This is a genomic window from Sinomonas sp. R1AF57 (assembly GCF_002224485.1).
GTDB classification, from domain to species: Bacteria; Actinomycetota; Actinomycetes; order Actinomycetales; family Micrococcaceae; genus Sinomonas; species Sinomonas flava.
In genome coordinates this window covers 2,186,990-2,244,660 of record NZ_CP022463.1, presented here as the reverse complement: position 1 = coordinate 2,244,660, position 57,671 = coordinate 2,186,990, and the positions used below count along the sequence as shown (strand labels likewise).

Here is a 57,671-nt window from a genome sequence, read left to right as displayed (position 1 = left end):
GGGTAACTCCGATTTTAGATTTGTGCCGACTCTAAAACAAGGAATTCCTGTTTTGGACGTACCATAGAGGCATGCCCGTTCCGTCCAGCCATGGTGCCCAGCAGCCGCTCGGGTGGCGGGCCCGACTAGGCGCCCTCGGCTCCCTGGGCGAGGAGCGCCGCCGTGCGCTCTACCTCTTCGTGCGCGGGGCGGGCCGACCGGTGGGCCGGAACGAGGCCGCGGACGCCGTCGGCCTCTCCCGCGGCACCGCCGCGGCGCACCTGGACCGGCTCGTGGACGACGGCGTGCTGGTCGCCACGTTCGCCAAGCCCGCCGGCAGCGGTGGTCCCGGCTCCGGACGGCCGTCCAAGTTCTACGAGCCCGCGGTGCAGGAAGTCGTCGCGGCGGTCCCACAGCGGTCCTACGAGCTCGCGGGGGAGCTGCTCGCCGCGGCCGCGGAGCGCTCGATCGCCGACGGCGAGCCGATGGCCGCGTGCATCGCCGCCGTGGGCCGTGCGGCGGGGGAGACGCTCGGCCGCGAGCACGGCAGCATCGGCGCGGTGCTCGAAGCCGCCGGGTATGCCCCGCGTTCCTCGGCGGACGGCGGGATCGACCTGTCCAACTGCCCCTTCCACCGGCTCTCGCGCGAATACCGGGGAGTGGTGTGCAGCCTCAACGGAGCCCTCCTGGACGGCGCGCTCGCCGGTTGCGGGGACGGACAGCACGGAATCGAGCCCGTGGACCCCGACGGCCCGGGCCACGAGTGCTGCGCCCGGGTCGTGCCCCGCCCCTGATGCCCGCGCGGGAGACGGCGAGGACTCCGGCCACCCGCGCGTCCTACAGTGGATGGGTGCCCGTCTACCTCGACCACGCCGCCACGACGCCGGTGACGCCCGCGGCGCTCGCCGCGTACACCGCCCAGATCGCGCGCGGCGGCAATCCCTCCTCGCTCCACGCCGCGGGCCAGTCCGCGCGGCGTGCCCTCGAGGACGCCCGCGAGTCCCTTGCGGCCTCCCTGGGCGCGCACCCCACAGAGGTCGTCTTCACCTCCGGCGGCACCGAGGCGGACAACCTCGCCGTCAAGGGCCTCTACTGGTCCCGCCGTGCCGAGGACCCGCGCCGCACCCGCATCCTGTGCTCGGGCATCGAGCACCACGCCGTCGCGGACACGGTGGAGTGGCTCGAGGCGCACGAGGGAGCCGAGGCTGCATGGCTGCCGTGCGACGCCGCCGGCGTGACGAGCCTCGAGGCCCTGAGTGCGGAGATCGCGCGGGATCCCGGCGCTGTGGCCCTCGTCGCGCTCATGTGGGCGAACAACGAGGTGGGCACGGTCCAGCCGGTCCGCGAGGCCGTGCGGATCGCGGCCGAGCACGGCATCCCCGTCCACTCGGACGCTGTCCAGGCGTTCGGGCACCTCCCGGTCGACTTCCGCGCCTCCGGCCTCGCGACGATGGCCGTGAGCGGGCACAAGATCGGCGCCCCAGTGGGGGTCGGCGCGCTCGTGGTGCGCCGCGACGTCGTGCTCACCCCGGTCCTGCACGGCGGTGGCCAGCAGCGCGGCCTCCGCTCGGGGACCCTGGACTCCGCGGGCGCGGCCGCCTTCGCTGCCGCGGCGCACGACGCCGTCGCGCACCTTCCCGAGGAGTCGCGCCGGCTCGCGGGGCTGAGGGACCGGCTCCTGGACGGGATCGCGCGCGAGGTGCCGGACGCCGTCGTGAGCGGGCCGGCCGACCGCGGCGAGGAGGCCCGCCTGCCGGGGATAGCGCACCTGACGTTCCCGGGATGCGAGGGCGATTCGCTCCTGTTCCTGCTGGACATGGCGGGAATCGCGACGTCGACCGGCTCCGCCTGCACCGCCGGCGTCCCACGCCCGTCCCACGTCCTGACCGCAATGGGCCGCACCGAGGACCAGGCCCGCGGCGCGCAGCGCTTCAGCCTCGGCTGGAACTCGACCGAGGCGGACGTGGACGCGCTGCTCGCGGCGATCGGGCCGGCCGTGGCGCAGGCGCGCGCCGCGGGCATGGCCGGCCATGCGAGCACCATCCAGACGGCCAGCACCCGCCGCGCCCCCTGACCCCCAGACGGGAGGGGTCAGACTCCCGCGAGCTCCGGGAGCGGTACGGCGGGGTCGCGCAGCCGCGCCTCGTCCACCGGGGCACGGGAGGCGATGAGCGCCTTGATCGCCTTCTGCTGCCTGGGAGTGTTCACGTTCATCCCGCCCACGACGGCGCCGTCCCTCACCCAGAGCGCGACGAACCCCTCCTTCGCCGCCTCGGGCGTGTCGATCCGGCCCCGCAGGACGAGGTGCGCGCCCCGCACCAGCTGCCCGAACCCCGAGTACTCCATGCTCAGCCCGGCCTGGTCCGTGTAGAAGTAGGGGGCGATGTCCAGCTGCGCGTCGGCCCCGAGCATCGCCTTCGCGGCGACCTTGCCGCCGTTGAGCGCGTTCGACCAGTGCTCGCTGCGCACGTGGTCGCCGGTGCGCGGCTGGAGGGAGCTCGCGACGTCGCCGGCGGCGAAGATGTCCTCGGCGCTCGTGCGCAACGAGGCGTCGGTGAGGATTCCGTCCCGCAGGCGCAGGCGAGCCTCCTCGGCCAGCGCCGTGTCCGGCTCGACGCCCACGGCGACGAGGACCAGGTCGGCCCCGATCCGCTCGCCCGTGTTCAGCACCGTGCCCGCCACGCATTCGCGGTCGGCCGCGGCGACGAATTCGACGGGGTGGGCGGGGAGACGGAACTGGACGCCCTCGGCCTCGAGCGCGCGGCGGAAGACCTCCGCGAGCGGGCCCTCGAGCTGGCGCAGCACCGAGGCGTGCCGCCCGAGCACCGTGACCTCATTGCCGTACTCGCGGGCGGCGGCCGCCACTTCGAGGCCGATCCATCCGGAGCCCACGATGACCACCCGTCGCCCGCCGCCGGCGAGCTCCTCGCGGAGCGCGAGGGAGTCCTCGAGCCGCCGAAGGCTGTGCACCCCCTCGAGCTGTGCGCCCGGGATGTCCAGCGCCCGCGGCTGCGCGCCCGTGGCGAGGAGGAGCTTGGAGTACGGGACGAGGGCCTCGCTCTCGAGGCGGAGCATGTGGGCGCCCGGGATGATCTGGGCGGCCCGCTCGCCGAGGCGGAGGTCGACGTCGTTCTTCTCGTACCAGCCGGAGGGGTTGACCAGGAGGTCAGACTCCTTCTCCTGGCCCTTCAGGAACTCCTTCGAGAGCGGCGGCCTCAGGTAGGGTTCGCGGCGCTCGGCGGCGATGATCGTCAGCGGGCCGTCGTAGCCCTCCTGGCGGAGCGTCTTCGCGGCCGATCCTGCCGCGAGCCCCCCGCCCACGATGACAATAGGCTGCTGCACAGTACCTCCCCTGCACGACGGCGGCGCCACGGGCCGGTGCCCCCGCAGCCACCGCAGGGGGCCGCCCCGGCCGGAGGGCCCCGGACGCTAGAATAGACCGGTGCGAGTTCTGGCAGCCATGAGCGGAGGAGTGGATTCCGCGGTCGCCGCGGCGCGCGCCGTCGAGGCGGGGCACGACGTCGTCGGGGTCCATCTGGCCCTCAACCGCATGCCCGGAACGCTCCGCACGGGCTCGCGCGGCTGCTGCACCATCGAGGACTCCAACGACGCCTGGCGCGCCTGCGACCGGCTCGGGATCCCCTTCTACGTCTGGGACTTCTCCGAGCGGTTCAAGGAGGACGTCGTGGACGACTTCGTCTCCGAGTACGCCGCCGGCCGGACCCCGAACCCGTGCATGCGCTGCAACGAGCGCATCAAGTTCGCCGCGCTCCTCGAGAAGGCCCTCGCGCTCGGCTTCGACGCCGTCTGCACGGGGCACTACGCCAAGGTGGTCCGGGACGCGGACGGCCATCCCGAGCTGCACCGCGCCGCCGACTGGGCCAAGGACCAGTCCTACGTGCTCGGAGTCCTGACCCACGAGCAGCTCGAGCACTGCCTCTTCCCGCTCGCGGACACGCCCTCGAAGGCGGAGGTCCGGGCCGAGGCAGAGCGCCGCGGCCTGTCCGTGGCGGCGAAGCCGGACAGCCACGACATCTGCTTCATCTCCGACGGCGACACCCGCGGCTGGCTCGCCGAGCGGATCGAGATGGAGCCCGGGGAGATCGTCGACGAGACGGGCGAGAAGGTCGGCGAGCATGCGGGGGCGAACGCGTATACCGTGGGGCAGCGCCGCGGCCTGCACCTCGGCCGTCCCGCGCCAGACGGCAGGCCCCGCTTCGTCCTCGAGGTCCGGCCGAAGGACAACACCGTGGTGGTGGGCCCCGAGCGGCTCCTGGCCGTCGGGGAGATCCGCGGCATCCGCGTGTCGTGGGCGGGCCTGCCGCCCTCCGAGGCGGAGACGGGCGAGGAATTCGCCTGCGAAGCCCAGGTCCGCGCCCACGGCGATCCGGTCCCGGCCCGTGCCCGCCTCGAGCCGGCAGCCGCCTCCGGCGCCCCGGACGCACACGACGGCGAGCTCGTCGTCACGCTCGAGACCCCCCTCCGCGGCGTCGCCCCCGGCCAGACAGTGGTCCTCTACCAGGGGACGAGGGTCCTCGGTCAGGCCACGATCGACAGCGCCCGATCGCACGAGAGGCTACTTCCCCGGTAGTCGGCCCGGTGCCACAATGGCCCCAGGTCTCACTTCTGCGGGCCCGCGCCTGCGCGGACCCCTCGGCACGAGGCGGCGGCGATGGCACGGGACGACGCTCAGCCCGGGGTTGCCTACGGCGCGGGTCTCGTCAGCCTCACCGTCCTGGCGGAAGGCCCGTTCACCGGCCGGCCCGCCGCGCTCGCCTCCGTGCGGGTGCCCCTCGAACGCGTCCGGAGCGGTCCCATCGGCGCAAGGCTCGACGTGCGCGTGCGCAGGCCTGGGCGCGACGAGGCCCAGCCGATCCCGCTCTCCCTCGACGGCGGGCTGTGGGGGATCGACGACGTGCCGCCGCCGGAGGACACCGAGCAGCTGCTCGCGGACGGGCGCTTCCTCGCCCAGCACGTGTACGCGGTCGCGTCGGACACCCTGCAGATCTTCGAGCGGACCATGGGCCGCAGGCTCGGCTGGGCCGGGGGTCACCGGCTCCGCATCGATGCCTACGACCCGGTCGACTTCCGCGACTCGGGCTACGACCCGCAGCGGCAGGCCGTGCGCTTCGGCCACCGCGCCGATCCGCGCAGCAGCCGGCACGTCCCGATGGCCCTGTACCGGGATCTGGTCGCGCACGAGGTCACCCACGCGATCCTCGACGGCTACCGCCCCCGCTGGGCGGACGCGAACGCCCTCCTGGACGGGTTCGCGCTCCACGAGGCCATGGCGGACCTCGTGGCCATGCTCTCGGTGTTCTCCTCCGAGACCCGGGTCGAGCAGATGCTCCAGGAGGCCGGGATGCAGGGCCGCGGGTCGCGGGAGGCGGACGAGAAGATCCTGCGCTCGGGCCTCTTCGGCCTCGCCGACGGCCTCTTCACCCGGTCCGCGGTGCGGCGCCCGCTCGACCGGGAGGTGCCGTTCGAGTGGACCCTCCTCCCGGAGCCCCACGCGCGCGGGGAGATCGTCGTCCAGGCCGTGCTCAACACCGTGGTGGAGCTCTGGAAGCAGCGCCTCGACTGCCCGGGCGGCCGGTCGAGCCGCTTCCAGATCGCGCAGTCCGGCGCCAGAGTAGGACGCCAGGTGCTCGGCATGGTCCTGCGCTCGCTGGCCTACCTCCCGCCCGTCGACCCGACGTGGACGGACCTCCTGCGGGGCATCCTCGCCTCCGACCTCGTCATGATGCCGTACGACACCCCGCCGTGCGGGCGCCCCAGCGGCCCGGACGGGGCCCGGCCGAAGGGCTATCGCGAGGTGCTCCGGGACATGTTCTGGAACATCGACCTCTCGACCGACCCGGACGCGCGGCTCGACGGGCTCGACGACCTCGAGGGCCTGCAGTACCCGGTGCGGCTCTCCGCGCTCGCCTCCGACCCCGAGGAGCTCAACCGCTTCGTCTGGGCCAACCCCAGGCTCATGCGGGCCATGGACCTGGACGAGGAGACGAGCATCCGGATCGACCGCGTGCGCCCCACCGTGCGGGTGGGCCCAGACGGCTTCGTGGTCTCGGAGATCTGCGCGTCCTTCGTCCAGGACGTCCGGCTCAGCCGCCGCGAGGCCAGGGACAGGCTCGGGCTCAGGACGGAGGGAGAGGTCGTCGCGGTGCGTGGGGGCGCGGTCCTTCGGTTCGACGAGGGCGGGCGGCTGTGCTTCGCGGCCCTCAAGCCGGTCATGAACGGCGAACGCCAGCAGGCCCGCGCGGCCACTGCGCGGGCCGAGCGGGAGGCAGCTGCCGGAGCCGCGGCGTCGTACCACCAGGAGGGCGAGCGCGAGGACCTCCCGGCCTGAGGTGCCAGACGGGCACGTCGGTCAGCCCGCGGCGGTCAGCCCGCGTCGGGCCGGCGGGCGCCGTCGGGCCTACCTGCCCCAGACCGCCTCGCGCTGGGCCGCGGTGCCCTCGAGCTGGGCCCGCTGGTCGAACTTCGCGGCGCGCAGCGCCGCCGTGACCGCCCGGTGCGTCGCAGACCTCGACGCCGTCGGCTGGCTCGTGAGGGCCTCGAGGAGGAAGTGGGTGAAGGCCCCGCTGTAGCGGCCGCCGAACGGCGCATCCGAGGCGGTCTGGTCCGCCCGGCAGGCCGCGAAGAGGACGGGACCCGGGCCCGAGGCGACGAGTTCGCGGAGGCTGTGCGCCGCCGCACCCGCTGCGGCGTCGGCGCCGGCGGCCGCGGGCGGGGCGAGGAACCGGGCGCGGCGGCCGCGCGGTGCGTCGAAGGCGCGCAGCCCGCTCCCGCTGTGGCAGGTATCCAGCACGACGTCGGTGATCACCTGGGCGGGCACGCGGGACAGGAGCGCGTGCAGTTCGTCGTCGACGACCACGCTGCCGCGTTCCCACTGGTCCCCGGCCGTGGTGATGTCGTAGGCGGCCAGGGCTTCGTCCATCCTGTCCGGCTCGTCCGGGTCGGACGCGTCGTCGGGGATCTGGGTGCCGTGGCTCGAGAACGTCAGCACGATCTGCTCGAGACGGCCGTCCACGGCGCGCTCCACGATGTCGCCGATGGCGCCGAGGATCGCGGCCTTCGTCGCGGCAGCGTCGGTGAGGACCGTGACCTCGCCGGGCGCGAAGCCGAACACCCCGGTCAGAGCGGCGGCGATGTCGTGCGCGTCGTTGACGCACCCCGCGAGCCAGTTGTCCTCCGGGAGTGCGGCGAAACGATTGATGCCGATGCACAGGGCTGCGCGAGCCATGACGCCCTCCTCCGGGCCCAGCTCCCTGACTACAGGGTAGGCCCCTGTTCGCCAGCCGTATACCTGCCGGACACCGGGCGAAAGCTGGACCGCACTAGCCTGCCGCTGTCCCTACCCGTCAGCCCGCAGGAAGAAGGATCCATGCCCGCATCCACCCGTCGTCGCGCCGGAGCCGCTCTCGCCACCGTCGCCCTCACCGCCGCGGTCGCCGCCGTCGCCGGCCCTGCCGTCGCCGGCGCTGCCGTCCCCGCCGAGCCCGGACCCAAGACCGCCTTCAGCTTCGCCGTCATCGGCGACACTCCGTACGGCGCTTCCGCGGTCGCCGAGTTCCCCGAGCATGTGGCGCAGCTCAACGCCGACTCCTCGCTCGACTTCGTGGTGCACGTCGGCGACATCAAGAACGGCTCCTCGGAATGCTCTGACGCGTACTTCGAGCAGGTCCGAGCAGACTTCGACCGGTTCACGCATCCGCTCGTCTACACGCCGGGCGACAACGAGTGGACCGACTGCCATCGGGCCAACAACGGGGCGTACAGCCCCCTCGAGCGGCTCGGCAAGCTCCGCGAGGTCTTCTTCGACCGGCCCGGCACCACACTCGGGGCCACCATGCCCGTCAGGAGCCAGTCGGAGCTGGGGCTGCCGGAGAACGTCGCCTTCACTCGCAACCGCGTCGCCTTCGCGGCCGTCAACGTCCCGGGCAGCAACAACGCGACCCAGCCGTGGACGGGCCGCGGCGAGGCAGTGCCGAACCAGGCGCAGCTCGACGAGGTCGCGCACCGCACCGACGCTGTCATCGCGGAGATCAGGAAGACGTTCGCCGAGGCACGCCAGCGCAACGACCGGACCGTGGCGGTCTTCCAGCAGGCCGACATGTTCGACCCCACCTACGCGGTGCCGTGGAGCGACATCAGCGCGTTCACACCGATCGTGGAGGCGCTCGTCGAGGAGGCCCGGGCCTTCGACGGCGAGGTCTACCTGTTCGACGGCGACAGCCACGTCTACAACGTCGACCGGCCCCTCGCCGCGGGCTCGCCGTGGCTCACGCGGTACGGCGTGGCGGGCTCGGCAGAGAACCTCACGCGCGTGACGGTGGACGGATCCTCGAACGCGAAGAACTACCTCCGCGTGAGCGTGGCGCCGAACGGTGCCGCGGGCATTGGGGCCCCGGTCCTGACCTGGGAGCGGGTTCCCTTCCGCGGCTGAGGCGAGCCCCGCCAGAGGGGCGGACGACGGCGCACCCCACCGCGCGCCGTCGTCCGCGGCCGCCGCGAAGGTCACCGTTCGGTCTCAATTCCGTCAAAGAACCGTTTCATTTTGCCCGATAGGTGGTTGAATCAGGTCATCAGGACTGTGCCCTGGGTCACGCAGGCGTATGCGCCGGCATCGGGGCCGGCCAGGACTCGACAAAGAAGGTCATAGATGGCTAAGACCACATCGGCTGTGCGAGGCGCTGTCGCGCTCGTCGGCATCTCCGCCCTCGCCCTCGCAGCCTGCACGGGCCCCTCGGGCGGCTCGTCGCCCAGCGGATCCGCCGCGAGCGGACCCATCACCGTCGGCACGACCGACAAGGTCACGTTCCTCGATCCGGCCGGGTCCTACGACAACGGCTCCTTCCTGGTCATGAACCAGATCTTCCCCTTCCTGCTCAACTCGAAGCCCGGCAGCGCCGAACCCCAGCCGGACATCGCGGAGTCCGCCTCCTTCACCTCCCCGAAGGAGTACACCGTCAAGCTCAAGAGCGGGCTCAAGTGGGCCAATGGGGACACCCTGGACTCCGCCGACGTGAAGTTCTCCTTCGACCGCCAGGTCAAGATCAACGACCCCAACGGGCCGGCGTCGCTCCTCGAGAACCTCGAGAGCACCGAGGCGAAGGACGCCACGACGGTGGTCTTCCATCTCAAGCTTGAGAACGACCAGACCTTCCCGCAGGTCCTCACCGGCCCCGTGGGGCCCATCGTGGACCACAATGTGTTCCCCGCCGACAAGGTCATGAACGACGAGGACATCATTGCCAAGAAGGCCTTCGCCGGTCCGTACACGGTGTCCTCCTACCAGAAGAACCAGCTCGTCTCGTTCAAGGCTAATCCCGACTACAAGGGCCTTCTCGGCGCCCCGAAGACGGACACCGTCAACCTCAAGTACTTCTCCGACTCCAACAACCTCAAGCTCGAGGTCCAGCAGGGCAGCATCGACGTCGCGTGGCGGTCGCTGACCGCGACCGATGTGGACAGCCTCGCGAAGGACTCCAAGGTTGCGGTCCACAAGGGCCCCGGCGGCGAGATCCGCTACATCGTCTACAACTTCGACACGATGCCGTTCGGTGCCAAGACGCCCGAGGCGGACCCCGCCAAGGCGCTCGCCGTCCGGCAGGCCATGGCCGACCTCGTGGACCGTGACGCGATCGCCCAGCAGGTCTACAAGGGCACGTACACGCCGCTCTACTCCTACGTCGCCGACGGCTTCCTCGGCGCGAACACCCCGCTCAAGGACATGTACGGGGACGGCAGCGGCAAGCCCAGCGCCGACAAGGCCAAGAAGGCCCTTTCGGACGCCGGGATCCAGACTCCGCTCGCCATCAACCTCCAGTACAACCCGGACCACTACGGGAAGTCCTCGGGCGACGAGTACGCGCTCGTGAAGCAGCAGCTCGAGTCGAGCGGCCTCTTCAAGGTGAACCTCCAGTCCACCGAGTGGGTGACCTATCAGAAGGACCGCGCGAAGGACGTCTACCCGATGTACCAGCTCGGTTGGTTCCCGGACTTCTCCGACCCGGACAACTACCTCACGCCGTTCTTCACGAAGAACAGCTTCCTGAAGAACCACTACGACAACGCGACCGTCCAGGACCTCGTCGCCAAGGAGGCGACCAACCCGGACAAGTCCGCCCGCGAGAAGCAGATCCAGGACATCCAGACGGCTGTCGCGAAGGACCTCCCCACCCTGCCCCTCCTGCAGGGTTCCCAGGTCGCCGTGGCCGGGTCCTCGGTCAAGGGCGTCGAGACGACCCTTGATCCCTCGTTCAAGTTCCGCCTCGGCGTCCTGAGCAAGTAGCCGAACGGAACAGCCCGCCGTCCGGTGGCGGGGTGCTGAGGCGCCCCGCCACCGCGGCGTGTTCAGGAGATCTCCATGACAGCTTTCACCGAGGCGCCGCCAGAGGCCGCCACCACCCCGGCAAGCAAGGCGAAGGGCGGCGGGCTGGGCGCCTACCTGCTCGTACGCTTCCTGCTCATCTTCCCCACGATCTTCATCCTCGTGACCATCGTGTTCTTCCTCATGCGCATCACCGGCGATCCCATCACCGCCGCGCTGGGCGGGAGGCTCCCGCCTGACCAGCTTGAGCTCCGTATCCACGAGGCCGGCTACGACCGGCCGGTCTTCATCCAGTACGTCGAATACCTCGGACAGATCTTCACGGGCAACTTCGGCCGGACGATCTCGGACAACCGTTCGGTCACGGAGATGCTCCTGACCTTCGGGACCGCGACATTCGAGCTCGCCGTCAACGCGCTCGTCGTGGCGTTCATCGTCGGGATCCCCCTGGGGATGCTCGCAGCCCACCGGCGCGACAGGTCCTCGGACGCCGTGCTCCGGGTGCTGGCGATCCTGTTCTACGCGACCCCCGTCTTCTTCTCGGGCCTCCTGCTCAAGCTCGTGTTCGGGGTATGGCTCGGCTGGACTCCTATCGCAGGCCGGGCCTCGACCACGACCGAGCTCGCGATGAACCAGCTCGCCGCACCGTCCGGCATCTTCTGGCTCGACGCGCTGCGCAGCGGCAACATGCCGGCGTTCTGGGATGTCGTCTCGCACGCCGTGCTGCCGGCTGTCGCCCTGGGCCTCCTCACGGCGGGTGTGTTCCTCCGCCTCGTGCGGACCAACCTCATCGGCACGCTCGGCAAGGACTACGTCGAGGCGGGCAGATCACGGGGTGTCAGCGAGTTCCGTCTCGTCACGAAGCACGCCTACAAGCCTGCGCTGATCCCGATCATCACGGTCATGGGCATGCAGATCGCGCTCCTGCTCGCGGGAGCGGTCCTGACCGAGACGACCTTCGAGTGGAAGGGCCTCGGATTCCAGCTCGCGCAGTACCTCTCAGCGCGGGACTTCGTCGCCGTGCAGGGCATCGTGGTGCTCTTGGCCGTGATCGTGGCGGTCACCAACTTCGTAGTGGACGTCATTGCGGCGCTCATCGACCCGAGGGTGAGGTACTGAGATGACGGCCAAGACCCAGGCCCTGCCCGAGATCGAACGCAGGGAGCCGCTGCTGCAGCGGCTACCGGTCGTCTCGCACCTGAGGGCAAGCGTCGGTGTGCAGCGGGCCATGCTCGTCGCGGGACTCGCACTCACCGTCGTCTTCCTGCTCATCGCGCTCCTCGCCCCGATCGTCGCTCCGTATGGCTACTCGCAGCTCTCCGACGCCTCGGGCAACTTCCCTGCACAGGACCCCCCGAGCCCCCAGCACATCTGGGGAACGACCGTGGGCGGGTACGACGTGTTCTCCCGCGTCGTCTGGGGCGCCCAGACCGCCATCCTCGTGATCGTCGTCGCCGTGGCGCTCTCCATCTTCGCGGGCGTCGCGCTGGGGCTCGTCTCGGGCTACATCGGCGGGTGGGTCGACCGCGTCCTCGTGGTGATCGCCGACGCGGTCTACGCCTTCCCGTCACTGCTGGTCGCGATCGTCATGTCGATCGTCATCTCCCGCGGGCAGTCGAGCCTGTGGGGCGGCATCCTCGCGGCGGCACTCTCGGTGACCGTCGTGTTCATACCCCAGTACTTCCGCGTGGTGCGGGCGGAGGCGATCCGCCTGAAGGCGGAGCCCTTCGTCGAGTCGGCAATGGTCATCGGCGCCTCGAGCTGGCGCATCATGGCCCGGCACATCTACCGGAACGCGACGCGCAGCATCCCGCTCATCTTCACGCTCAATGCCTCCGAGGCCATCCTCACGCTCGCGGCGCTGGGCTTCCTCGGCTTCGGCATCGAGCCGACGAGCGCGGCCGAATGGGGCTTTGACCTCAAGCAGGCCCTGAGCGACGTGACCGCCGGCATCTGGTGGACCGGGATCTTCCCCGGCCTGTCGATCGTCCTGACAGTTTTGGGGCTCACGCTGGTGGGAGAGAGCATCAACGACCTGGGTGACGCGCGCCTCCGCACGCGCGGCCGCAAGCGGAAGGGGAACCCGGCATGAACACCGGCACCGGAGAGGAGCTCGGCCCGGTGGGCGGGACCCGGCCGGACGAGACCGTCCTGGAGATCGACGACCTGCGGGTCTCCTTCGCCACCGATGCGGGGGAGGTCGACGCCGTGCGCGGCGTGAGCCTAGACGTGCGTGCGGGCGAGGTGGTCGCCGTCGTGGGCGAATCCGGCTCCGGCAAGACCGTCACCGCCAAGACCATCCTGGGCCTCCTGCCCGAGACCGCCACGAGCTCCGGGGCCGTGGTGATCAACGGGCAGAACGTCGTCACGGTCAGCCGCGCCACGCTCCGCGAACTGCGCGGGCGCGACGTCGCGATGGTGTTCCAGGAGCCCTCGACCGCGCTCAACCCCGTCTTCACGGTCGGGTGGCAGATCGCCGAGGGCCTCCGGGCGCACCACGACAGGGACGGCCGGAAGGTCAGCCGCAAGGAGGCCAGGGAACGGGCTGTCGAGGCCCTGCGCAAGGTGGGCATCCCCGACCCCGAGAAGCGGGTGGACTACTACCCGCACCAGTTCTCCGGCGGGCAGAAGCAGCGCGTGGTCATCGCGGCGGCGCTCGCACTCGACCCCGGCCTCATCGTGGCGGATGAGCCCACGACGGCGCTGGATGTCACCGTCCAGGCTGAGATCCTCGAGCTGCTGCGCGACCTGCGGGACCTCTACGGGACCTCGATCGTGCTGATCACGCACAACATGGGCGTGGTCGCGGACCTCGCGGACCGCGTCGTCGTCATGAACCAGGGCGAGGTGGTCGAGGAGGCGGCGGTCCGCACGCTCTTCGCTTCTCCTCGGGAGGACTACACCCGCCGCCTGCTCGACGCCGTTCCCCACCTCGGGCGGGACTCCGCCTCGGAGGGTGCCACGGCTCGCCTGCACCAGGACGGGGAGGTGCTGGTCCGCGCTGAGGGGTTCGACATCACGTACCCGGGCCGCCTCGGGACTCCGCCGTTCAAGGCCGTCCAGGACGTCTCGTTCACCGTGTCCGCGGGCGAGGTGTTCGGCCTCGTGGGCGAGTCGGGATCGGGCAAGACGACGATCGGGCGGGCCATCGCCGGGCTCAACCGGGCCACTGGCGGCAGCCTGACGGTCCTCGGCCACGAGATGGTCGGCTTCCGTGAGCGGGACGTCAGGCCGATCCGCAAGGACATCGGCTTCGTGTTCCAGGACCCGGCTGCCTCGTTCAACCCGCAGCTGACGATCGGCGAGTGCGTCGCGGAGCCCCTCCTGGTCCACTTGGACCTCGGTGGCGCCCAGGTGCGCCGCCGGGTCGGCGAGCTGCTCGAGTCGGTGCAGCTGCCGGCGTCGTACGCCGCCCGGTACCCGCACGAGCTCTCCGGCGGCCAGCGCCAGCGCGCGTCGCTCGCACGTGCCCTCGCGCTCGGGCCCAGGCTGCTCGTCGCCGACGAGCCGACCTCGGCGCTCGATGTGTCCGTCCAGGCCAAGGTGCTCGAGCTGTTCCGCGAGATCCAGTCCGAGCTCGGGTTCGCAGCGCTGTTCATCAGCCACGACCTCGCGGTGGTGGACCAGCTCAGCCACTGGGTCGGGGTCCTGTACAAGGGCCGGATGGTCGAGCAGGGAATCGGTTCCCGCGTCATGGGCGCACCCGAGCACGAGTACACGAAGCGGCTCATCGCGTCGCTGCCCGTGCCCGACCCGCTCGAGCAGGCCGAGCGCCGGGCTGCGCACCGCGCGCTGCTCGGCGGCTGACCGCCGCACCGCAGGGTGACCCCGCGGCCCACAGGGCGCGGGGCCACCACGCGGCGGCCCATAGACTGTCAGCATGACCGAGCTGCACCGCCCCGACGCCGACGCCGAGACGACCGAGCACCGATCCGAGGGCCAGTACGACCCCGGCGCGAGCTCCCTGAAGGGACACGTGGACCCGGCCGTCATGGAGGAGCTGCTCTCCATCCGCTCGAGCATCGACAACTTCGACGCGACGCTCGTCTACCTCCTCGCCGAACGCTTCAAGGTCACCCAGCGGGTGGGCTTCCTCAAGGCCCAGCACCACCTCCCGCCCGCCGACCCCGAGCGTGAGGCCGCCCAGATCGCGCGGCTGCGGCGCCTCGCCGAGGAGGCCCAGCTGGACCCAGCGTTCGCAGAGAAGTTCCTGAACTTCATCATCAGCGAGGTCATCCGGCACCATCAGGCCATCTCCGAGGATGTCTCCGCGCGCCGCTCGGGGGACGGCCGGGACAGCGCCTCGGACGCCTGACGTGGCAGGACAGGTCACTGCGACCGCGCTGGGGGACTGGCCGGGGACCGACCCCCTCGAAGCGGCCAAGGCCATTCGCGGCGAGCTGGGATCCCCGCACCTCCCCGTCCTCGCCGAGCTGCCCGGCCGGGGGGTCGGGTCTGACCCGGTGGGCCGGAGCGCCGCCCTCCTCGCCGACCTGCATGCGGACGTCCAGCCGCACGGGTGGCGGGTCGTGGACCGGCGCGGCCTCGACGCCGCCCGAGCGGAGTCGGCCCTCTCCACGGACCTCAACGTGCTGGCCGACGTCGCCGGCGAGGAGGAGCGGCCGGCCGAGGACCTCCACGTCCGCATCCTGGGCCCGCTGAGCCTCATGGCCGGCCTCTACCTCCCCTCGGGCGAGCGGGTCCTGGGCGACCACGGCGCGCGGCGCGACATCGCGCAGTCCCTCGCGGCCGGCGTCGTGGCCTTCCTCGAGAGGGTGGCGCGGGCCGTCCCGGGCGCCCGCCTCACGGTCCAGCTCGACGAGCCCGACGCCGCGCGGGTGCTTGCGGGCCTCCTGCCCACCGCCAGCGGCTACCGCACGCTGCGGGCGGTCCCCGGCCACGAGGCCCGGACGGCCTGGTCGCTCCTCACCGATGCCCTGCACGGAGCGGGGGCGGAGGCCGTCGTCGTGAACCTCCCGGCGTGGGAGGCGCCCGTCGCGGCGGTCTTCGAGGCCGGCGTGGATGGGGTCTCGCTGCCGCTCGCGGATCTCACCGTGCCGCAGTGGGAAGGGCTGGCCGGCGCGGTCGAGGCGGGCGCACGCGTGTGGCTCGGTGCCCTTCCGCCCGACGGCGCGCCGCGGCTGCGGACCGGTGAGCTCGCCGAGAGGGTGGTGCGGCCCTGGCGGCAGCTCGGGCTGTCCTTCGGTGCGCTCGACGCCGTCCGCGTCACCCCGGCAGGCAGCCTCGCCGCTCTCACCCCTGCCGAGGCGGCCGCGCGGCTGAACCGGACCGTCAAGCTCGCCGACGCCGTCAACCAGATCGCGCTCGGCTGAGCCGCGCGCCCCTCAGCTGCCGCGGCGGCGGAGGTGCTCCTGCGCCAGCGCGTCCATCTGCTCGTCGCTGAGCTCGTCGAAGGACCTGGCCTCGCGGCGGTCGCTGCGCGAGAAGCGGACGAACATGAGGATGATGACCGGGACGTCCACCGCTTCGGCGATGAACCACAGGAGGTCGCCTGCGAGCTGCTGGTCACGCAGGGGTGAGGGGAACCACGGCGGAACGCCCGCCGCCCAGGAGGCTGCGCCGTCGAGCACCGTGGGGGAGAGCCGGAGGAAGATCCCCGGCACCGCGTCCGCGAGGAGCTCGATGAACACGTACACGAACTCCAGGACGATGAACGCGCTCGAGCGCTCGAAGGAGTCCCCCTCGGTCAGCGGCAGGGCGAGCAGGAGGCCGACGAGCGGGACGACGATGCTCAGGATCCCGCTGGCCAGCGGTGACCCCCGGTAGACGGAGAGCAGGGGGGTGAGGAACGTCCCGAACAGGACGAGGCCGACCAGAGGGGCCACGAAGGCGTTGCCCAGCATGCGCATGGCCCGGCTGGCCAGGACCCGGTCCAGCCGGTCCTTCGCGCGCCCGGCCAACGCGGCCCGGGCGAGGCCGACCGGCTGGCCGAGCCCGAGGAAGAGCGGGACGACGAAGAAGATGAGCGCGACCTTGAGCGTGAAGGCCCAGCGGAGCAAGGACCCATAGGCCCCGGTGAACCCGCACGCGAGCGCGACGTACGGCAGGACCCCGAGCAGGTAGAAGCCCAGCACGCGCCACAGGGGCCATGCCACGCCGCGCCGCCGTGCCCTCACGAGGCCCGCCGCGTACAGGGCGGACGCAGCGAGCGCGAAGGCGATCGCCGCGGAGTCGAGCGTTGCGGCGGAGAGGATCTCGGCGAGCGGCGGCACCCGCGAACACTAGCGGCGCTGCCTGAGACCCCGCTGGGACTCCCAGGCGGGGCCCGCGCTGGGCGACCGGGGCGGGCGCCCAGCCGCGGCGCCTAGAATGAAGGGCGGTGTACACCCGGCGCGGCACGCCCGGCCCGGGACGTCGAGTGGGGGAGAGTGGAAGGCATGAAGGCACGCATTCTGGTCGTGGACGACGACGAGGCCCTGGCCGAGATGATCGGCATTGTCCTGCGCAACGACGGCTTCGAGCCGGTGTTCTGCGCCGACGGCGGGCAGGCCCTTGACGTGTTCCGGGCCCAGCGCCCCGACCTGGTGCTCCTGGACCTCATGCTCCCCGGCCTCGACGGCATCGAGGTGTGCCGGCAGATCCGGTCCGAGTCGGACGTCCCGATCGTCATGCTCACGGCCAAGTCCGACACCTCCGACGTGGTGCGCGGCCTCGAGTCGGGTGCGGACGACTACGTCCCCAAACCCTTCAAGCCCGCCGAGCTCGTCGCGCGCGTGCGCGCCCGCCTCCGCCCGGGCGAGACGAAGGCTCCCGAAACGCTGCGGATCGGCGAGGTCTCCATCGACGTGGCGGGCCACACCGTCAAGCGGGGCGATGAGCACATCTCCCTGACCCCCCTCGAGTTCGACCTCCTCGTGGCCCTGGCCCGCAAGCCCTGGCAGGTGTTCACGCGCGAGCTGCTGCTCGAGCAGGTCTGGGGCTACCGCCACGCTGCCGACACCCGCCTGGTGAATGTGCACGTCCAGCGCCTCCGCTCGAAGATCGAGCGCGATCCCGAGGCCCCGGAGATCGTCCTGACGGTCCGCGGGGTCGGGTACAAGGCCGGCGGATAGGCCGCCGGGAGCCGCAGGGCCGCGTGGACACAGATCATCGCAGCAGGCCGCCGTCGAACGAGGCACCCCAGGGCGGGACGCACGACGGCGGCGCGAGCCTGCCCGGCGCCGTCGACCGCCCCGGCCGGGCGCAGCGTGCTGCGCGGCTGCGTGCCCGGGCCCGTCTGGGACTGGCCATTGCCCGCCGGTGGGTGCGCCGCGAGCGGCCCCAGGACCGGGCACGGATCCTCGCCCGCCGAGGGCGCATCCTCGCGCTGCGGGCCGTCAGGGCGCTCGGCCGGACGGCAGCGGGCATCGGTCCCGCCCTCGCAGCCGTCCGCGGCGGCTTCATGCGCCGCTGGCGGCGGTCGCTGCAGTTCCGCACGGTGCTCATCACACTCGTCCTCACCTTCGTCTCCTTCCTGGCCGTGGGCGCCTACCTCTCGAACCAGATCGCGAACAACCTGTTCCAGGAGCGGCTCGCGCAGGCGGAGAACCAGACCCGCCAGGCGGTGCAGCAGGTCCAGGAGACGTTCGACGGCGCGCAGGTCACCGACCAGCAGAGCGTGCTCAAGCTCGTCAACGACACGCTCGACCAGCTCGAGGACCGCGAGTCCAGCACCCCGCGCCAGTACGTCTTCCTGGCCGTTCCCAACCAGGACCAGCCGCGCAACCGCTGGGTCGACTCGCGGGCGTCCTACCTGCGCACCGAGAACGACATCCCCCCAAGCCTCCGCGAGGCCGTCCAGCACTCCCAGCAGGAGCAGTACTGGCAGTCCATCCCGCTCACCGTGGACAACCGGGAGCACCCCGCGATCGCGGTCGGGAACAAGGTCAGCTTCGGTGGGACCGTCTACGAGCTGTACCTCCTGTACGACATCGTCTCCGCCCAGCAGACGCTCGACGACATGCAGAACGTCCTGTGGTTCGGCGGCATGTTCCTGCTCCTTCTCATCGGCGCCATCACCTGGATCGTGACGCGCAGCGTCGTCTCGCCCGTGAGCCACGCCGCGGCCGTGTCCGAGAAGCTCGCCGCCGGGCAGCTCGAGGAGCGCATGGCGGTGGAGGGCGAGGACGAGGTCGCGCGCCTCGGCGCGGCGTTCAACCACATGGCCGCAAACCTCCAGGAGCAGATCACCGCGCTGGCCAACCTGTCCCACATGCAGCAGCGCTTCGTCTCAGACGTGAGCCACGAGCTGCGGACCCCGCTCACGACCGTCCGCATGGCCGCCGAGGTCCTGTTCGACGCGCGGGACGAGTTCAGCCCGATCACCAAGCGCTCCGCCGAACTGCTCTACAACCAGGTCGAGCGCTTCCAGGCGCTCCTGAACGACCTGCTCGAGATCTCCCGGTTCGACGCCGGCGTGGCGGTCCTCGACGCAGAGCCGCGGGACATGGTCGCCCTCGTGCGCAGTGCCATCGACAAGGCGGCCCCCATCGCCGCCGAGTGCGGGTCCGAGGTCAAGCTCTACACGCGGAGCCCGAGCATCATTGTCGAGATGGACGACCGCCGCATCGAGCGGGTGCTGCGCAACCTCCTGAACAACGCCCTCGAGCACGGCGAGGGCCGCCCGGTGGAGGTGTTCGTCGCCGCCAACGCCGATGCGGTTGGCGTCGCCGTGAGGGACCACGGCATCGGGATGGCTGCCTCCGAGGCCGCGCGGGTGTTCGACCGGTTCTGGCGGGCCGACCCGGCACGGGCCCGCACCACCGGCGGTTCCGGTCTCGGCCTCTCGATCGCCACCGAAGACGTGAAGCTCCACAACGGGTGGCTGCAGGCCTGGGGGAGCAAGGGCCAGGGGTCCTGCTTCCGCCTCACCCTCCCGCTGCGCGCGGACGGGACGATCAGCGAGTCGCCCGTCGCGCTGGCGCCGGCCGACGGCGACGTGGTCCTCGTCGAGGGCACCACGACCCGGGACGTCGTCGTGGGCCCGCAGGCGTTCCCGCGCACCGCCCCGCCGTCGCCCGAGACGGGGGCACCGTGACGCGCCGCTGGCTGCGGTGGGCCGTGCTCGCCGTCGTGCTGTGCCTCGGGGCGCTGGCGGGGTGCGCGCAGATGCCGATCACGGGATCCGTGGGGAAGAGCCGCGACAGCGCGACGACGAGGGGCAACGCCCCCCAGTACATCCCGCCCGGGCCCCGCGACGGCGCGAGCCCGCAGTCCGTCATCGAAGGCTTCTTCAACGCCGGAAGCGGCTACCAGAACGACTTCACGGTCGCGCGGCAGTTCCTCGCCCCCGCACAGGCCGTCACCTGGAAGCCGAGCCAGCGGACGCTGGTCTACCGGGGCAGCGCGGCCGTCGTGCCCACCGGACGCGAGAACGAGTACAGCTACGAGATGGACCTCGCCTACTCGGTCGACTCGCAGGGGATCTCGACTCCCTTCCCGCCCGGCACCAAGGAGCACCTCGACGTGACCGTCTCGTCGGTGGACGGCCAGTGGCGGCTGTCCAAGCTCCCCGACGGCACCGCCATCCCCGAGGAGACCTTCAAGGTCCTGTACAAGTCCTTCCCGCTGTACTTCTTCGACCCGGGCTTCAGCACGCTCGTCCCGGACGTGCGGTGGTTCATCGACAACTCCGGCGTGGCGAAGTCCCTCGTGAGCGCCCTCATCGCGGGGCCGGCCCCGTACCTGCGGTCCGCCGTCGCGACGTCCTTCCCCCAGGGGGTGCGGCTCGAGCGCGAGTCCGTGCCGATCGTCGACAACACCGCCCAGGTGGACCTCACCTCGGAGGTCCGCGACGCCTCGTTCACGGACCGCCAGCGGATGCACGCCCAGCTCGTGCGCACCTTCTCGGGCATCAGCTCGGTAGTTGGGGTGACGCTGCGCTCGAACCAGAGCGAGGTCGCGCTCGAGGACCCGACCACCGGCGGGAACATCCCCCAGCCCACCGTCGACCCCCAGGTGCCCACGTGGCAGGTCGCCGTGGCCGGCGGCGAGCTCGTGCGGTACGCCGACCAGCAGGCGGCCCGCATCGACGGGCTCCGCAGTGTCGCCCAGTTCAACCCCCGCGAGCCGGCAGCGGCCCAGTCCCAGCAGGTCTACGCGTTCCTCGGCGACGGCCCGGCGCTGTACTCCGCGGTGCCCAACCAGCCGGCGCGCCTCCTCGAATCCCGGACGAGGCTGTCGCCGCCCTCCGTCTCTCCCACCGACTGGGTCTGGACCGCCGGGCCCGGTGCCACCGGGGCAACGGAGGTGGTGGCCTACCGGCCCGTGGGGGTCGCCGAGGGAGCGGACGTGCCGCACGTCGCCATCGCCCCGCGCTGGCTCGCGGGCCGGACGGTCGAGGACCTGCGGGTCTCGCGCGACGGCGCGCGGGTCGCGGTGCTGTCCTCGCGGGACGGCAAGGCCGTCCTCCAGCTTGCGGGGATCGTGCGCGGCCCGGACGGCGTGCCGCGGGAGCTCGCGGATCCCGTCACGCTCCCGACGGCGGACGCGGGCGCCCGCCGTGTGGCCTGGGTCGACGAGCTGACGCTCCTGGTCTCGGGCCTCGCCTCCACCGAACCGGTGGCACCCGAGATCGTGTCACTGCGCGGGGGCGAGCCGCGCCAGCTGCCGCCGCTGGCCGGGATCCACTCGATCAGTGCCGGGAACGGCGAGCAGGCCATCTACGCGCAGACGCCTGCCGGCGTGTTCCAGCTCGTGCGCACCGCCTGGACCGAGCACGGCAAGGGAGTCGAGTACCCCGCCTTCGCCGGCTGACGCGCTGTCCACATACACGGCCGCCACGTGGCGGGCGCGGCGCGGCCGCGCAACGCTGGTGGGATGCACGACGACGGAGCCTCCTCCCGCCGCCGCCCCGCCGTGGGCGCGGGACCGCCATCGACGCCCGAGCCGCACGGCCCCTCACGCCACGCTGCTGCGCCCCACGGCCGGCTCCTGCGGCTGGCCGCCTGCGCTGCCGCCGCGGCGCGCGAGCTGCTCGGGCTCGTCGTCCCCGTCGACTGCGTCTCGTGCGGCGCTCCGGACAGCACACTCTGCGGGCGCTGCGCACGCCGGCTGCGCTCGATCACGGCGCGTCCGGCCCGGGTCGAGGCCCACGCGGCGGCACTCATCGAGGCCGATGGGACCGTCCTGCTCCCCGCTGTCGCGGCTGGGCCCTACCGCAACGAGCTCTCGCTGGCACTGCTCGACTTCAAGCGGCACGGGAGCCGGACGCTCGAACGCGAGCTCGCGGCAGGGCTCGCCCGGGCAGTCCGGGCCGCGGTCGGCACCCAGGGCGTCGCGGTGTGGCTCGTGCCCGTTCCGACGAGTACGGCGGCATTCCTGCGCCGGGGCTTCGACCCGCTCGCGCTCCTGGGCCGCAGGGCGCGGCGCGAGGGCCGCCTGCCTCCCGGCGCGGTCTGGGTGCCTGCCCTGAGGCAGCGGCGGGTCCCGCTGCACTCGGCGCTGCTCCGCGCGGCCCGCTCGGCCGCCGGGTTCGGGGACGGCTCGCAGAAGGGGCTGGGGAAGGGCCAGAGGCGCCGGCGCGCGGCCGAGTCGCTCGAGGCCAGGGCGCGGGTCAGGGTCCCGGGGCGGACGGGGCTCGCGCGCGTCCGGGGACGCCCGTGCGTCCTCGTCGACGACGTCCTGACGACCGGGGCGACCCTGAGGGAGGCGGCCCGCGCGCTCGAGGCCGCGGGCGCCGTCGTCCTCGGCGCAGCCACGCTCGCCTACGTCCCCCTGCGGGAGCCGACGGCGGGCTCGCGCAGCTACGCTCCCAGCGGACAGGGGCGGGACGGGACCAATGGAGGATGAATAAAAGGTGACGATCCACTAACGTCTGTAGTGGGTCCCGTAGCCAGAAGGACCCGTCGATAGCGGCTCAGGAAAGGGGCTCGACTGTCACAGCACGAGCCTTGCGGTGCCGATATCGGGCTGAACTCGGAAATTTGGAGGGCACCATGGAGTTCAACATCAGCGGACGCAACCTGACGGTTTCTGATCGTTTCCGTGAGTACGCGAGCGAGAAGATCGAGAAGATCGGAACCCTCGCAGACAAGGTCCAGCGCGTCGACGCCAAGTGCTCCAAGCAGAATGGCGCCCGTTCGGGAGGCGACCAGCTCACCGTCGAGCTCACGGTCACCGGACGCGGTCCCGTGATCCGCGCCGAGGCAACGGCGCCGGACAAGTTCGCTGCGTTCGACCTCGCCTACGGCAAGCTCCTCGAACGGCTGCGGCGGGTCAAGGACAGGCGGAAGGTACACCACGGAAAGCACACGCCTGTGGGTGTCAGCGCCGCCACGGCGGCCCTTCCCGTGGTGAGCAGCAGCCAGCCGATCTACGCTGAGCACGCGCTCGAGAGCGCCACTGGCACGTCCGCCGATTCCGGCGAGGAGCAGTCGCCGTACGAGGTCGAGAACGACATCCCCGCCGGCGACTCCCCCGTGCTGATCCGCCGGAAGGTCTTCCCCGCCGCGACGCTCACCCTCGATGACGCAGTTGACAACATGGAGCTCGTGGGACACGACTTCTACCTCTTCATCGACGCGGACACGAACACGCCCTCCGTCGTGTACCGCCGCCGCGGCTGGACCTACGGCGTCATCAGCCTGGACCGGGCGTGCGAGCCGGGCCAGACCACCGTCGAGGAGAAGATCCTCGCCTACCGTTCGGACGACCAGGGCGCCGTTGTCTCCTGACACCCCGTCTGGCGCGTCAACAGCAGCGGCGGTCCCGTCTGGGGCCGCCGCTGCGGCGTGCGGGCCTCCCGGAGGCGAGGGCGCATGACGGCAACCCTCAGCCTTGCCCAGGCGCGCCGCCTTGCGCTCGCCGCCCAGGGCCTGCACCGGCCCCGTCCCGCAGCCCCGGCCTCGGCGAGGTCCCTGACGGCGGTGTTCGAGCGCCTGCAGCTCGTCCAGATCGACTCCGTCAACGTCCTTGTCCGGAGCCACTACCTGCCGTTCTTCTCGAGGCTCGGCGCCTATGACCGGGGCGCGCTGGACCGGCTCTCCGCCCGCAGTCCGCGCCGGATGGTGGAGTACTGGGCGCACGAGGCGAGCTTCGTGCGGCCCGAGCACTTCGATGCCCTCCGGCTGTGGCAGCGGCGCGCCTGGGTGGGTGCCCACCGCATGGACAGCGGGACCCGCGCAGACCTCGCCGAGCGCATCGTCGCGGTCCTCGCCTCGAGCCGGCCCCTGACCGCGTCCCAGCTCACCGAACGGCTCGGCCACGTCGAGGAGCGCCGGACCGACAGCTGGGGATGGAACTGGAACGCCGTCCAGCGCGTCGCCAGCCACCTCTTCGAGGAGGGGATCCTCGGCTCAGCCGGCCGCTCGCCGTCGTTCGAGCGCAGGTATGCGCTCATGGAGGCAGTCCTGCCGCCCGGCCTCGCCCGGGATCCCGCGCTGTCCCGGGACGCCGCGATCCTGCAACTGACGCGCGCAGCCGTGGCAGCGCACGGGATCGGGACCGTCCGATGCTTCGCCGACTACTTCCGCCTGCCGCACCGCGACACCGGCCGTGCGCTCGAGCGGCTTGTCGTCTCGGGGGAAGCGGAACCGGTCGACGTGCCGGGATGGCCCGGGCCGGTCTATCGCGATCCGCAGCGCAGGGTCCCGCGCACGGCGCAGGGCCGGGCCCTGCTGAGCCCCTTCGACTCGCTCGTCTTCGAGCGTCGGCGCCTCGAGGAGCTCTTCGGCTTCCGGTACCGGCTCGAGATCTACACACCGGCCGCCCGGCGCGAGTACGGCTACTACGTCCTGCCCTTCCTCCTCCGCGACGCGGTGGTGGCCCGGGTCGACCTCAAGGCAGACCGCGTCGGCCGGACGCTCATCGTGCACGCCGCCCATGGCGAGCCCGGAGCCCCGCCGGACACCGCCGTGGAACTCGCCGCGGAACTGGCGCTCCTCGCGGACTGGCTCGGGCTCGACGACGTCCGGGTCGCCGACAGCGGCAGCCTCGCCCCCGCGCTGCGGCGGGAGCTCCCCGGCCGTCTCGGACGAGGAACGCCCGGGGCGGCATCCCCGCTGCCGGCCCGGAACCCTCAAGCCGTCCCATACGTGTCTGACGTAGACTGATGCCCGCCCGCAGCGCGCGCGTGCTGCGGCCCACGCCATTGACAAGGGAGCGAACGCCACGTGGCAAACCTTCTCGAGAAACTCCTGCGCACCGGTGACCGCCGGACGCTCAAGCAGCTGCGCGTCTATGCTGACGCCATCAACGCGCTCGAGGATGAGTTCCGCGGACTGAGCGACGGCGACCTCCGGGGCGAGACGGACCGCCTCCGGGCCCGCTACGAGGACGGCGAGAGCCTCGACGACCTGCTGCCCGAGGCTTTCGCGGCCGTGCGTGAGGCGGCCGGGCGCACGCTCGGCATGCGTCACTTCGACGTCCAGCTCATGGGGGGTGCCGCGCTGCACCTCGGCAACATCGCCGAGATGAAGACCGGCGAGGGCAAGACGCTCGTGGCGACCGCTCCGGCCTACCTCAATGCCCTCACCGGCAAGGGCGTGCACGTGGTGACCGTGAACGACTACCTCGCGGAGTACCAGTCCGAGCTGATGGGCCGCGTCTACCGCTTCCTCGGCATCTCGAGCGGCTGCATCCTCGCCTCGATGGACCCCGCGGCACGCAAGAAGCAGTACGACGCCGGCATCACCTACGGCACCAACAACGAGTTCGGCTTCGACTACCTCCGGGACAACATGGCCTGGGACAAGAACGAGCTCGTCCAGCGCGGCCACCACTTCGCGATCGTGGACGAGGTCGACTCGATCCTCATTGACGAGGCGCGCACGCCGCTCATCATCTCCGGCCCCGCCCAGGGCGACGCGAACCGCTGGTACTCGGAGTTCGCCAAGATCGCGCTCCGCCTCGGCGAGGGCGACTACGAGGTCGACGAGAAGAAGCGCACCGTGGGCGTCCTCGAGCCCGGGATCGAGAAGGTCGAGGACTACCTCGGCATCCACAACCTGTACGAGTCCGCCAACACCCCCCTCATCGGGTTCCTCAACAACGCCATCAAGGCCAAGGAACTGTTCAAGAGGGACAAGGACTACGTGGTCCTCGAGGGCGAAGTCCTCATCGTCGACGAGCACACCGGCCGTATCCTCCCCGGGCGCCGCTACAACGAGGGCATGCACCAGGCCATCGAGGCCAAGGAGGGCGTGGAGATCAAGGCCGAGAACCAGACCCTCGCCACGATCACCCTCCAGAACTACTTCCGCCTCTACGACAAGCTCTCCGGCATGACCGGAACCGCCGAGACCGAGGCGGCCGAGTTCATGAGCACGTACAAGCTCGGCGTGGTGCCGATCCCGACCAACAAGCCCATGGCCCGCATCGACCAGTCTGATCTGGTCTACAAGAACGAGGTCGTCAAGTTCGAGGCTGTGGTCAAGGACATCTCGCGCCGCCACGCGACCGGGCAGCCAGTCCTGGTGGGCACCACGAGCGTCGAGAAGAGCGAGTACCTCTCGAAGTCGCTCGCAAAGGCCGGTATCCGCCACGAGGTGCTCAACGCGAAGAACCACGCGCGCGAGGCCGCGATCGTCGCGCAGGCCGGGCGCAAGGGCGCCGTGACCGTGGCGACCAATATGGCAGGGCGCGGCACCGACATCATGCTCGGCGGCAACGCCGAGTTCATGGCTGTCGCGGACCTTGCGGCCAAGGGCCTGGACCCCGAGGAGAACTCCGAGCAGTACGAGGCCGCGTGGCCAGCCGCCCTAGAGGCAGCCAACCAGGCGGTCAAGGCCGAGCATGAGGAGGTCCTCGAGCTCGGCGGACTGTACGTCCTCGGAACGGAGCGGCACGAGTCACGGCGCATCGACAACCAGCTCCGCGGCCGCTCGGGGCGTCAGGGCGACCCCGGTGAGTCGCGCTTCTACCTCTCGCTCACCGACGACCTCATGCGCCTCTTCGGCACGGGCGGCGCCGAGCGGCTCATGGCGTCGAGCCTTCCGGACGACACCGCGCTCGAGTCCAAGATGGTCTCCCGGGCGATCCAGTCGGCCCAGGCGCAGGTCGAGGGCCGCAACGCCGAGCAGCGCAAGAACGTCCTCAAGTACGACGACGTCCTGAACCGCCAGCGTGAGGCGATCTACGGCGACCGCCGCCGCATCCTCGAGGGCGACGACCTCCATGAGAAGGTCCAGTTCTTCCTCGAGGACACGATCACGGCGATGATCGACGCCGCGACTGCCGAGGGCAACGGGGATGACTGGGACTTCCATGCCCTCTGGTCCAACCTGCGCACGCTGTACCCGATCACGCTCACTCCCCAGGACATCATCGACGAGGCGGGCGGCAAGCCCCGCGTCACGGTTGAGATGCTCAAGGAGGAGATCCTCTCCGACGCGAAGCTGGTCTACGCCCAGCGCGAGGAGAAGCTCGGCTCGGAGATGATGCGGGACCTCGAACGCCGCGTCGTGCTGTCTGTCATCGGGCGCAAGTGGCAGGAGCACCTCTACGAGATGGACTACCTCAAGGAGGGCATCGGCCTGCGCGCCATGGCGCAGCGCGACCCGCTGGTGGAGTACCAGCGCGAGGGCTTCGCCATGTTCCAGGCCATGATGGAGGGCATCCGCGAGGAGTCCGTCGGTTTCCTGTTCAACCTCGAGGTCCAGCCTGCCGAAGCGGCCCCCGCGGGACAGCCCGTCCAAGCCCCGGGACTCGAGGCGCCGGCCCGGCCCGTGCAGCTGGAGTACTCCGCCCCGGCCGAGGACGGCTCCACCGAGACCCACGTCGAGCAGGCACGCGCCGCCCGTGCGGGCCAGAACGGCGGAGATGGAACCCGGCCGCAGGCAGGCCAGAGCCGCTCCGCGGCCAAGGGCGGCCCCGGCCGGCGGTCCCGCCGCCGCTAGCGGGCCGCTGCGCAGACGCACGACGCCGGCCCTCCCCCTTCAGTGGGGGAGGGCCGGCGTCGTCGTTGGCTGGCCGAATAGCGCGAAGTGGCGACTGGGGCCCGTCTCAGCCGATCTCGAGCGCGGTGACCTGCCACCCGGCCCCGTCGCCCGACTCGAGGCGCAGCGCAACCGCCCTGCAGCGGAGGGCGTCGACCACGACGACCGCGACCTCGTAGATCCCCGGCGCCACCCGGGCCGCGTGCACAGAGCGCACGGACACCGCGCGGTGTGCCAAGGCGAGCTTCGGTGGGATTGTCCGGGCGGCGTCCCTGTCGCGTCCCTGTCGCGGGCCTGGGGCCGGCCGGGGACGCGACAGGGCACTGCGCAACTCGATGGGCGCCAGCAGGTCCCTGTGGAGCCACGGCACAAGCTGCTGCAGCGGGCGCACCCCCGCGAGGACTTCCATGATGGCCCTGGTGATCGAGGCGGCGAGGTGTCGCACTTCTCCGGCCTCGTCAGGCTGGGCCACTGCGCGCAGCGCTCTCGCAGGTGGCCTCTGGCGCTCCGCCTGCTCGGGGGCCAGCGCCGTGTTCCCGGAGGTCCGGACGTCTGGTCCCGGCGTCGCCGACCGCTCCCGCCGCGGCCTGTGGAAGCGGAGGACGTCAGCGGTGCGCGGTCCGTCCGGGACGACGTGGACCACCACGGCGGCAGGGTCCCCGGCTTCGGCATCCGAGGAGCGGCGGGGCGCCGACGGACCAGCGCGTCCGGGAGAGTCAGGTGCTGTCTTCTCGTCCAGCGCGGCTGAGCCGGCGACGACGGCGAGTGATGTCATGGCGTGCTTCCTTTGCAGGTCGGCGGCGTGGTTGCGGGACGTTCGTGTGCGCGGTTCGGGTCCCGGTAGCGTCGGAGCCGAGGAGTCTCAGTGCGGTGCGGTGAGGAGCTGGCCCGGCAGGATGAGATGCGGGCTGTCCCCGATCGCACCCCTGTTGGCCGCGTACCAGTCGGGCCAGGCGGCAGCGATGTCGAGTTCCGTGGCACCCGGCCCGAGATGCCTTGCCACAATCGACCAGAGGGTGTCGCCGGGGCGGACCTCGACAGTCGTCATCCCCGCGGCCTCTGCTCCCCGGGCGGGCTGCTGGATCAGCAGGCCCGTCGGGGCCAGGGGAGCGGACGGTGTCCAGCCGGGCTGCGGGAGCGGCGTCGGCTCGGGGGCGGATTCGGCGGCTGTCGTCTCCGCAGGTGCCGCCTCGGCCGGTGCTGTCTCTGCTGCTGGGGTCTGTCCTGCTGGAGACTGTGTTGCTGGAGTCTCCGCGCCAGCGGCCGCGGACGCGTGGGGTGTGGCAGCGAGCGTCTCGGGAACCGAGACCGACGGCTGCCATGTCGGATCGGGAAGTGTGTCCGCGTGCGCGGCAGGCGCGGCCGCAAGGCTGAGGCCGAGCACGGCAAGGGCAAGCCTGCGCATGAAGGCCGGCGCGAAGGCCCCAGTGATCCCCGACGCGCGCGGCGCGCCGGCGGCAGCCAGCAGGGCCGCCGTGACGGCCAAGCCCATGGAGAGCAGCCACCAGGTCACCGCCGCGAGCCCGGCCACGCTTGCGAGGAGCCCGAGGAGGACGTCGAAGCCCGGGAGCGTGCCGCCGTCGAACGCGTCCGGTGCGATCCGCAGCCAGTCACCGGAGGCGCCCGGCGCGAGACTTCCCGCAAGCATCGTGCCTGCGACGACGAGCACGGCCGCCAGGACCAGTACTGCCGCGGTGGTCAGTGCGTCTGCCATGACCTGCTGACGCTGCGTGTTCTCCATGTCTTCCCCCACATAGGCGCTTGGCTCGTTGGATCCAGTTTGATGTCGTTAGATCCAGTTTGATCACGAACAGAACACTTTGTCCAGTGATGGCGGGATACGAGGGCAATTGCTTAGCGGGGGGTGCGTTCTCTAGGGTTGACGCATGCGGTGGGATGCCCTCTTCTCAGACCTCGAAGCGCAGATGGCCGCGGCGGGGCACCTCGATCTGGAGGCAGAAGTCGCGGAGAGAGCGCGCGCCGAGCAGTCTGCGGTGCTCCTGGCGGACCGGCTGCGGGCTGGTGCGGGGCGGCCGGTCGAGGTCCTCCTGCGCCACGGGACGAGGTGCCGGGGCAAGGTCAGCCAGATCGCGGACACGTGGTTCGTTCTGGAGGATCCACCGCGGAGCCTGTTGATTCCGGCACACGCGGTCGCCACAGTCGCAGGCGTGGGACGGCGTGCCGCGCGCGAGGAGTCAGCCGTACGCCGCTCCCTCTCGCTGTCCTCAGGGCTGCGTGCGCTCGCGCGCGACCGCGTGGTGGTGGGCTGCATGGTGGACGTGGGCAGGACGGATCCCTGGACGGTCACCGGCAGGATCGACGTCGTCGGCGGGGACTACCTCGAGGTCACGCGCGCCGACGGTGCGGAGGCGCCTGACGAGCGGCAGCCGCGCACGCTGCTGATCCCGTTCGCGGCGCTACTGGCGGTGCGGTCCGGCGGCTGAGCGGCTGGCGCGGCGAACGTCGGGTCAGCCTGCGCTGTGCGAGCGACGGTTCTCGGCGAGCATCTTCTCGGCCTTCGCATAGCTGGCCTGGATGTACTCCTCCAGCTTGACGTCCTCGACCCGCCACTGTCCGCGGCCGCCGACCTGGATGGCCTTGAGCTCGCCGCTGCGCACGAGCGCGTACGCCTGCGCCGAGCTGATCTGGAGCTGTTCGCACACATCCGCGAGCGTCAGGAAACGAGGCATGGTCACATTCTGCCACCGCCGGGACTGGTTCAACACTCGTTGGTGGAGTTATCCACAGTTTGACCCCCTTTGGCGTGGTGTGACTTGGGCGCACCGCCGCCCGCCGGACACAATGTCGCCGGGGGGCCGGGGTGCGGCCCGCGTTCGAGGGGGGATCTCGATGTCCGCTGCCATGACCACAACGCCGTCAGGCTCGAGGAGCCCAGCCGCCAACCCACCCGGAGCGAGGATGTCGCGGCCCTCGTGGAAGGATCCGCGGCTCCTGGTGGGCCTGCTCCTCGTCCTGGCGTCGACCGCCGGAGTCGTCGCGCTGGTCGACGCCGCGGATGTGACCGTCCCGGTCTACTCCGCGAAGGAGGACATCGCCGTCGGACAGCCGGTCGACGCGACTCTGCTCGAGCAGGTCGACGTCAGGCTGGGCGACGCCGAAGGCCGATACCTCCGCGCAGGCGCGCCTCCCGAGGGCCGTGTCGCGCTGCAGCGCGTCGCGAAGGGTGATCTCGTCCCGGCGTCGAGCCTCGGTGAGCCGCGTGCAGTGGACCGCAAGCCCGTCTCCGTCAGCGCAGGGGATTCGCTGCCCGCGGAAGCCCAGCCGGGGACCCGGGTCGACATCTGGGTCGCTCTTCCCGATGGGCGCAACGGCTTCGCGGAACCTGTGCTCCTGGTTCCGGGCGCCGAGATCGCGCACCGCGAGGCCGCCACCTCGACGCTCGGCGGAAGCCGCGAGACGCGCGTGCTGGTGCTGGTCGACGACGCCAGACTGCCCAAGCTCCTCGGCGCCCAGGCCAACGAGGCGAAGGTCTCGCTCGTGTGGAATCCCGCGGGCGGGACGCGATGAGCATTCCCGTGGTCACCATCGGCGCCGGCCAAGCCGAGCTCGTCGGGTCGCTCGAGCGGCTCCACGGGCCGGTCACGGTGGTGAGGCGCTGCGGCGAGCTCTCCGAGCTCATCGCTGCCTGCCAGACCGGTCTCGCCCGGGCCGCCGTCGTGGCGGGGGGCACCCAGGACATCACCGCGACACTCGCGGACCGGCTCGCCGCCGTCGGTGTGGCCCTGGTCGGTCTCACCGACGACGACGCCGAGCGGGCCAGGCTCTCCGCGCTCGGCCTGTTCGCAGCGCCAGAGTCCGTCCCCGCGCCTGAGCTCGCGCGGCTCATCGGGCGCGCAGTGGAGCAGGTGGCGCAGGACCCGGTGTCCCTGTCATCCTTCGCGGTCGCCGGTGCCCGCCCGCTCGCCGAACCCGTCGCGGACGCCTCAGACGGCTCCGGCGGGGACGACGGCGACCCCGAGAGCCTGGGCGAGGTGATCGCCGTGTGGGGGCCCATCGGCTCGCCCGGCCGGACGACGGTCGCCGTGAACTGTGCCGCGGAGCTCGCCGCGGACGGGCGCGCCGTCGTGCTGGTCGACGCCGACACCTACGGAGCCTCTGTCGCCCCCGCACTCGGGCTCCTCGACGACTCCGCCGGCCTCGCACAGGCCTGCAGGCTCGCCGACCAGGGGCTCCTGGACCGCCAGGCGCTCGAGCGCATTGCGACTCCTGTTGTCGTCGGCGGCGGGACGCTGCGCGTCCTCACCGGCCTCACCCGCGCGGATCGGTGGCCGGAGCTGCGTGCGGCGGCCTTCGGCGACGTGATCGGGAGGTGCCGCGAGGTTGCCGACGCCGTGGTCGTGGATGTGTCCTTCTGCCTGGAGGCAGACGAGGAGCTCAGCTTCGACACCATGGCGCCCCGCCGGAATGCGGCGACGCTGCGCTCGCTCGAGCTTGCCGACCGGGTGTTCGCCGTGGGCGCAGCCGACGCCGTGGGAATGCCCCGCCTCGTGCGGGCCATCTCTGAATTGGAGCAGGCCGTCCCGAGCGCTAGCCCGAGGGTCGTCTTCAACAAGGTCAGGCAGTCCTCGATCGGGCGGTTCCCCGAGCGCGCGCTGCGCGAGGCATGGGAGCGCTTCGGCCCGGGCGTGCCCGTGGCCGCCATGATCCCGTTCGACGGCGCTGCGGCCGACGCGGCGCTGCTTGGCGGCTCGGTCCTCCTCGAATCGGCGCCCGATTCGGCTCTGCGGAAGGCCATCGCCGAGCTCGTGTGTGCACCTGTCCAGCAAAAACGCCGTTTCGCTAGACGTGGTACCAAAGCAGGCCTAGAGGCCCCGCGCTAGGCTCGTCGTCAGAGCGCTGCGAAGTGGCAGCCCTGTCCAGTGGAGGCGAGCCCCGTGTCGACCGGTACTGCCCAGCAGACCCCCTTCCCGTCCGCCGAGCAGGAATCCCGGTTCCTCGCCGAGTACTACGAGCATCTGGCCGAGGAAGACCAGCAGGCATACCCGTCGGAGACGCTGCAGGAACGGGCACGCGAGCACTGGAAGGTCGCCGAGGGGCGGGTCGTGGGCACCGCCAACGTCGCCATCGTCGACGAAGGCGGCCGGAGCATCGTCTACATCGTCACCGATGACATGCCGTTCCTGGTCGACTCCGTCACCGCGGAGCTCGTGCGCCAGCACGCGCCCATCCACCTCGTCGTGCACCCCATGTTCGTCGTGACCCGCCGCCGCAGCGACGACGGGATCGTCGCCGTCGACCGCGTCCCCGCCCAGTGGGGCATGACCAGCGGCGACACCGCGACCATGCCGCTGCTCTCCGCCCTCATCGCGGACGGAGACAACGCCACCCACATCGAGTCCTGGATCGCGATCGAGACGAACCGGGCCTCCGCCTCGCAGAAGCCGGAACTGATCGAAGGCATCCAGCGGGTGCTCGGGGACGTCAGGGCCGCCGTCGAGGACTGGAATCCCATGCGGACCAAGGCCCTCGAGATCGCAGACGGCCTCGGAACGGTCGCCGGCGCCGAGGACATCCCCGACCTCGTCCCCACCCAGGAGCTCCTCCGGTGGCTCGAGGAAGGCAACTTCACCTTCCTCGGCTACCGGGAGTACGACCTCACGACGGCCGACGGCGAAGACGTCCTCGAGCTCGTCGAGGGCAGCGGGCTCGGGCTGCTCCGCGGGGACGGCGCGCACGCGCTCCAGCACCTGACGGCCGAGGGCCAGGAGCATGCGCGCGAACGGCGCGCCCTCGTCATCACGAAGGCCAACTCGCGCAGCACGGTCCACCGTCCCGCCTACCTCGACTACATCGGCATCAAGCGCTTCGACGCCCAGGGCCGGGTCGATGGCGAGCGGCGCTTCATCGGGCTCTTCGCCTCGAGTGCCTACACCCAGTCCGCCCGGACGGTCCCGATCGTCAAGGACAAGATCGACGAGGTCATGCGCCGGTCGGGCTTCCCGTCCGACTCCCACTCCGGCAAGGACCTGCTCGCGATCCTCGAGACCTATCCCCGTGACGAGCTGTTCCAGATCGATGTGGACACCCTGCTGAACACGGTGACCCGCATCCAGCGCCTCCAGGAGCGCCGACGCACACGGCTGTTCCTACGCCCCGACATCTACGGGCGCTTCATGAACGCCGTCGTCTACCTGCCGAAGGACCGCTACAACACCGCGGTGCGACGCCGCATCGAGCAGGAGCTCGAGAGGGAGTTCCACTCGTCCTCGATCGACTACGACTCCCACATGAGCGACTCTGCCCTCGCGCGGCTCTACTTCCGCATCCGGCTTCCCAAGAGCGCGGAGGGCGGCGGGGTGGACCTGCACTCGATCGACACTGCCGCCCTCGAGCAGCGCCTCGTCACCGCCACCAGGTCCTGGAGCGAAGGAATCGCCCAGGTGCTCCACGAGAACCGGCCCCTCGAGCAGGCCGAGCATCTGGCCGCCGTGTGGAGCGAGGCGTTCCCGCAGTCCTACCGCATCGACTACAGCATCGAGGACGCCCTCGACGACCTCACGCGGTTCGAGGCCTACGCGGCGGAGCAGGCGGCCCTTGAAGCGGAGAGAGCGGAAGGCGAGGAGGCGCCCGAGCGTCCTGCCGTCCACGTGTACCTCCCCCAGGGGGCAGGCGAGTCGCTCGAGGAGGACGCGCGCGTCAAGCTCTACCTCTTCGAGCCCAAGAGCCTGAGCCAGATCCTCCCGTACTTCCACAACCTCGGCCTCGAGGTGCTCGACGAGCGACCCTTCGAGATCACGACCGGCGACGAGCGGGAGTTCTTCCTGTACGACCTCGGCCTCAAGTACCCGGCCGGCGTCGACCCGCTCGCCACGGGGAAGCTGCTCGCCGACGCGTTCGGGGCGGCACTCGCCGGGGAGACCGAGTCGGACGGGCTCGATCGCCTCGTCCTGCGCGAAGGACTCAGGTCGCGCCAGGTCGTCGTCCTGAGGGCCTACGCCAAGTACATGCGCCAGACCGGCAACACGAACTCGCTCGGGTTCATCGCGGACACGCTCCTGAACAACGCCGAGGTCACGCGCCGCCTCGTGGCGTACTTCGAGGCCCGCTTCGATCCGCAGGTCGCGGACGGAGAGAGGGAGCAGGTGACGGCCCAGGTCACCGCCGAGCTCATGGCAGAGCTCGAGAAGGTCCCCACGCTCGACGCCGACCGCCTCCTGCGCACGTTCATCAACCTCATCGAGGCGACCCTGCGCACCAACTTCTACCTCGGCAGGAACTACCTCAGCCTCAAGCTGCGCCCGTCACAGATCGAGGGCCTGCCCTCGCCGAAGCCGGCGTACGAGATCTGGGTGTACTCGCCGAGGGTCGAGGGCGTGCACCTGCGCTTCGGCAAGGTCGCCCGCGGGGGCCTGCGCTGGTCCGACCGGCGCGAGGACTTCCGCACCGAGATCCTGGGCCTCGTGAAGGCGCAGGTGGTCAAGAACGCCGTGATCGTGCCCACGGGAGCCAAGGGCGGATTCTTCGCGAAGCGGCTCCCGGACCCGGCCGCCGATCGCGCGGCATGGCTCGCCGAGGGGGTCGAGAGCTACAAGACGTTCATCCGCGGCCTCCTGGACATCACCGACAACCGGGTGACGACCGAGGCCGGGGAACAGGTGGTGCCGCCCGCCGGCGTCGTGCGCCACGACGATGACGACTCGTACCTGGTTGTCGCCGCGGACAAGGGCACTGCGACGTTCTCCGACATCGCCAACGGGCTCTCGGCGGAGTACGGTTTCTGGCTCGGCGATGCCTTCGCCTCCGGCGGATCGGTCGGCTACGACCACAAGGCCATGGGCATCACGGCCCGAGGCGCGTGGGAGTCGGTGAAGCGGCACTTCAGCGAGCTCGACCACGACACCCAGACCGAGGACTTCACGGTCGTGGGCGTGGGCGACATGTCCGGCGACGTCTTCGGCAACGGGATGCTCCTGTCGGAGCACATCCGCCTCGTGGCGGCGTTCGACCACCGCCACATCTTCCTCGACCCCACGCCCGACGCCGCATCCTCCTACGCCGAACGGCGTCGCCTCTTCGAGCTCCCGCGGTCGTCCTGGGACGACTACGACCGCGACCTCATCAGCGCAGGCGGCGGTGTGTACCCGCGCTCGGCGAAGTGGATCCCGGTGTCCGAGGAGGTGCGGACCGCGCTCGGCCTGCCTGAAGGCACCACGCAGCTGAGCGTGGCGGAGATGCTCAAGGCCGTGCTCCTCGCACCGGTGGACCTCTTCTACAACGGAGGCATCGGCACGTACGTCAAGGCGAGCACCGAGACGAACGCCGAGGTCGGCGACAAAGCCAATGACGCCATCCGCGTCGACGGCCGCGACCTGCGGGTCAAGGTGGTGGGGGAGGGCGGCAACCTCGGCTTCACCCAGCGCGGACGCATCGAGGCGGCCCTCCAGGGCGTCATCCTCAATACGGATGCGATGGACAACTCGGCCGGCGTCGACACGTCCGACCACGAGGTCAACATCAAGATCTTCGTGGACCGCATGGTCGCCGCAGGCAAGCTTCAGGCCTCCGAACGCACCGACTTCCTGGCCTCGATGACCGGCGAGGTCGCGCGGCTCGTGCTCGCGGACAACATCGACCAGAACATCCTGCTCGTGAACGACCGTGCCAAGGTCGTCGAATGGAGCCCCAGCTTCGAGCGCCTCATGGACTGGCTCGAGAAGGAGGCCGACCTCAAGCGCGACCTCGAGGCGCTCCCGAGCACCGGGGAGCTCCAGAAGCGCGTCGAGCAGGGCCAGGGGCTCACGTCGCCGGAGCTGTCGGTGCTCGCGGCCTACGCGAAGATCGAGCTCACCGAGGCACTGCGTGAATCCGACCTCGCCGACGACCCCTGGTTCCGGGACACGCTGCGGAAGTACTTCCCGAGCGAGATCGGCGAGCGCTTCGACGAGGAGCTCGACAGCCACCCGCTGCGCCGGGAGATCATCGCCACCGCCGTGGCGAACGACATGATCAACCTCGGCGGGATCACCTTCGCCTTCCGCACCATCGAGGAGACGAGCGCGACGCCGGCCGCGGTCGCCAAGGCGTTCGTCGCGCTGCGCGAGGTGTACCGTCTCGACGAGCTCACCGACGCCGTCAACGCCATGCCGGCCTCGTTCCCCACCGAGCACTGGACGATGGTCCACCTCGACATCCGGCGCCTCCTCGACCGCGCGGTGCGATGGCTCCTGCACCAGGGCACCGCGGGCAAGACCATCGCCGAAGTGGTCGGGCAGTACGGGCCGCCGCTGGCCACGCTGCGCGCCCGGCTGCTCGACTACCTCCGCGGCCAGGACGCCGCCCGCGTGATGTCCTGGCTGGAGCGGGGCCGGTCGTGGGGCCTGCCCGAGGAGCTCGCGAAGCGTTGGGCGGAGCTCTTCGAGAGCTTTGCGCTGCTCGACGTGGCGCGCATCGCCCAGTCGACTGGGTCGCCTGTGGAGCAGGTCGCCGCCGTCTACTACACGGTGTTCGACCGGTTCCGGGTCGACGACCTGCTCGAGCGGATCACCGCGCTTCCGCGTCGGGACCGCTGGCAGGCGCTGGCCAGGGCGGCGCTGCGGGACGACCTCTATGCCACGGTCGCTGACTTCACGCGTTCGGTCATGGACGCCGCACCCGATTCGGCAGCCCCGGACGCCCGGCTCGCCGTCTGGGAGGAAGCGAATCGGGAGCAGCTGGATCGCGCGGCGGCGATGTTCGCAGAGGTCAACGCCCTCGAGAGCGACGACATGGCCTCGCTCTCGGTAGCATTGAGGCTGCTGCGGTCGATCGTGCGCCATTAGGCGGCACGGTGCATGAGGCCGCGGCGGCTCCTGCCGCCGCGGCCTTCGCGTGCTCACCGCCAGTCCCACGACGACGAAACCCCGGCCCGGCCGGGCATCCACGACAGGCGGTGCAGGTGGCCATCTTCACGGACCCCATCAGGGAGCATGCCGAGTTCGGCCCCGGGGATGCCGAATGGCTCCACCTCCTCGTCGGCGACTGGCAGCTCGTCGCCGACCTTGCGTTCGCGGACCTGGCCCTGTGGTTCCCTCATCCTGAGGACGGGTACATCGCGCTGGCCCACGTGCGTCCGTCAACGACCCACACGGTCTTCCACAGCGACTTCGTGGGGGAGCGGATCCGGTCGGACCTCAAGCCGCTCGTGGACAAGGCCTGGGCTAGCCAGACCATCGAGCGCAGCCATGAGACGAGCTTCAACTCCGAGATGGCGCTGCGGGTCGAGGCCGTGCCGTTCGTCCGCAACGGGCGCACGCTCGCCGTCGTGACCTCCCACATGGACCTCTCCAGCTCGCGCATGCCGAGCCGGCTCGAGCTGACCTACAGGCAGTGCGCCTACGACCTGCTCCGGATGGGGACGCTCGGCCTGTGGCCGGACTTCGCATCGCCCACCGGCTCCCGCCGGGGCGCTCCCCGCGTTGGCGACGGGCTCATCCGCCTCGATGCGGACGGCATCGTCCAGTACGCGAGCCCGAACGGCGTGTCGGCCTTTCGGCGGCTCGGCGGGATCGAGTCCCTCGAGGGCCGCTCGCTGGCCGAGATGACCACGGGCCTGCTCAAGGACCGAAGGCTCGTCGATGAGACCCTCCCGCTCGTCGTGACGGGCCGGATGCCGTGGCGCAGTGAGATCGAGTCGCGCGGCGTGAGCCTGTCGCTGCGGGCGATCCCGCTGCGGGACGAGCACGAGCGGTTCGGCGCCCTCGTGCTGTGCCGCGACGTGTCGGAGCTCAGGCGCCGCGAGATGGAGCTGGTCACGAAGGATGCCACGATCCGGGAGATCCACCATCGCGTGAAGAACAACCTCCAGACGGTGGCCGCGCTCCTGCGCATGCAGTCCCGGCGGATGAAGAGCGACGAAGCGCGTCAGGGCCTCGAGCAGGCGATGCGGCGCGTGGCAACGATCGCCCTCGTGCACGAGACCCTCTCCCAGGGCCTGACCCAGACGGTCGATTTCGACGAGCTCATCGCCCGCCAGTTCAGGCTCTCCGTCGAGGTCGCGACCGAGGGCCAGCACGTGGCCACCGAGCGGCGCGGGGAGTTCGGGGAGCTGCCCAGCGACTTCGTCACCCCTCTTGCCCTCGTGATCAACGAGCTTGTCACGAACGCGGTCGAGCACGGGCTCGCCGACCGGTCGGGGACCGTGTGGCTCACCGCCGCACGGTACCAGGATCCGACGGGGACGGCCATGCTCGAGGTCACGGTGGAAGACGACGGCGTGGGGCTCCCCGCCGCGTCCGACCGCCATGAGGGCCTGGGCCTCCAGATTGTGCGGACGCTGGTGACGAGTGAACTCGGCGGCACGATCGAGTGGGGCGAGCGGGACGGCGGCGGGACGTGCGTCCGGATCGTGCTGCGTCCTTCCCGCCACTAGCCTGCGCCACTGCCCGCGAGACGGGACTGAGGGCGAGACAGAGCTGCCCGGGACAGCGATGCTGTCCCGGGCAGGGGTTCAGGGTGCGCCAGACGGTCCTGGCACGCGTCCTAGGAAGCGCGGCGGGCGCGGGCGGCGCGGCGCTTGAGTGCGCGGCGTTCGTCCTCGCTCATGCCGCCCCAGACGCCGGCGTCCTGGCCAGACTCGAGAGCCCACTGGAGGCACGTGTCGATGACCTGGCACCGGCGGCAGACGCTCTTGGCCTCTTCGATCTGCAGGAGGGCCGGCCCCGTGTTCCCGACTGGGAAGAACAGTTCAGGATCCTTGTCGAGGCAGGCCGCGCGATCACGCCAGTCCATGGGGAAGTGCAACTCCGTTTCTCGGGGGTATCGGCACTTTGTGAAAAGATTCACGAGTGCTCTCAAAGCAAAGGGGCCTTTGGGGGCCCCGCGGTCAACTCCGTTAAGGTTGTCACGTTAACTGGGTGTAAACAAGGGTCCTGACCCACTAATCCGCTCGGAAGCGGGAGGTATCCGTCACATCGCGCGGCGAGGCGGGGCTGGCCGGAGACGAAGGCGGCGAGCGCGTCCGGTAGGGTTCGGATGTGCCCAGCCACCCCGATAAGCCGAGCGCCGCCGATGCTCCCGGAGCACGGCCTTGGACCTTGGCCGTCCTCGTCCTCATCATCGCTCTCGAGGCACTGGCGCTCCTCGCCTTTGGCGTCCTCTATGCGGTGTGGCTTGCCGCGGGGCAGGCAGCCACGTCTCCGGTCGGTGCGGCGTTCACGATGGTGCTCCTGCTGCTGTTCGGCATCTGGCTCGGCGCCGTGGCCCTCTTCCTCTGGCGTGGGTTCCGGTGGACGCGTGCGGGTGCGCTGGTCGCGCAGCTCTTTGCGCTGACAATCGGCGTGCCGACCCTCACCGGTGGCTACCCGGTCTACGGGTTCCTCATCCTCGTCCCGGCCGCTGCCGCCATCCTTCTCCTCTTCGAGCGGCGAGTGCTTGCGGCGACCCTCCGGAGCGGCCGCCAGCATCCCGAGCCGTGACGTCGCCTTCTGCGGAGAATCCCAGCTGGACCTCGATCTGACGCCCCTCGACAATCGCGACTGCCCGTCCTGCTGGGGAGGGCTGAGCGTCGACGCGCACGCCGAAAGCGTCGCCGTCGGCGGGACCGCGTGGGCCAATGAGGATTCCCATGCCACCGGACCTGGTCTGGAGCGCGATCGGGCAGCGTGCGTAGAGGCCCGCACCGTAGCCGGCCGTCGCCACGACGGCAGCCCCGGCCTCGACGAGCTGGGCGAGCAGCTGGTTCTCCTGCGGGCCCAGCGCGTCCGCGTCATCGGCCACGACGACTGGCGTGCGCCTGGTATGGGCCTCGCTCGGCAGTGGGCCTCCCAGTTCGGCAAGAAGCCCCTCCCAGTCGTGGCTTCGCTGCCCGGCATGGGAGCCAACGAACCAGACCCCGGGGTTCATCACCTCCAGCGCCCGCAGCAGCGATGATCTGCCCGACTCGGGCCTGCCCAGCACCAGCAGCACGTCGCCGGGCCCGAGCCTGAGGCGGAGCGGCCGCGGTTCGTCGCCTGCGAGCCCTATGGCGAGGCTGAGGCGCGGCCCGGGTCCGGACGTCGTGCCACCGTTGGCTGATTCTGCCCCAGAGGCGGCAATCGCGGCAGCATCGGCGACGGCTGGCAGCGGCTCGATCCGGAACGGCCGTGAACCTCTGCGTTGGGCGCGGGAGGAGGCAGTCCCTGCGGCGGCGCGGGCTGGGTCCGGGGCGGCGTAGCACTGCAGAACGACTGGCGCGGGTTCCGCCAGCGCCCCGTGCGCTGCGCCCCGCCCGGGGACGGGGAGCATGGCCGGGAGCCGCGGCCACGCGAGGCGGGCCTCCTCCGGGGCGCCGCACGGGAAGAAGACGCGCGCCCGCATCCCAGCAAAGGCCCGCGACGACACGAGCTCCCTCTCACCGGCCGCAACAAGCGTGATGCCCGCGGGAGGCCCATCCCGGACGATGTCCGCGATCGCTTCCTCCGCCCCTGCGTGCGGGCTCTGGCGAAGTGCCGAGATCCAGCTGCCCCACCCGCTCACGACCAGCACGAGCGGGATGCGTGCGCGTGGGTCGGCGTGGAGCCGCGCGGTGGATTCCTCGCACAGCCGCGCGATCACCCGCGCGGCCCTGACGAGGTCGGCGAGGTCGACGTGCGCGCCGACGCGGGGATGGTCCCGGAGGAAGTCCAGTGTCCCATCGGCGTCGAGCACATACAGGTGGCGTTCCACTGCCGACCCGGCCAGCTGCGCGGCGACCGATTCCAGAGTGCCGGCTGTCCCGGCGGCAGGCGGTCCGCAGAGGGCCAGATGGCCCTGACGCGCGGGATCCCAGGCCAGTTCGCGGGTGAGCTGCTCGTGCGGAAGGTCGGCGATACCGAGGCGGACGATACCGAGGCGGACGATGTCCTGGCCGGCCGAGGACGCGGGATCCGCTGCATCGCAGCCTCGGTCCGTGATTGACGTGCTGGGCTCGCCGGCCAGCCGGGGCAGCTCGACCCGGTCGGGCAGTGGAGCCGCCACGGGACGCCGCACCGGCCCCCCGCCGCAGTTGCACCACAGGTCGGCAACCGTCCGGACCAGGGGCGCGGCGGCGTCCGCGGGGGACAGGGACAGCGCCCCCGGTCCATCTGCGGGCGGGCGGGCTGCCCACTTCTCGGCTGGCACGACGGTGATGCGGGGCCGGGCGCGCCTGGCGGCACCAATTCCCAGGGACGCCGCCTGGAACTCGAGGGGGGGTCCGGTTCCCACGGCCAGGTAGGCCCGCCCGGGCAGGCCTACGGGAATCCGCGCGGCCACGGGACTGCCCACGACGTTCGACGATTCGACGTCGTCCTGCATGCGGAGGGCGATGCTGGAGGTGACGTTTGCCCGGATGTCGCTCGACACGGAGCCCTGGGGGCGCTGGGTTGCCATGACCAGATGCATGCCGAGGGAACGCCCCACAGTCGCGATCCGCATGAGCTCGGCGAGCGCCGCAGGCGCCTCGTCGACGAGCACGCGGAACTCGTCCACGACGAGCACGAGGCGGGGGAGGGTCGCGGCCCCCTCGCGTGCGAAGTCGTCCAGATCGGCAGCGCCCACCGAGGCGAGCATCCTCTCGCGTCGGACGAGCTCGGCACGCAGTGACGCGAGCGTGCGGTCCACGTCGCCCGCGGCGAGGTCCGTGACCAGGCCGACGCAGTGCGGGAGGCCCGCGAGCGGCTCCAGCCCCGATCCGCCCTTGAAGTCGACGAACAGGAAGGTCAGCCGGTCGGGCGGGTGGGCCGACGCGGCCCCGGCGATGAGGCTTCGCAAGAGCTCGGACTTCCCGGAGCCGGTGGTTCCGGCGATGAGGAGGTGCGGCCCGTCGGCGACCAGGTCGAACGCGAGGGGGCCGGAGGCCGACATGCCCAGGGTGACAGCCAAATCCCGCGCTGACGCGCTGCGCCGCCATGCGGCGCGGATGCCGTCGGCGTCCAAGCGCACCACGTCATCGAGGGCGCATCTCTCGGGCAGGCCTGCGCTGCCCTCGTCGCTTCCGCGGAGTCCGGCTCTCCGCGCGGCGGCCTCGAAGGCCGGTGCCGGCATGAGGTCGGGGATGAACTCCGTCCTCTTTCCGAGTCTGACCAGTTCGGCCCGACCAGACCGGAGGCGGATTTCGGCCCCGGAGCCGGGCCCGACGGCGTCGGACGGGCCGATGAGCGGCCATCCGCGCTCCGCAGCGGCGCGCACGAGCGCCTCCTGCGGGTGCGGAGCCTGTGGGCCGTCCGAGGCAGGTCCTCCCGGCACGACGACGACCACCTGCTGTGCCGCGCCTGCCGCGCGCTCAAGGCACGCTGGGTCGGGTACCGCGCTGTCCGGAAGGATTCGCACGCGGGGCAGGAACCGCGCGGTCATCCTGAGGGACGACGGGCCGCCCGCCACCAGCGCGCGAGTTCCGGCGAAGGCCGGAAGGAGGGCGAGCTGCAGCAGCACGAACCGCAGGAGCCCTGCAGCCTCCCGCGGCGCGCCGGACACCGCGATCCCGCTGTCCACGGGCACTGTGACGGGCGCGTCGCGGATGATCGGAGCGGCCGGGCCAGGCGGTGACACCACGACGGCCGCAGGGACATCAGCTGTCCCGAGCCTGAGATGGCCCGACTGCGGAGACCCGGCGACGCCGGCGCGCGGGCTCCCGTCAGCCTGCCGTGCGAGGACCCCGGTCATCGCGGCGGCACTTCCTGCCGCACCGGCTGGCGGGAGAGCCCATCCCTGGGCACGCGCGAGCAGTCCGGCGTCTGGCGAGGCGCGGCGGCGCCGGTCGGCGTCGTCGTCGGCCGCGCGCCTGAGCCGGCGCTGCAGGTCGCGCCGGGCCGAGCGGGCCTCCGCGAGGGGGAACAGGATCGACACCGCAGAGACGGCGGTGAATGCCAGGAACATCCACGTGCCGGTGGCAAGGGCCATCCCGATGCCGAGGAGCAGCGGCAGGACGGCCATGGCGATCAGCGCGGCCTTCCGGGACGGCGGAACGCTCTGGGGCACCGTCAGCGTCTCGCCGGGCGCACCACCGGCCGCGGGATCGATCTGCGGGGCCTCAGAGCTGAACGCCAGCGCGCAGGTGCTCGCGCCGATCCTGAAGCCCTCGCCCACCGCGAGGTGCGCGGCACGCACGCGGCGGCCACCGAGCCACGTCCCGTTCGCACTGCCGGCGTCGTGGAGCACCACGCCTGTGTCCGTCACCTCGAGGACGGCGTGGTCGCGCGACAGTGCAGGATCGGCCAACGCAATGCACGGGCCGCGCCCCGAGGGACTCCTGCCGATCCCGAAGGTCCCGCGGGGAAGGGGAACCACAGTCCCTGACGCGGGCCCGCTCCTGACGACGAGGGCGAGCGGCGGTGCGGCGGCGGAGCCGCCGCACCACTGCGGGAGGAGGACGGCCCCGCTGCACAGCGGCGCGGTTCCCGCCACCAGATCCTCCAGGGGGCTGCCTCCGACGGCGAGCGGGCCCACGCCGTAGCGTTCCGTGAGCTCGGACTGGATCACGCTGCCAGACGTCCCCCTGGCGGTGTCGACCACGATGTCGCGGCGTGCCAGGCCAGACTGCAGATGACCGGCATCGGGTACGACCAGCGTGCAGTGCAGCTCCATGTTCCCCCCCAGGAAACGTACTTACTCGAGGCCCTCCCAGATCACGCTAGGCCCCGGGGAGCAGGTATTCCAGCGCAAGGACGCGCTTGTGGACAACGCGCTGAAGGACGCTTCTCGGCGCGCAATTCCACGGTCTCGCGCGGTGCCGGGGCACCCCCCGCGGCGGTTCATCGGGTCGGGGCGGCCTCCGACCCGCGCATATACTGAACCTTGGCCACACCCTTGGAGCTCGTTTGGAAGGACATCAGTCATGGTCACAGTAGCCCCGGGGGCCGATGTCTCCGATGCTGCCCGCATTGGCGAGGGGACGAAGATCTGGCATCTGGCGCAGGTCCGTGAGGACGCTGTCCTCGGGGAGAACTGCATCGTCGGACGCGGGGCCTATGTCGGCACAGGCGTGAAGATCGGCAACAACGTCAAGATCCAGAACTATGCCCTGGTCTACGAGCCTGCGGTGCTGGACGACGGCGTGTTCATCGGACCCGCTGTCGTCCTCACGAACGACACCTACCCACGGTCGGTGAACCCGGACGGATCGCTCAAGAGCGCCCACGACTGGGAGCCGGTGGGCGTGACCATCCGCGAAGGGGCGTCCATCGGGGCCCGGGCCGTGTGCATCGCACCGGCGACCATCGGCCGCTGGGCCACCGTGGCTGCGGGCGCCGTCGTGACCAAGGACGTGCCGGACTTCGCCCTCGTGGCTGGAGTCCCCGCACGCCGGATCGCCTGGGTCGGCAAGTCCGGAGAGCCGCTGGTGCGCGAGGGGGACCATTGGGTCTGCCAGCGCACGCGAGAGAAATACATCGAAGAGGACGAGACCCTGCGAGAGGTTGACGCATGAGCAAGGACTTCATTCCCCCCGCCAAACCCATCATCGGCCAGGAGGAGCGGGACGCGGTTGACCGCGTTCTCGCGTCCGGGCAGCTTGCCCAGGGCTCCGAAGTCGCCGCATTCGAGAACGAGTTCTCCTCGGTCCTGCTTGACGGACGGGCCAGCGTCGCGGTCAACTCCGGAACGTCCGGGCTCCACCTGGGCCTCCTCGCCGCGGGGATCGGTCCCGGCGACGAAGTGATCGTGCCCTCCTTCACCTTTGCCGCGACGGCCAACTCGGTTGCCCTGACCGGTGCCACGCCCGTCTTCGCCGACATCGAGCTCGAGCACTTCTGCCTCGATCCGGCATCCGTCGAGGAGAAGATCACCGACAGGACCAAGGGCATCATGCCTGTCCACCTGTACGGGCACCCCTTCAACGTCGAGGCCTTCGAGGCCTTGGCCGCCAAGCACGGCGTGGCCCTGTTCGAGGACGCGGCCCAGGCTCACGGGGCCAAGGCCAACGGCCGTCGCGTCGGCACCTTCGGCACGTTCGCGATGTTCAGCCTCTACCCGACCAAGAACATGACGTCGGGCGAGGGCGGCATGGTTTCCACCGGCGACGCCGAGGTGGAGCGCCGCCTTCGGCTCCTGCGCAACCAGGGCATGGAGCGGCAGTACGAGAACGAGCTCGTCGGCTTCAACAACCGCATGACGAACATCCACGCCGCCATTGGCCGGGTTCAGCTGACGAAGGTCCTCGGCTGGACCGACCAGCGCCGCGCCAATGCCGCGTTCCTCGACGCGAATATCGAGGGCGTCGTCACGCCGCGCGTCGCCGAGGGCTACGAGCACGTGTACCACCAGTACACCGTCCGCGTCGCGGATGACCGGGACGGCTTCGTCAAGGCCCTCCGCGAGGAGCACAACGTCGGCTCGGGCGTCTACTACCCGATCCCGAACCACCGCCTTGCCCCGTTCCGCACGAGCGATGACCTCCCGGTGACCGAGCAGGCCGCGGCCGAGGTGGTCTCGCTCCCGGTCCACCCCTCGCTGAGCCAGGATGACTTCGAGCGCATCGTCGAGGCAGTGAACACCGTCGCGAAGGCAGGTGCGTGATGGCTCAGCTCCGCGCAGGCATCATCGGCCTCGGCATGATGGGGCGCCATCACGCCCGCGTGCTCCGCGAGCTCGACGGCGTCGAGCTCGTCGCGGTCGCCGACGCCTTCGGCGACCCGCACGGCGTGGCCGGTTCGCTCCCGCTGCTGTCCTCGGTTGACCAGCTCATCGACGCCGGCATCGACCTCGCCGTTGCCGCGGTCCCCACCATCCTCCACGAGGAGGTCGCCCTCAAGCTCGCAGAGGCAGGGGTGCACACCCTCGTCGAGAAGCCGATCGCCAACGACTCCGCGTCGGGCAAGCGGATCGCCGACGCCTTCGAGGAACGCGGACTCGTCGGCGCGGTGGGTCACATCGAGCGTTTCAACCCGGCTCTGCAGAGCCTCCGGGAGCGCCTCGAGAACGGCGACCTCGGGGACGTCTACCAGATCTCGACGCGCCGTCAGGGCCCCTTCCCGGCCCGGATCGCCGACGTCGGCGTCGTCAAGGATCTCGCGACGCACGACATCGACCTCACCGCCTGGCTCGCGCAGAGCCGGTACGCGACGGTCGCCGCGCACACCACTCATCGCTCCGGCCGCCAGCACGAGGACATGGTCAGCGCCATCGGCCACCTCGAAGGCGGCATCGGCACCAACCACATCGTGAACTGGCTCTCCCCGTTCAAGGAGCGAACCACGGTGGTGCTGGGCGAGAGGGGAGCGTTCATCGCGGACACCGTCTCGGCCGACCTCACGTTCGTGGAGAACGGCACGTTCCAAACCGACTGGGACTCGATCGCAAACTTCCGCGGCGTGTCCGAAGGCTCCTCGACGCGGTTCGCGATCGCCAAGCGCGAACCCCTCAAGATGGAGCACGAGGCCTTCCGCGACGCCGTTCTGGGGATCTCCAAGGACGTCGTCACGATGACAGAGGGCCTCGAGACGCTCCGCGTCGCCGAGGCGCTGCTCGAATCGGCCCGGTCGGGCGCCGTCGTCCAGCTCTGAGCCACTGACTCCACGGAAGGCCGCCGAACCGGCGGCCTTCTGTGTGCCGGGGAGGTCCCAGAGTGGGGCATCCCACCGACCCCGATTCAGGGAAGCCTGCCGCGCTCCGGTAGGCTGAACCCGGACCATTGGGCCTGCTGTGCCCTCTCGCCAGCAGTCCGCCAACCCACAGGAGTGATCTTGACTGCAGACCTCGTTGTTGTCGGCTCCGGCTTCTTCGGCCTCACAGTGGCCGAACGCGCAGCCGCAGACCTCGGCCTCAAGGTGACAGTGATCGACCGCCGCCACCACATCGGAGGCAATGCGTACAGCGAGACCGAGGGCCAGACGGGGATCGAGGTGCACCGGTACGGCGCACACCTGTTCCACACGTCCAACGAGAAGGTCTGGGAGTACGTCAACCGCTTCACGACGTTCACCAACTATGTGCACCGGGTCTACGGAGTGCACAAGGGCGAGGTCTTCCCTCTCCCCATCAACCTCGGCACCATCAACCAGTTCTTCCGCGCGAACTACACGCCGAGCGAGGCCCGCGCCCTCATCGCCGAGCAGGCGGGCGAGCTTGCAGGGACAGACCCGCAGAACCTCAACGACAAGGGCATCCAGCTCATCGGCCGGCCCCTCTACGAGGCGTTCATCAAGCACTACACCGGCAAGCAGTGGCAGACGGACCCGAAGGACCTGCCCGCCGGGATCATCTCGCGGCTCCCCGTGCGCTACACGTACGACAACCGGTACTTCAACGACACGTTCGAGGGCCTGCCCACCCAGGGCTACACGGCGTGGATCGAGCGCATGGCCGACCATCCGAACATCACGGTCCAGCTCGAGACCGACTTCTTCGACGAGTCGCAGCCGGTGAGCAAGGGCAACGTGGTCGGCAACGTCCCCGTCGTCTACACGGGCCCCGTCGACCGGTACTTCGACTACAAAGAGGGCGACCTGTCCTGGCGCACCATCGACTTCGAGGAGGAGGTGCTCGACACGGGTGACTTCCAGGGAACCTCGGTGGTGAACTACAACGACCCCGACGTCCCGTGGACCCGTATCATCGAGCCCCGGCACTTCCACCCCGAGCGCAACTACCAGACCGAGAAGACCGTCATCATGCGCGAGTTCTCCCGGTTCGCCGAGAAGGGCGACGAGCCCTACTACCCGATCAACACGGAGGCGGACCGCAGCAAGCTGCTCGCCTACCGGGATCTGGCCAAGTCCGAGAAGGACGTGCTCTTCGGCGGCCGGCTCGGCACGTACAAGTACCTCGACATGCACATGGCCATCGGCTCGGCGCTGTCGATGTTCGAGAACAAGATCAAGCCGCACTTCACTGGCGGTGCCAAGCTCGAGAGCGGGGGAGTGGACGCATGAGCGTCACCGCAGACAAGCAGACGATGTCCAAGACAGCGGCGGAGCAGGCCGGAAACGGGGACCTGCGCGTAGTCCAGCGTGTCGTGTTCCCCGTGACGCGCGACCTCGACACCCTCCCGCTCTACGTCGACCCGGACATCCGCAAGGTGCAGTCGACCACCGGCCAGGGCCGCGAAGGGACCGTGCAGACGGTGAGTGCGGGCCAGCAGCTGCACCCTCAGGACATCCTGTCCCGCCGCAGCGTCCGGGTCCGCCCCGGGGAGCGGCTCTCGTTCGGGTCCTACTTCAACGCCTTCCCTGCGAGCTACTGGCGCAAGTGGACCGTCGCGGACAAGACCGTCCTGTCCGTCGCCACGCAGGGTGAGGGCACCGTCGTCGTCTACCGCTCCAATGCCCGCGGCGTGTCCCAGCGCGTGGACTCCGTGCTCGTGGACGGCAGCAGCCGCCTCGAGTTCGACCTCACGCTGTCGCCGTTCGGCGACGGCGGATGGTACTGGTTCGACCTCGTCGCGGGTGCCTCGGGCATGACGCTCGAGCAGGCCGAGTGGTCCGCGCCCGACGGCGGCCGTCCGCAAGGCCGCGTGACGCTCGGCGTGACGACGTTCAACCGAGCCGACTACTGCCTCAAGACCATTGAGACGATCGCCGCGGACCAGGGCGTCCTGGAGATCCTCGATGAGCTCATCATCGTCGACCAGGGCACCCAGAAGGTCGCCGACCAGGACGGCTTCGACGAGGTCGCAGCGACGATGGGCAGCCAGCTGCGCATCATCAACCAGGGCAACCTCGGCGGTTCCGGCGGCTTCGCCCGCAACATGTACGAGATGGTCAGCGCGGGCAAGAGCGACTACGTCATGCTGCTCGATGACGACATCAACCTGGAGACCGAGGGTGTCCTCCGTGCGGTCGCCTTCGCGGACCTGTGCCGCACGCCCACCATCGTGGGCGGACACATGTTCGACATGTTCAACAAGTCGGTGCTGCACGCCTTCGCCGAAGTCGTCAACCCGTACCGCTTCCTGTGGGGCCCGATCCAGGACCTGGGCAACCACGACTTCAGCACCGAGGGCCTGCGCGCCTCGGCGCCGCTGCACCGCCGGTGGGACGTCGACTACAACGGCTGGTGGATGTGCCTCATCCCCCGCACGGTGGTCGAGAGCATCGGTCTGTCGCTGCCGGTGTTCATCAAGTGGGACGACGCCGAGTACTCGCTCCGTGCGCGTGCGGCGGGCTTCCCCACGGTGACCCTTCCGGGTGCTGCGGTCTGGCACGTCTCGTGGGCAGACAAGGACGACTCCGTCGACTGGCAGGCGTTCTACCACGAGCGCAACCGCCTCATCGCCACGCTCCTGCATTCGCCCTACGCCAAGGGCGGCAGGATCTTCCGCGAGAGCATGAACAACGACGTCAAGCACCTGGTGTCGATGCAGTACTACCCGGAGCAGGCCCGTCTGCTCGCGCTCAAGGACGTGCTGGCCGGCCCCGAGGGCCTGCACGAGCAGCTCCCCACGATGATGCCGAAGCTGCGCGCGCTCCGCAACGAGTTCACCGACTCCCAGATCAAGACAGACCCGGGGGCCTTCCCGGCGCCCTTCCGGAAGAAGCCCCCGAAGAAGCCCCAGTCGTACCGGATGCCCTCCACACTCAGCCTGCTGCCCTGGGCGGCCAAGACCGTGCTCAAGCAGACAGTCATGCCGGTGCGCGCCGACGCGAAGGACCATCCCGAAGCGCACGTGGCGCACCAGGATGGGAAGTGGTGGAGCCTCGCCCACCTCGACAGCGCGGTGGTGTCCAACGCGGACGGGACCGGTGCCTCCTGGTACATGCGCGACCCGAAGAAGGCCCGCGAGCTCCTCGCCGAGTCCGTGGCGCTGCACGCGCAGCTGTTCGCGAACTGGGAGAAGCTCCGCGCCCGCTACCGCAAGGCCCTGCCCGAGATCACATCGATGGAAGCATGGAAGAAGACGTTCGACGCCTCGGTGTCCGGCACCGCGAAATGACCCAGGACACCGCCACCTACGACACGCCGGGCGTCGGGGCCGGGCTCCTCGACGTCTTCCGCCGCCGGTACCTGCTCAAGCTGATCGTCCGCAAGGAGCTCAGGGTCCGCTACCGCGGATCGGTCCTCGGGCTCGCCTGGTCGTACGTCAAGCCGCTCGTGCAGTACTTGGTGCTCTTCATCGCGCTCGGCATTGTGCTACGCGTGGGGGAGGCCATCCCGAACTATGCCCTGTACATGTTCTCGGGCGTGATCGTGGTCAACTTCTTCACCGAGGCGTTCTCGAACGCGACGCGCTCCATCGTCTGGAACGCGCCCCTGGTGAAGAAGATCTACCTTCCGCGGGAGCTGTTCCCGGTGGCTTCGGTCTGGGTCGCTGCCGTGCACTTCCTCCCGCAGCTGATCGTCCTCCTGCTCGCCGCGCTGGTGAGCGGGTGGAGCCCCGACCTGGCGGGCCTCGTGGGCGCGGTCATCGGATTCGTCATCGTGGCCATCACCGCGGTGGGCCTCGGCCTGCTCGCCGGAGCCGTGAACGTCTTCTTCCGCGACTCGGAGAACATCGTGGACATGCTCATGATGATGGTCACCTGGGTCTCGCCTGTGCTCTACGACTGGACCATGATCCGGCGGATCCTGCCCGACTGGCTGTTCGTGGTCTACCAGCTGAATCCGGTCACGGTGGCAGTGGAGATGTTCCACTGGGCGTTCTGGCACCCCTCGGTGCGCGGCCCCGTCGAGCTGCCGCCGCACCTCATGCTCACCGGCCTCGCGGGCCTGGGCATGGCCGCACTGTTCCTTCTCATCGGCCAGCTGGCGTTCCGCCGGCTCGAAGGCCACTTCGCCCAGGAGGTCTGATGAATCCCGTCATCAAGATCGAGGGCCTGGGCAAGACCTTCAACCTGAGGCACACCCATTCCCTCAAGGAGACGGTCGTCTGGCTCCTCAAGGGCCGCAAGGAGGACCTGTCCAAGAAGTTCCGCGCCCTCGACGGCGTGGACCTGGAGGTCAGGGAGGGTGAGACCGTTGCGCTGCTCGGCTTCAACGGTTCGGGCAAGTCCACCCTGCTCAAGCTCATCTCCGGCGTGATCCTGCCCGACGGCGGCACGGTGCGCACGCGCGGCCGGGTCGCAGGCCTCATCGAGGTCGGCGCGGGGTTCCACCCTGATCTCTCGGGCCGCGAGAACGTCTACCTGAACGCGGCGATCCTGGGCATGAGCGAGGCCGAGATCGACGAGAAGTTCGATGAGATCGTCGCCTTCTCCGAGATCGAGCAGTTCATCGACACCGAGGTGAAGTTCTACTCCTCGGGCATGTTCCTGCGCCTCGCGTTCGCGGTGGCCGTGCACACCCAGCCGGACATCTTCCTGGTCGACGAAATCCTGGCCGTCGGCGACGAGCCCTTCCAGCGCAAGTGCCTCGAGCGGATCCGGAAGCTCTCGGACGAGGGCCGGACGCTCGTCGTCGTGAGCCACGACCTCGACATGGTCTCCCGCATCTGCACCCGCGGCGTCGTGCTCGAGCACGGCAAGGTGGCCTTCGACGGACCCGCCCCGGACGCCGTCGACTGGCTCCGGTCCCGGTAGCCGCGCGCCCCGTCCCGCCCCCAGACCCCTCCCGGAACCACCAGAAAGGCCATTCGACACATGGACCTCGGCCCGCTGGCGCTCAGCGTCGCCCTCATCGCCCTCGTCTGGTGGGGTCCCGGCTGGCTGCTGGGAGAGGCGCTCGGCATCCGCCGCATCCTCCTGCCGGCCGTGGCGCCCCTCATCGGGGTCGGGGCGCTTGCCAGCATCGGGGCCATCGGGCACCTCGCCGGCATGGCATGGAACGCCCTCACCGTGGCGATCACGGTCCTCGTCCTCGCCGCCGTGCTCTTCGGCGTCCGCGTCGCCGTCCGGCGGCGCAGGGCCGCCGCGGATCCGGAGCCCTTCTTCGGCAGGTGGGGCTACCGCGGGGCGTGGCTGACCCTCGCAGCCGGCATCCTCGCCGGGGGAGTCGTCGCCGCCACCTCGTGGACGGTCGGCACCGAGGGGCTGCTGGGCATCAACCAGGACTGGGACATCCCCTGGCACGCCAACATGATCCGCCTCATCGCGGAGAACCAGGTGTGGGACCCCTCGATCGCCGGCAACTTCGCGTACTACGACACCAACATCGCCGACGCGCCGATCCGGAGCTACCCGATCGCGTTCCACGCCATGCTCGCGCTGGTCTGGCCGGTGACCGGCGTGGCGCTGCCGACGTTCCTGAATGTCTTCGTCGTGCTCATGATGGCGGTCCAGCTCCCCCTGAGCACTGTCGCGCTCGGCCTCGTCGTGACGCGACGCCCCGTCGCGCTGGCGGCCGCGGCCGCCGTGTCCGGCTGGTTCACGGTGTACCCGTTCGACCTCCTCTGGCGCGGACCGCTCATCCCCTTCTTCGCGGGGATGCTGCTCGTCGGGCCCTTCTGCCTCCTCGCCGTGCGTGCCGCCCTCGGCCGTTTCTGGCTGTGGGTGCCCGCGATCGCCTTCGGAGCGGTGGCGCTCATCGCCGTCCACCCTTCGCTGGCCTTCGTGGTGGCTCCCATCCTGGTCTTCTGGTTCATCGCGCTCCTGGTCCGACGCCGCCTCGCGGCCGTGGTGCCCGCCCTCGTCCTCGCCGCAGGTGCAGTCCTCGCGGCGGTCCTCGGCCTGCCGATCATCCAGCAGATGCTCAAGGAGGCGGAGCGCGTTTCGAAGCAGGTCTGGGCCGCGGACACCGACCGGATGGGCGCGATCCAGAACATCCTCCTCCTGCACCACGGGTCAACCCCCCAGCCGATCCTCTCCGCCATGGTCGGCCTCGGGGTTGTGGCTCTCCTCGTGCGGCCGAAGATGTGGTGGTACCTCGCGCCGGTCCTGGCGTACGCCTTCCTCTCCGCCTACACGATGGGCTCGAACAGCACGCTGTTCGCGAGCCTGACCGCTCCGTTCTACGACGACCAGTGGCGGATCTTCGGCATCCTGGTCATGCTGCTCGTGCCGCTCGCCGGGCTCGGTGTGGCGCAGTTGGCCGAGGCCGTCGGCTGGGCGGTGCGGCGGTTCCGCAGCGAGCGGGGGAGGCGCGCGCAGGGCGAGCGCACGACGGCGGCCGCGCACGCGGCGTCGTCCGCGACGCCTGTCGCCGTGCTCGCCACGGCAGCGGTCGTGCTTCTGCTCGCGGGAGTCGTCGCACGTCCCTACTTCGCAGAGAACGCGGCACGGATTGAGATCAACACCAAGGTCGACGGCGCGACGCTCTCCACGGCCGAAGTGCGCCTCCTGACCCATATCGCCGACTACGTGCCACAGGACGCGACGGTGCTCAACGACTCGTGCAACGGCTCGGTCTGGATGTACGCGCTCGGCAACCGCATGCCGATGATCCGGCACTTCGAGATCCTGCCGACCAACCGGCAGCTCCTCGTGCTGCAGAAGCTCCCCGAGCTCGCGACCGACTCCCAGGCCCGCGCCGCGGCCGCCGAGCTCGGCATCGAGTACGTCTACATCGCCGACGGGACCATCAGGGCCTGGGACGAGCCGAAGCCCGGGCTGACGCACCCGGACCAGATCCCGTTCCTCAAGCTCCTCGCCCGCGACGGCAATGCCGCGGTCTACAAGCTCGACTGGGACAGCCTGCCGGGCGGCCGCGCCCAGCTCGAGGCCCGGGCCGGTGACCGCCACCAGATCGGGGATGTGCCCGGCATACTCCTGAACTCCGACCCCGACGGGATTGCCCCCCTTGGAAGGATCTGCTGATGCTCGACAAAGCAAAGCGCTTCCTGCGCTCGAGCCTCTTCCGCTACCTCTTCATCGGCGGCCTCAGCTTCCTCGTGGACCTCGGCCTCCTGGCCCTGTGCTACCAGGTGTTCGGCCTCCCGCTGTGGGTCGCGACTGGCGCCGGGTTCTGGGGAAGCTTCTTCTTCAACTACTTCCTGCAGCGCCACTTCTCCTTCGGGGGAGGCGGGAGCGCGCTCGGTGGCGTCCTGCGCTACTCGGGGCTCCTCGTGGTGAACACGCTCGCCGTCATGGGCATTGTCCAGTTCTTCGAGTTCGTCGGTGCAGGCTATGTGGTGGGCAAGGTCGTCGCCACCATCCTCACCACCGGCTGGAACTATTTCATCTACAAGCACTGGGTCTTCCCACAGCACCACAGGAGCAAGGCCGCCGAGCCCAGCGCGCCGGACACCAGTGCCCCCATTCACCCGACACCATCGACGAACAGCGAAGGATAACGATGTACCGAGGAGTACGGATCGCCGCGGTCGTGCCCGCCTACAAGGAGGAGCTGCACATCGGGACGGTCATCCAGACGATGCCGGACTTCGTCGACGACATCGTGATCGTCGACGACTGCAGCCCGGACGACACCTCTGGTGCCGCACGGCGCGCCGACGACGGCCGCGTCACCCTCATCCGCCACGAGGTCAACCAGGGCGTGGGTGGTGCGATCATGACGGCGCACCGCGCGGCGATGGACCTCGGCTCGGAGATCAATGTGGTCATGGCAGGGGACGCGCAGATGGACCCAGACTACCTCCCGCAGCTGCTCGACCCCGTGATCGACGGATACGGGTTCGCGAAGGCCAACCGCTTCTTCTCGGGCGAGTCCTTCGCCGGAATGCCCGGGTACCGGATCTTCGGCAACATCGTCCTGTCCTTCATGACGAAGCTGGCCTCGGGCTACTGGCACATCTTCGACCCTCAGAACGGCTACACGGCGATCCGCACGGAGGTCCTGCGCCGGCTGCCCCTGAACAAGGTCGCGCAGCGGTACAGCTTTGAGAACGACCTCCTCATCCACCTGAACATCCTCGACGTGCCGATCTGCGACGTCCCGATCCCAGCCGTGTACGGTGCGGAGGTCTCCAGCATCAAGCTCAGCAGGGTCATCCCGGAGCTCGTGTCGCTGCTCTTCGGCGGCTTCTGGCGGCGGGTCTGGTGGAAGTACATGGTCTGGTCCTTCTCGGCAGTCGCCCTCCTGCTGATCTTCGGGCTCGCCCTCCTCGTGGGCGGCATTGCGATCGGCATCTGGGTCATCCTCGCGAGCGTCGGCTCGCCGACCGCGGGTTCGGTCATGCTCGCGGCGGTGCCCTTCATGCTCGGGGTCCAGATGCTCCTGATGTCGCTGCAGCTAGACATCCAGGGCAGTCCCAATAGCCCGACCCTCCACAAGCTCCAGCCGCAGACAGCGAACTAGGAGGGAACCCGGCTTCGGCCGGTGCTCTGTGAGTGATCGGTACGCACGACGTCGGCCCCCACCCCGCCCGGGGTGGGGGCCGACGTCGTCATGCAGTCAGGTCAGCCGAGCATGGCGGTGAGGGCGTTGATGAGGGTGGATTCGACGCCGTTGGTGCCGGCGCGGAAGTGGGCGATGTGGCCGTAGACGGTCATGGAGCCGCCGGCGATGCCGGGGGCGTCGGTGTCCCACCCGCCCTCGTAGCTCCCTGCGGTCATGTACGGGGAGAAGAACTCGTTGGAGGGGATGTAGCAGCAGGACTCGTTGGCGTAGCCGCCGATCCAGATCCCGGCCGATCCGCCGTATCTGGAGCGGAAGTATGCGGCGTAGCCGCTGACCATCTCCCCGCCGACGAAGGCCATCCGCAGCGGGGTGCCGCCGCCGATGGTCCACACCTGGAAGGGGGAGGGGACGCTGGTGGCGACGTTGCCGGAGTCGATCCTGGCCATCATCATCTGGGCGTGGCGGACGTAGTAGGCGGGGAAGCCGCTCGGGTTGGGCAGGCGGGCGGCGTAGGCGTTGCGGAGCGCCGCGAGATTGCCCGCGGTGGTGCTGATCTCCAGCGGCAGATTGACCTGCTGGTACTTGGTGTTGATGGGACCGGTGAGGGCCCGCCCCGCGCTTTGCGCCGCGCTGAGGACGGCCGAGCCGAGGCTGTCTCCCCACTGGTCGCGCAGCGCCCAGCTGGGCGGAGAGCCCGCAGGGTTCTGGTCGCCGGCGGGGCCGATGAGGAAGAGCGCGAACGTGTTCGAGCGGTTCTCGATGTAGTTGCACGCCCCGGCGGGGTAGTCGCCGTCGAACAGCGACCGATCGCCGGCGGCGACCGGATGCGAGCCGTAGCCGAAGATGACCGCTGCGGCCGTCCCGTTCGAGCGGCGGCACACAAGGACCGGAACGTCGGTCTCGACATAGCTCAGGCCGGCCCGGTTCACCGACCAGGTCTGCTGGATGACCTTGTAGTCGAGGCTCACCGTCGTCTGGCTGGCGTTGAGGGCCGCCCGGGCGGTTTCGACGATCCGGTCTTCGAGCCAGGACGAGTAGGCCCGGATCTGGTCCATTTCGGTGATGCCGTAGCTGGAGAAGGGCTGCAGCGTGTCGACGAGCGTGGGCCCGTTGTGCGTGTGGGTGGCCTGCAGCAGGATGTCCGAGGTTGCCCAGTTCGCAAGCGCCAGAAGCCGCGGGCGGATGCGCTGGTGCATCGTCCGGGGGATCGCGAGGATGTCTACGCTCAGGATCAGATGGGGGCTGCCGTTCTCACGGATGACGACGGCGCGGGTCCACAGGGGCTCATACGGGGTGCTGCTCGTCGCGAGGCGTCCGCCGTCCGCAGTGCCGTAGCCGGCCATGTAGGGGTTGGAACTCAGCGTGGGCGTGATGTTGACCTTCGCCGTCGCCACAGTGAACGCCATGTTCTCTCTCCTCTTTGTGATGCTGGCCGTGGATCGTCGGACTCAGGTGCCGGCGGGCCGCGCCCTCAAGCGGGGGCGCCGGCGTCGATCCAGCGTTTCATGATGGCGGCCTGCGGAGCCTGGGGGGCCAGGACGAGCACCCCTTGGACGATCGGGGAGCCGACTCTGCGGATCCCGGCCTCGACCGTGCGCTGGTCCAGTCGGGTCGCCGCGGTGACGATGTCCAGGCAGATCTGCTCGCGGCTGCCCTTGGCCCCGGCGGCGATGGCGGCGTCCACGGCCGCGTTCTCCTCCGCGGTCAGGGCCTGGGGCCGGGGGCCGACGTACTTGGCCTGGCATGAGGCCACCTGCAGGTAGCGGCTGTTGGACCACAGCTCTTCCAGGCTCGTCAGCTCGGGAAGATCGGTGCCGTCGTAGAGCTTCGCGGCGAACAGGTACCGCGTGGGCCGTTCCGGCCTCTCCTTCGCGGTATCCGTGGGGGTCTTGCGGGCTGTCGGCACGGCCGGCGCGGCCTGCGCCCCGACCGCCGCCACAGCGGCAACCCCTACTCCTGCCGCCAGGGCACACAGCTGTAAGGCAAAACGTCTGGAGATCTCCATGAACGCCCCCGGTGTTCTGTGGATGCTCCCCAGCAACGCATACAACGGTTGCGTGGACCGGCTGGCCCCGCTGCTTCCATCGTGCGGGATCCGGGCTCCTCCAGCACAGGGCACAACGACCCAGAACCGCGGGCACACTTCATGGGCAGGAGACGCACGACGGCGCCCCCTCCTGGGTGGGAGGGGGCGCCGTCGTGCGTGGGTCGGGTCGTGTGTGGGTCGGGTCGGGTCAGGGGAGGGTGAGGCCGTTCCAGCCCCAGCCGACCTGGGTGCGGGTGAGCCAGCCGCCGGTGCCGTTGCCGGGGTAGAGGTAGAGGCCTCCGGAGGCGGTGTCGCGGGCGAGGATGTCGTTCTTGCCGTCGCCGTTGAAGTCGCCGATGCCGAGGATGGCGTTCATGACGCCCCAGCCGGAGCCGACCTGGGTGCGGGTGCCGAAGCC

45 protein-coding genes are annotated in these 57,671 nt (G+C 70.5%); 34 read left to right on the top strand and 11 right to left on the bottom strand.

All coding sequences use genetic code 11. The features are described 5' to 3' along the window. Positions 1 to 71 precede the first annotated feature (71 nt). Both CGQ25_RS10275 and CGQ25_RS10270 read left to right on the top strand, forming a co-directional pair. The gene (locus tag CGQ25_RS10275) at positions 72 to 773 is read left to right on the top strand and encodes a winged helix-turn-helix transcriptional regulator (protein WP_208709405.1); all 702 of its coding nucleotides are present in this window, start codon (positions 72 to 74) and stop codon (positions 771 to 773) included. A gap of 56 nt (positions 774 to 829) precedes the next feature. Further along, positions 830 to 2,053, top strand: coding sequence for a cysteine desulfurase family protein (locus CGQ25_RS10270; protein WP_208709402.1), 1,224 nt, complete (start codon positions 830 to 832; stop codon positions 2,051 to 2,053). Between the two features lie 17 nt (positions 2,054 to 2,070). Here the strand turns inward: CGQ25_RS10270 and CGQ25_RS10265 are convergent, their stop codons facing one another. Next, positions 2,071 to 3,321 (bottom strand): NAD(P)/FAD-dependent oxidoreductase, encoded by a 1,251-nt coding sequence (locus CGQ25_RS10265; protein WP_255405242.1) that lies wholly within the window; start codon positions 3,319 to 3,321, stop codon positions 2,071 to 2,073. A gap of 100 nt (positions 3,322 to 3,421) precedes the next feature. Between CGQ25_RS10265 and mnmA the strand changes: the two genes are divergently transcribed. Together mnmA and CGQ25_RS10255 are read left to right on the top strand one after the other, a co-directional pair. After that, positions 3,422 to 4,570: a tRNA 2-thiouridine(34) synthase MnmA gene (gene mnmA / locus CGQ25_RS10260; RefSeq protein ID WP_255405241.1), complete on the top strand. Its 1,149-nt coding sequence runs from the start codon at positions 3,422 to 3,424 to the stop codon at positions 4,568 to 4,570. A gap of 81 nt (positions 4,571 to 4,651) precedes the next feature. Beyond that, positions 4,652 to 6,328 (top strand): hypothetical protein, encoded by a 1,677-nt coding sequence (locus tag CGQ25_RS10255; RefSeq protein ID WP_208709400.1) that lies wholly within the window; start codon positions 4,652 to 4,654, stop codon positions 6,326 to 6,328. Positions 6,329 to 6,397: 69 nt separating this feature from the next. Here the strand turns inward: CGQ25_RS10255 and CGQ25_RS10250 are convergent, their stop codons facing one another. After that, a complete protein-coding gene (locus CGQ25_RS10250; protein WP_208709398.1) occupies positions 6,398 to 7,225 on the bottom strand; it encodes a caspase family protein in 828 nt (275 codons plus the stop codon). Positions 7,226 to 7,366: 141 nt separating this feature from the next. Between CGQ25_RS10250 and CGQ25_RS10245 the strand changes: the two genes are divergently transcribed. The 7 genes from CGQ25_RS10245 to CGQ25_RS10215 all read left to right on the top strand — a co-directional run bounded on the left by CGQ25_RS10245 (position 7,367) and on the right by CGQ25_RS10215 (position 15,648). Further along, complete coding sequence (locus CGQ25_RS10245; protein ID WP_208709396.1) at positions 7,367 to 8,428, top strand: metallophosphoesterase; 1,062 nt, start codon at positions 7,367 to 7,369, stop codon at positions 8,426 to 8,428. A 216-nt stretch (positions 8,429 to 8,644) separates the two neighbouring features. Beyond that, positions 8,645 to 10,276, top strand: a complete 1,632-nt coding sequence (locus CGQ25_RS10240; RefSeq protein WP_208709394.1) for an ABC transporter substrate-binding protein — start codon at positions 8,645 to 8,647, stop codon at positions 10,274 to 10,276. 75 nt (positions 10,277 to 10,351) lie between these two features. Then, on the top strand, positions 10,352 to 11,434 hold the full coding sequence (locus CGQ25_RS10235; RefSeq protein WP_208709392.1) for an ABC transporter permease: 1,083 nt from the start codon (positions 10,352 to 10,354) through the stop codon (positions 11,432 to 11,434). A gap of 1 nt (position 11,435) precedes the next feature. Next, a complete protein-coding gene (locus tag CGQ25_RS10230) occupies positions 11,436 to 12,407 on the top strand; it encodes an ABC transporter permease (protein WP_208709390.1) in 972 nt (323 codons plus the stop codon). Next, positions 12,404 to 14,122: an ABC transporter ATP-binding protein gene (locus tag CGQ25_RS10225; RefSeq protein WP_208709388.1), complete on the top strand. Its 1,719-nt coding sequence runs from the start codon at positions 12,404 to 12,406 to the stop codon at positions 14,120 to 14,122. Before CGQ25_RS10230 ends, CGQ25_RS10225 begins: the two co-directional genes overlap by 4 nt. A 73-nt stretch (positions 14,123 to 14,195) precedes the next feature. Continuing rightward, positions 14,196 to 14,630, top strand: coding sequence for a chorismate mutase (locus CGQ25_RS10220; RefSeq protein WP_208709385.1), 435 nt, complete (start codon positions 14,196 to 14,198; stop codon positions 14,628 to 14,630). A gap of 1 nt (position 14,631) precedes the next feature. Beyond that, a complete protein-coding gene (locus CGQ25_RS10215; RefSeq protein WP_208709383.1) occupies positions 14,632 to 15,648 on the top strand; it encodes a hypothetical protein in 1,017 nt (338 codons plus the stop codon). A 12-nt stretch (positions 15,649 to 15,660) separates the two neighbouring features. Here the strand turns inward: CGQ25_RS10215 and CGQ25_RS10210 are convergent, their stop codons facing one another. Next, positions 15,661 to 16,548 carry a cytochrome c oxidase assembly protein gene (locus CGQ25_RS10210; RefSeq protein ID WP_208709381.1) on the bottom strand — a complete coding sequence of 296 codons (888 nt, stop codon included), beginning with the start codon at positions 16,546 to 16,548 and terminating at the stop codon, positions 15,661 to 15,663. A gap of 165 nt (positions 16,549 to 16,713) precedes the next feature. On the opposite strand from CGQ25_RS10210, the gene mtrA reads away from it, so the two are divergent. The 7 genes from mtrA to secA all read left to right on the top strand — a co-directional run bounded on the left by mtrA (position 16,714) and on the right by secA (position 27,150). Beyond that, positions 16,714 to 17,388 carry an MtrAB system response regulator MtrA gene (mtrA, locus tag CGQ25_RS10205; RefSeq protein ID WP_208709379.1) on the top strand — a complete coding sequence of 225 codons (675 nt, stop codon included), beginning with the start codon at positions 16,714 to 16,716 and terminating at the stop codon, positions 17,386 to 17,388. Between the two features lie 191 nt (positions 17,389 to 17,579). Continuing rightward, entirely contained in the window at positions 17,580 to 19,352 is a 1,773-nt protein-coding gene (mtrB, locus tag CGQ25_RS10200) for an MtrAB system histidine kinase MtrB (protein ID WP_255405773.1), read from the top strand. After that, positions 19,349 to 21,070: an LpqB family beta-propeller domain-containing protein gene (locus CGQ25_RS10195; RefSeq protein WP_255405240.1), complete on the top strand. Its 1,722-nt coding sequence runs from the start codon at positions 19,349 to 19,351 to the stop codon at positions 21,068 to 21,070. Before mtrB ends, CGQ25_RS10195 begins: the two co-directional genes overlap by 4 nt. 63 nt (positions 21,071 to 21,133) lie before the next feature. Beyond that, complete coding sequence (locus tag CGQ25_RS10190; protein WP_208709377.1) at positions 21,134 to 22,105, top strand: ComF family protein; 972 nt, start codon at positions 21,134 to 21,136, stop codon at positions 22,103 to 22,105. A gap of 146 nt (positions 22,106 to 22,251) precedes the next feature. Then, on the top strand, positions 22,252 to 22,989 hold the full coding sequence (hpf, locus tag CGQ25_RS10185) for a ribosome hibernation-promoting factor, HPF/YfiA family (protein WP_208709375.1): 738 nt from the start codon (positions 22,252 to 22,254) through the stop codon (positions 22,987 to 22,989). 84 nt (positions 22,990 to 23,073) lie between these two features. Continuing rightward, positions 23,074 to 24,366, top strand: a complete 1,293-nt coding sequence (locus tag CGQ25_RS10180; RefSeq protein ID WP_208709373.1) for a winged helix-turn-helix domain-containing protein — start codon at positions 23,074 to 23,076, stop codon at positions 24,364 to 24,366. 60 nt (positions 24,367 to 24,426) lie between these two features. Next, entirely contained in the window at positions 24,427 to 27,150 is a 2,724-nt protein-coding gene (gene secA / locus CGQ25_RS10175) for a preprotein translocase subunit SecA (RefSeq protein WP_208709371.1), read from the top strand. A gap of 106 nt (positions 27,151 to 27,256) precedes the next feature. Here the strand turns inward: secA and CGQ25_RS18300 are convergent, their stop codons facing one another. Both CGQ25_RS18300 and CGQ25_RS10165 read right to left on the bottom strand, forming a co-directional pair. After that, complete coding sequence (locus CGQ25_RS18300; protein ID WP_222703644.1) at positions 27,257 to 27,964, bottom strand: Rv3235 family protein; 708 nt, start codon at positions 27,962 to 27,964, stop codon at positions 27,257 to 27,259. Positions 27,965 to 28,051: 87 nt separating this feature from the next. Beyond that, positions 28,052 to 28,930: a LysM peptidoglycan-binding domain-containing protein gene (locus CGQ25_RS10165; RefSeq protein WP_208709369.1), complete on the bottom strand. Its 879-nt coding sequence runs from the start codon at positions 28,928 to 28,930 to the stop codon at positions 28,052 to 28,054. 145 nt (positions 28,931 to 29,075) lie between these two features. Here CGQ25_RS10165 and CGQ25_RS10160 point away from each other — a divergent pair, with 145 nt between their 5' ends. Further along, positions 29,076 to 29,633 (top strand): hypothetical protein, encoded by a 558-nt coding sequence (locus tag CGQ25_RS10160; RefSeq protein WP_208709367.1) that lies wholly within the window; start codon positions 29,076 to 29,078, stop codon positions 29,631 to 29,633. 24 nt (positions 29,634 to 29,657) lie between these two features. Here the strand turns inward: CGQ25_RS10160 and CGQ25_RS10155 are convergent, their stop codons facing one another. Then, positions 29,658 to 29,879: a helix-turn-helix domain-containing protein gene (locus CGQ25_RS10155; protein ID WP_208709365.1), complete on the bottom strand. Its 222-nt coding sequence runs from the start codon at positions 29,877 to 29,879 to the stop codon at positions 29,658 to 29,660. A 229-nt stretch (positions 29,880 to 30,108) separates the two neighbouring features. On the opposite strand from CGQ25_RS10155, the gene CGQ25_RS10150 reads away from it, so the two are divergent. From CGQ25_RS10150 to CGQ25_RS10135, 4 genes are all read left to right on the top strand, one after another. Continuing rightward, positions 30,109 to 30,717, top strand: a complete 609-nt coding sequence (locus CGQ25_RS10150; protein WP_208709363.1) for an SAF domain-containing protein — start codon at positions 30,109 to 30,111, stop codon at positions 30,715 to 30,717. Next, positions 30,714 to 32,030, top strand: a complete 1,317-nt coding sequence (locus CGQ25_RS10145) for a P-loop NTPase (protein ID WP_208709361.1) — start codon at positions 30,714 to 30,716, stop codon at positions 32,028 to 32,030. Before CGQ25_RS10150 ends, CGQ25_RS10145 begins: the two co-directional genes overlap by 4 nt. 54 nt (positions 32,031 to 32,084) lie before the next feature. Beyond that, positions 32,085 to 36,968, top strand: coding sequence for an NAD-glutamate dehydrogenase (locus CGQ25_RS10140; RefSeq protein ID WP_208709359.1), 4,884 nt, complete (start codon positions 32,085 to 32,087; stop codon positions 36,966 to 36,968). A gap of 116 nt (positions 36,969 to 37,084) precedes the next feature. After that, positions 37,085 to 38,557 carry a sensor histidine kinase gene (locus CGQ25_RS10135; protein ID WP_208709357.1) on the top strand — a complete coding sequence of 491 codons (1,473 nt, stop codon included), beginning with the start codon at positions 37,085 to 37,087 and terminating at the stop codon, positions 38,555 to 38,557. 110 nt (positions 38,558 to 38,667) lie between these two features. Here the strand turns inward: CGQ25_RS10135 and CGQ25_RS10130 are convergent, their stop codons facing one another. After that, the gene (locus tag CGQ25_RS10130) at positions 38,668 to 38,916 is read right to left on the bottom strand and encodes a WhiB family transcriptional regulator (protein ID WP_208709355.1); all 249 of its coding nucleotides are present in this window, start codon (positions 38,914 to 38,916) and stop codon (positions 38,668 to 38,670) included. Between the two features lie 245 nt (positions 38,917 to 39,161). Between CGQ25_RS10130 and CGQ25_RS10125 the strand changes: the two genes are divergently transcribed. Continuing rightward, entirely contained in the window at positions 39,162 to 39,602 is a 441-nt protein-coding gene (locus CGQ25_RS10125) for a hypothetical protein (protein ID WP_255405238.1), read from the top strand. Here the strand turns inward: CGQ25_RS10125 and CGQ25_RS10120 are convergent. Continuing rightward, on the bottom strand, positions 39,505 to 43,707 hold the full coding sequence (locus tag CGQ25_RS10120) for an FtsK/SpoIIIE domain-containing protein (RefSeq protein ID WP_208709353.1): 4,203 nt from the start codon (positions 43,705 to 43,707) through the stop codon (positions 39,505 to 39,507). The genes CGQ25_RS10125 and CGQ25_RS10120 overlap by 98 nt on opposite strands. A 250-nt stretch (positions 43,708 to 43,957) precedes the next feature. Here CGQ25_RS10120 and CGQ25_RS10115 point away from each other — a divergent pair, with 250 nt between their 5' ends. The 10 genes from CGQ25_RS10115 to CGQ25_RS10070 all read left to right on the top strand — a co-directional run bounded on the left by CGQ25_RS10115 (position 43,958) and on the right by CGQ25_RS10070 (position 55,185). After that, complete coding sequence (locus tag CGQ25_RS10115) at positions 43,958 to 44,548, top strand: acyltransferase (RefSeq protein ID WP_208709351.1); 591 nt, start codon at positions 43,958 to 43,960, stop codon at positions 44,546 to 44,548. Beyond that, entirely contained in the window at positions 44,545 to 45,636 is a 1,092-nt protein-coding gene (locus CGQ25_RS10110) for a DegT/DnrJ/EryC1/StrS aminotransferase family protein (RefSeq protein ID WP_208709349.1), read from the top strand. Before CGQ25_RS10115 ends, CGQ25_RS10110 begins: the two co-directional genes overlap by 4 nt. Next, complete coding sequence (locus CGQ25_RS10105) at positions 45,636 to 46,622, top strand: Gfo/Idh/MocA family protein (protein ID WP_208709347.1); 987 nt, start codon at positions 45,636 to 45,638, stop codon at positions 46,620 to 46,622. The genes CGQ25_RS10110 and CGQ25_RS10105 overlap by 1 nt, the downstream gene beginning before the upstream one ends. A gap of 180 nt (positions 46,623 to 46,802) precedes the next feature. Continuing rightward, the gene (gene glf, locus CGQ25_RS10100; protein WP_208709345.1) at positions 46,803 to 47,990 is read left to right on the top strand and encodes a UDP-galactopyranose mutase; all 1,188 of its coding nucleotides are present in this window, start codon (positions 46,803 to 46,805) and stop codon (positions 47,988 to 47,990) included. A gap of 23 nt (positions 47,991 to 48,013) precedes the next feature. Then, positions 48,014 to 49,990 (top strand): glycosyltransferase, encoded by a 1,977-nt coding sequence (locus CGQ25_RS10095; protein WP_255405772.1) that lies wholly within the window; start codon positions 48,014 to 48,016, stop codon positions 49,988 to 49,990. Continuing rightward, positions 49,987 to 50,844: an ABC transporter permease gene (locus tag CGQ25_RS10090; protein ID WP_208709341.1), complete on the top strand. Its 858-nt coding sequence runs from the start codon at positions 49,987 to 49,989 to the stop codon at positions 50,842 to 50,844. Before CGQ25_RS10095 ends, CGQ25_RS10090 begins: the two co-directional genes overlap by 4 nt. Beyond that, positions 50,844 to 51,572: an ABC transporter ATP-binding protein gene (locus CGQ25_RS10085; protein WP_208709339.1), complete on the top strand. Its 729-nt coding sequence runs from the start codon at positions 50,844 to 50,846 to the stop codon at positions 51,570 to 51,572. Before CGQ25_RS10090 ends, CGQ25_RS10085 begins: the two co-directional genes overlap by 1 nt. 60 nt (positions 51,573 to 51,632) lie before the next feature. Further along, entirely contained in the window at positions 51,633 to 53,744 is a 2,112-nt protein-coding gene (locus CGQ25_RS10080) for a DUF6541 family protein (RefSeq protein ID WP_208709337.1), read from the top strand. Next, positions 53,744 to 54,220 (top strand): GtrA family protein, encoded by a 477-nt coding sequence (locus CGQ25_RS10075; RefSeq protein WP_208709335.1) that lies wholly within the window; start codon positions 53,744 to 53,746, stop codon positions 54,218 to 54,220. Before CGQ25_RS10080 ends, CGQ25_RS10075 begins: the two co-directional genes overlap by 1 nt. Positions 54,221 to 54,222: 2 nt before the next feature. Beyond that, entirely contained in the window at positions 54,223 to 55,185 is a 963-nt protein-coding gene (locus CGQ25_RS10070; protein WP_208709333.1) for a glycosyltransferase family 2 protein, read from the top strand. A gap of 101 nt (positions 55,186 to 55,286) precedes the next feature. On the opposite strand, the gene CGQ25_RS10065 is transcribed toward CGQ25_RS10070, so the two are convergent. From CGQ25_RS10065 to CGQ25_RS10055, 3 genes are all read right to left on the bottom strand, one after another. Beyond that, positions 55,287 to 56,633, bottom strand: coding sequence for a hypothetical protein (locus CGQ25_RS10065; protein ID WP_208709331.1), 1,347 nt, complete (start codon positions 56,631 to 56,633; stop codon positions 55,287 to 55,289). A 65-nt stretch (positions 56,634 to 56,698) separates the two neighbouring features. Beyond that, positions 56,699 to 57,166, bottom strand: coding sequence for a hypothetical protein (locus CGQ25_RS10060; RefSeq protein ID WP_208709329.1), 468 nt, complete (start codon positions 57,164 to 57,166; stop codon positions 56,699 to 56,701). Between the two features lie 295 nt (positions 57,167 to 57,461). Then, positions 57,462 to 57,671: VCBS repeat-containing protein (locus CGQ25_RS10055; protein WP_208709327.1), on the bottom strand; the 210-nt coding region annotated here is incomplete at its 5' end.

Excerpts from the sequence above, each read along its gene's own strand:
- hpf (WP_208709375.1), top strand. The coding sequence starts at position 22,252 with ATGGAGTTCAACATCAGCGGACGCAACCTGACGGTTTCTGATCGTTTC.
- CGQ25_RS10230 (WP_208709390.1), top strand. The coding sequence starts at position 11,436 with ATGACGGCCAAGACCCAGGCCCTGCCCGAGATCGAACGCAGGGAGCCG.
- CGQ25_RS10065 (WP_208709331.1), bottom strand. The coding sequence starts at position 56,633 with ATGGCGTTCACTGTGGCGACGGCGAAGGTCAACATCACGCCCACGCTG.
- CGQ25_RS10155 (WP_208709365.1), bottom strand. The coding sequence starts at position 29,879 with ATGCCTCGTTTCCTGACGCTCGCGGATGTGTGCGAACAGCTCCAGATC.
- CGQ25_RS10095 (WP_255405772.1), top strand. The coding sequence starts at position 48,014 with ATGTCCAAGACAGCGGCGGAGCAGGCCGGAAACGGGGACCTGCGCGTA.
- CGQ25_RS10120 (WP_208709353.1), bottom strand. The coding sequence starts at position 43,707 with ATGGAGCTGCACTGCACGCTGGTCGTACCCGATGCCGGTCATCTGCAG.
- CGQ25_RS10090 (WP_208709341.1), top strand. The coding sequence starts at position 49,987 with ATGACCCAGGACACCGCCACCTACGACACGCCGGGCGTCGGGGCCGGG.
- CGQ25_RS10150 (WP_208709363.1), top strand. The coding sequence starts at position 30,109 with ATGTCGCGGCCCTCGTGGAAGGATCCGCGGCTCCTGGTGGGCCTGCTC.
- mtrA (WP_208709379.1), top strand. The coding sequence starts at position 16,714 with ATGAAGGCACGCATTCTGGTCGTGGACGACGACGAGGCCCTGGCCGAG.
- CGQ25_RS18300 (WP_222703644.1), bottom strand. The coding sequence starts at position 27,964 with ATGACATCACTCGCCGTCGTCGCCGGCTCAGCCGCGCTGGACGAGAAG.
- CGQ25_RS10190 (WP_208709377.1), top strand. The coding sequence starts at position 21,134 with ATGCACGACGACGGAGCCTCCTCCCGCCGCCGCCCCGCCGTGGGCGCG.
- CGQ25_RS10070 (WP_208709333.1), top strand. The coding sequence starts at position 54,223 with ATGTACCGAGGAGTACGGATCGCCGCGGTCGTGCCCGCCTACAAGGAG.
- CGQ25_RS10250 (WP_208709398.1), bottom strand. The coding sequence starts at position 7,225 with ATGGCTCGCGCAGCCCTGTGCATCGGCATCAATCGTTTCGCCGCACTC.
- CGQ25_RS10110 (WP_208709349.1), top strand. The coding sequence starts at position 44,545 with ATGAGCAAGGACTTCATTCCCCCCGCCAAACCCATCATCGGCCAGGAG.
- CGQ25_RS10220 (WP_208709385.1), top strand. The coding sequence starts at position 14,196 with ATGACCGAGCTGCACCGCCCCGACGCCGACGCCGAGACGACCGAGCAC.
- CGQ25_RS10275 (WP_208709405.1), top strand. The coding sequence starts at position 72 with ATGCCCGTTCCGTCCAGCCATGGTGCCCAGCAGCCGCTCGGGTGGCGG.
- CGQ25_RS10085 (WP_208709339.1), top strand. The coding sequence starts at position 50,844 with ATGAATCCCGTCATCAAGATCGAGGGCCTGGGCAAGACCTTCAACCTG.
- CGQ25_RS10105 (WP_208709347.1), top strand. The coding sequence starts at position 45,636 with ATGGCTCAGCTCCGCGCAGGCATCATCGGCCTCGGCATGATGGGGCGC.
- CGQ25_RS10240 (WP_208709394.1), top strand. The coding sequence starts at position 8,645 with ATGGCTAAGACCACATCGGCTGTGCGAGGCGCTGTCGCGCTCGTCGGC.
- CGQ25_RS10075 (WP_208709335.1), top strand. The coding sequence starts at position 53,744 with ATGCTCGACAAAGCAAAGCGCTTCCTGCGCTCGAGCCTCTTCCGCTAC.
- CGQ25_RS10145 (WP_208709361.1), top strand. The coding sequence starts at position 30,714 with ATGAGCATTCCCGTGGTCACCATCGGCGCCGGCCAAGCCGAGCTCGTC.
- CGQ25_RS10235 (WP_208709392.1), top strand. The coding sequence starts at position 10,352 with ATGACAGCTTTCACCGAGGCGCCGCCAGAGGCCGCCACCACCCCGGCA.
- CGQ25_RS10180 (WP_208709373.1), top strand. The coding sequence starts at position 23,074 with ATGACGGCAACCCTCAGCCTTGCCCAGGCGCGCCGCCTTGCGCTCGCC.
- CGQ25_RS10225 (WP_208709388.1), top strand. The coding sequence starts at position 12,404 with ATGAACACCGGCACCGGAGAGGAGCTCGGCCCGGTGGGCGGGACCCGG.
- CGQ25_RS10245 (WP_208709396.1), top strand. The coding sequence starts at position 7,367 with ATGCCCGCATCCACCCGTCGTCGCGCCGGAGCCGCTCTCGCCACCGTC.
- CGQ25_RS10130 (WP_208709355.1), bottom strand. The coding sequence starts at position 38,916 with ATGGACTGGCGTGATCGCGCGGCCTGCCTCGACAAGGATCCTGAACTG.
- CGQ25_RS10255 (WP_208709400.1), top strand. The coding sequence starts at position 4,652 with ATGGCACGGGACGACGCTCAGCCCGGGGTTGCCTACGGCGCGGGTCTC.
- CGQ25_RS10160 (WP_208709367.1), top strand. The coding sequence starts at position 29,076 with ATGCGGTGGGATGCCCTCTTCTCAGACCTCGAAGCGCAGATGGCCGCG.
- CGQ25_RS10080 (WP_208709337.1), top strand. The coding sequence starts at position 51,633 with ATGGACCTCGGCCCGCTGGCGCTCAGCGTCGCCCTCATCGCCCTCGTC.
- CGQ25_RS10115 (WP_208709351.1), top strand. The coding sequence starts at position 43,958 with ATGGTCACAGTAGCCCCGGGGGCCGATGTCTCCGATGCTGCCCGCATT.
- CGQ25_RS10165 (WP_208709369.1), bottom strand. The coding sequence starts at position 28,930 with ATGGAGAACACGCAGCGTCAGCAGGTCATGGCAGACGCACTGACCACC.